Below are 47,063 nucleotides of genomic sequence, written 5' to 3' on the forward strand. Positions count from 1 at the left end.
TTGTTCCATTTTAGAGATTTGTTTAAGATAAGATATAACTCATTGAGATGTGTCATAGTATTCGTCGTTAGAAAACAATTATTGTGACATTATTTCAATGAGTTATCTATTTTTGTCGTGTACAGAGATCTATCTGCTATTTAAAACGTAACAACTTTGCTAAAACATCAGATGATCTTTTATCCATTCCATGTTTAACGTTTAAATATATTTCATTAAGAACATCAAAAAACTCGGGTCTTTCTTTTGAAGATATAGAAACTACGATCTGCTTAGTACGATTTTCAAGTACTTGAAATAGGTAGCTCACATTTACTGGAGTACTATCCAAGCCAAGTAAGGAATTAAAAGCTTTATTACTCGTAGCTCTTTGGATAGTCACTGTTAACCCATTCTCCTCAGAATTCCATTGATATGTTGAAGGATTCGGCTGTATCCAATCAATTTGAGCATTAGCTGATCTTTGAGCTATTTCATACAAATATTGTGCTAAAGAATTACTTTCCATTTTAACCTCTAATTTTTAAAACTTCTTTTTTCTAAAAGACCCAAAATTTCAGCAACATGATTTGTAATATCACCTAAAGAACTTTGCATCCCAAAATAAATTGAATTCGGAGTTTCATCACCACTAGAAGGAATTAATAAATCTAACTGACTTTTTGCAACCGTTAAAGATGTCTTAAGAGATTCACAAATAGTTTTAAGATCATTCTCTTCTTGAAATGGTGCAATTAGCCGTCGGCATCTACGACTCACTTCACTTAACAAATCCCGAGCTTGAAAAAAAGTTAAGGAATAATCTAATTTATCTAGTCGTTGCATAATTTCCGTAAATTCAATTACAACTGTCTGAATTTTTACAGTTTCTGCTAATTTAGAAGCAGCCTCCTTAGCTGCACGTGCTTCTAGAAATGCAAAAAAAGAAAAACCAACACCTAACCCCCCAATTATCACACTAATCCAAAAATCAGGTTTATTATAAAATGGAATATTTAGTACATTTAGAACTTCCGTCAAATTTTCTACTGCCATCCTTTTTCCAGTATTAGAATAAAAATGTTGTAAAGGAGTATATCTTAAATCATTAAATTATAGTTTTCCTGCTGTTGCTATGTCCTATCTTATTCTTGAAGTTGATATTTAATTTGTGTTTAGGGTAATAACGGCTTTGTTGCACAAAGATTTGAAATGCAAAGCGCCCCTAATTGAGCCAAATTTAAGGCGTAACTTGGGTAAGTGGGCGACCTAATTCCGTAAATCTGTTAAGGACTGCTACACGTGCATGGATCTCATTCACTTGGCTATCAAAACTCCTTGCACTGAGTTTATCTCCTAATAATTTGATGCAATGCATCTTAGTTTCAACCAAACTTCGCCGATGATAGCCTGACCATTTTTTCCATAGTGTCCTGCCTAAACGTTTAATTGCTCGAAGTAATTCATTTCGCTCTAGCGAGCTACTCTTTGTATCTTTCCATGGTTTCGCATTTTTTCTAGGTGGAATCACCGCATGCGCTTGCCGATCTGCAATGACCTGACGGCATTGCTTGGTGTCATAAGCTCCATCGGTATAAACAGAGTCAATCTGCTCATCTTGTGGAATCTAATTAAGTAAATCACCAAGCACCTGTGAATCACTGACATTATTGGTTGTGAGCTGAATAGCGCGTATTTGTAGGGTTTTGGCATCTATACCAATATGTAGTTTACGCCATTGGCGACGATATTCAGCTCCATGTTTCTTGCGTTTCCATTCGCCCTCACCTAGAAACTTCATGCCTGTAGAGTCTACGAGTAGATGCAGCCCATCGCTACTTTTTTGGTAGCTGATTGCAATATCAATATGCTTTTGTCTTCTACAAAACGTACTGTAATCTGGTGCGGTCCAATTTAATCCGCAAAGTTTAATCAGACTTTGCACAAAGCCAGTGACCATACGTAAAGATAGACGGAATAAGGATTTAATCATTAAGCAGCATTGGATAGCTGCGTCGGAGTAGGTTTGATTTCGCCCTTGTTTGCCTTTTGATGGAGCATACCATTGCGTAGCAGGATCAAACCAAATGGCAATATTTCCGCGACTCATGAGTGCTCGGTTATATGCGGGCCAATTGGTTGTGCGGTAGATTTTGTGTGTAGGCTTCTTCATTTGAAAATTATATCGCTGAAAAAGCCTTTACAGATAGGTTTGTGCAACAAAGCCTATTCGCACTGGTTATCATCATTTTGTTGATGATTCCTAAATACCGTAAATGGCTCTCTGAAAGGCAGCCTGAACCACGCAGAAAACAACGTGGATTAGATTTTTCCGATGGAATTGAAGTGATCTTCTACCCCATTTACTGGCTGATTAAAATCATCATCACTATTTTCAAATAAACCCCAAAACCACCTATTCCCCCCGAATCACCCCCAACTTATTCCACACATCTGGCGTCAAAAAGGTCATCATCAACTTGTTTAAATCCAGATAACGCAGTACACCATTCAGCTGACTTTTAATTTCAGGCGTCTTTAAAAGTTCTTCACCGGTAATTTGTCCCAGCTCCTGAAAACTGCTGCCGACCGCTTGGATGCCCTCAGCCTGAATCACCGCTTTGGCCTGCGCAGAACATTGCTCTACCAGTATCCGCTGCAAAACGGTTGCCAGCTTTTGATCTAAAGCCTGTTTTTGTTCTGGCGTCACCTGACTCAAGTGTTTCAAATCCGGATGTGCAGATAGCGCTACAAAGGTCCACTGTAAGACCGCGGTTTTATCAGTTGCCGTGGTCGACTTCACCAGACAGTCACTCAACTGATCAACGGCCGGACCAGCCGTACTCACTTGTGAGCAACCCAAGAGCGCAATCGCTAGACTCCATCCTCGTAGCTGCTTTAGACTCAACTGCATCATGCTATACCTCACTAATATCGGCTCATACCAGAAATAGCCTATTTGTAGCATGCCAGTAGCAATCTCACCTGTTATGACTCTGTAACGCGTATAAAAAAGGAGAAGTGATGTGCTTCTCCTTGTGACTTATACTGACTATTTCATTTGCCTGAGCATACGCTTGGCACCGGCATGATTATGCTGGTTGGCCAGCTCCTGCAAAATCCGTTTGGCCCGGGCTTTGGGCTGGGAAAAACGGTTACTAAAACTCGGCACAGCGCTTAAGCAACGCGCCAGCAAAATCCCCGATTCAGCATAGACATTCCGCGCATTGGTGCCCTGCAACCGGCCATAATTATAGGCCCGCTGTGCGCTGTTACAGGCATTTAACTCATTGCGGCCGCTGTTTAAATCACGGCGTGCAGCGACATAATATTTCATCTGCTGCTGTTGTGGGGTCGCAGCCACCACAGGCGCCGCTTTTACGGGTGCAGGGGTTTTCTCGGCTGGAAGTTCCGGTGTTTCTTTTGGTTCGGGCTCTTTGGCAACAGCTTTAGTGTTTTTATTATTCCGATTGGTATTCGTATTAGCCTTCTTGCTGCTGGAAGATGCCGAACGATAAAAACGCCGTGCTTCATCTTCCGTCATGACTTGAGTAAGTAAATGCACAATGCGCACCTCACCCTGGCCATCGCGTTTACGCTCGCTGACCGGCTCGATTGAAACAATCCAGTCGGGGCCATTTTTTCTGACACAGCGATAGGCACCAATGCCCTGATTAACATCGCGATAAGTCGCCAACAGTTTTTTGGACCAACTGTTTTTCAGCATCGACATCGTACTTTTATAGGCCAGTTTTAAATGTCCTTGCTGCGACTGACAATAGCTGCCCATATATTTGCGAGGAATCAGCGATTCTGCCGCCAGCTCTTTACGCTGTGGTCCCCAATCATATACATAGGCTTTGGCTGAACCATTGGCCTGATTCAGATTTTTTTTCGCAATCAGCTCTTGTGGCGAAGCAAAGTGCTTCAAGGCATCTGGACTAAAACTCTCTACACTGACACAGCCCGAAAAGACGACACCGACCCCAGCCAACATCATGAAGGTTTTGACATTCACGTCTTTATTCTCTATTTTTCCCCACTCAAAACATAGCTCAAATAGGCGCAAATAACAAATCTAGCCAATTGATTTTACTTGATATTTCTCGTTTATTTATTACTACTGCCCCGCACTATCATCTGATAAATGCAAAATATCCAGAGTTTTAACAACGAAACCTGAACGCCTTAACACTTTCATCCGATCATTAAAAAACCCGCCTTAACAGCGGGTCAGTTGGGAATGACTTAATCATCCAGGGTCGATTCAAAGGCTTTTAAACGTTTATAAATCGACAGCAGTTCAATAATGGTTGGCCAGGAGGCAATTAAATACTGGAACGATTCACGTACCTTACCGAACACGTTACCAATCTGCATCATCAGGCCAAGGGTAATCGCTCCAGCAGCAATACTTGGGAACAGCACAAACAGACCGTAAATATTGTCCAGCTGCATGTACCAGATTCGTACCAGGTTAAAATAGGCATAATGGAAATACAGGCGGAAATAATTCAGACGAACCTTGCTAAACAGCTCTTTTAAAGTCAGCGGATCGGCACGCTCGGCATGATCTTCCCCATAGACCAGTTCTTTACGATAAGCCGCTTCCACCTTCTGGTTGTTAAACTCCAGTCCTGGCAGTTTATAACCGACCACCATCAGCAGTACGGTACCAAACACCGCCCAACCAATTGCCGCCCATACCAGCGCATAAGGAATTTCCCCCAGAATTGGCAGGGTTTTCACATGGCTCGATAGCGTCACCAAAACCGGTAAAAAGGCAATCAGGGTAATGAGCGCTTCAATCAGACTGACGCCCAGACCTTCGGTGGTACGGGCAAAGCGCATGGTATCTTCCTGAATACGCTGCGATGCCCCTTCAATATGACGTAAGCGGTCCCAGTAGGCGGTGTAATAATTGTTCATTGCCGTCCGCCAGCGGAACACATAGTGGCTGACAAAGAACAGGTTAAATACCGAAACCGTCACCGCCACAATTGCCACATACAAAAAGGTCATGATCTCGGCATAGAGATTATTCACATCACCGCCGCCATTACTCAGCATTTGCTGGATCAGGTCATAAAACGGGCTGTACCAGGCGTTAATGACCACGCTCACCTGCACCCAGAACCAGATATTAAACAGAATGAAAGATGAGCCCCATACCGACCAGCGCTGCCAGGGATTATCCGATTGAATCCGCCAGAAAATTGCAAAAATGGCTGTGGCCAGAAAATACCAGAGATAGAACCAGAGAAATGCCGGTGACCAGAAACGGCTAACCCCAATCGGGAGTTCTGCTTCATGATAGCCTTCAGGCAAACCGATGATGGTGCCCCAGCCTTCTCCACCGGAATACCACAGCACCAGATTAAGAATGAACCAGAGTAACAGCGAACTAAAAAACCATTTCGGATGTGGAAAAAATGACTTAAACATGCAGTGTTCTATTTCCTTTATTCTTTTCAAGATGTTGAAAAGCAGCGTTTACAACATTGCAGCGTGCAATGCGCCACGCGATGACTTCAACATGAGCAATATACAAGATTTCCCCGACAGCGCATGTACTTTTCAGTACCGATTTTTCCGCTGACCAGTATTTAAAGCAATATAAAACCCCAATACTCCCCCTGACTATTTTCAGTAAAACAATAAAAAATCAAGAGCTTAAAATACCAATTTTTAGACTAAAAATTTAACTTTATTTTTTAAAATATCAATTACTTATTTATAATCTGACAAATAAAACCCATATTCCCGACCAGACAATGCTAAGATAAATATGTGATACATAATACATTTTTGAGGGAAATCATGATGGAAGTGAAAGCTGTTGAACTTATTCAGCCTCTGGTACTTGAGAAAGAGAACTGCCCACCTATCCATTTTGAGACAGGCACTATTTTAAAAGTTCTGATGACCACGCCAACAGCGTATCTGGTCACCGCCGACACTGAATTTAATTTCACCATTTCATTTCAAGATGAAAACAAGGTCTGGCGCAAGCTTTAGTCCTCATTCCAAGCGCGATTCTTATCTCCATTCAGGCAGCTTATCAGGCTGCCTGTTTTTTTTTGCAGATATAAAACCAGAGCAGCCGAATTCCAGCCAACCTTTAAGATACAGTGTACTGGGAATGTGCCTGTAAATCGACAATCTTACCCTCCTGATCATGATAGACCGTGACAATTTTGGCCTGACGGGATTGCGTTAACATCACCGGTTCCAGCTGAAAATGCTCGGCAAACTGGTTTAGCGGTGCCGGTTGCATGGTCTGGATGGAATATGCCGGAATATAGTTGGTCCACAGCCATAAACTCAAGCCACAAGCCACCAGCGCACTAAAACCATTTTGCAGAATACTTAGCATCAACTGGGCCACTTGCTGAATCAGTGCATCCCGTTCCAAATCCAGTAAACCCAGACTGCTTAAAACTGGCTGCCACAACAGGCCCCAGGTCAGCCATAAGCCGGCGGTACACACGTTCGAGGCATAACGCTTTTGCCACGGCAATTCATAGCGATAATCAATAATTAAAGTATTGGCTTTCACAACTTTACTCTCAACACATCACATCGCGACAGTTAGCTGTCACGTTTAATTCCACGATCGGGACTGATCCAGCGTGCACGTTTCCCTTCCCCACGCAGCAGCATTTTCGGAAACGCCACAATACTGGCCGATACGGTAATCAGCCAGAACATGAACGGATACCAGATCATCCAGAAATAGTTTTTGGCCAGATTTTTTTCATAGCGGCTGTCCATCCATTTGCTGACCATAAACTGGAACAAACAGGTCGCGCCCAGCACAATACCCACCCCTTGCGGTAAAAATGGCGATTGCAGTTCCGGCAACGGTAAAATAGGCAGGCAGAAACTTAACATCCAGAGCAGACACAGCAACAGCAGCAGATATGACCAGACCAGAGTCAGCATCATTTCCAGAATCAGCGGCCACAAATAATTCAGCTTGGGCTTAAAAATTACATCAATATTTTTATTTAACACCTGCGCCCCACCCATGGCCCAGCGCAAACGCTGTTTCCATAAGCCTTGCAGGGTTTCCGGCATCAGTACCCAGACCAGTGCATTCGGTTCAAATTCAATTTTCCAGCCGGCACGCTGCAGTTTCCAGGAAATATCAATATCTTCGGTCAGCATATCGTGCGACCAGTAACCGACCTGATGTACCGCGCTTTTACGAAAGGCGGTAATCGCGCCGGAAACAGTAAAAATACGGCCATAGGTGCGCTGGGCACGTTTAATCATGCCAATAATCGAGGAGAATTCTCCGACCTGGACCCGGCCCAATAAGGTCGAGCGATTGCGAATTCGCGGATTGCCCGTAACGGCTGCCACCGCCGGATCACGCTGAAAATGGCGCAGCATCCAGCTGGCGGCATGCGGATCAAGCAAGGCATCACCATCAATTCCAAGCAGGTATTCGGCATCGGTGACCAGACTGCCAGCTTGCAGACCCATGGCCTTGCCCTGATTTTCTGCCAGATGCACCACCCTTAACCGTGGATGCTGGGCCGCCAGACGGTTCAGTACCTCGCCAGTATTGTCCGAGCTGCCATCATTAATCGCAATGACTTCAAAGTTGGGATACTTTAATGCCAGTGCCTGGGTGATGGTTTCCTCGGCATTATCGCCTTCGTTAAAACACGGAATGAGCACCGCCACCAAAGGATATTCCTGTAAAGCTGGCGGCTGAGTAAAGGTCGGATCTTTGCGTTCTTTGACATAGAAAATCAGCGCGCCCATCATCCATAAATAGGACATGAACAGCGGATAATAAAACACAAAGTTCAGCACCGATTGCCAGAGTTCTTGCAACATGGTTGTTCCTCTAGCCTGTTACGGTGCGGATGCGGGCTGAGACTGGAAGGCCTGACGCAGCACAGCCGGATCAGGATGATTCTGGATTGGATCATCCGGATAGTAGGCAATGTGCTTCACACCGGCCTGATAGAGTTTCTGAATTGTTTCCGCAATTTCCGCAGATGGAATTTTATTGCCACTGCGCCAGTCGACCGCCTGCAATTCAAACACCGTTTTACGCAGCCCTTGCGGATACTGCTGCACCCGACTCAATAGCTGCTGATAAAACTGCGCCGGATCATCGACCTGTTCCATATATGGCATGGCCATAATCGCGGTGAAGTCATAACGGTTTAGCGACTGTTCCAGCGACTGGGCATACCAGTTTTCTGAATAGGCCGACAGTGCCACCTGTGCATACAGGTTACGCGAGGTCTGCAAATAAGGCTGATACTGACGTACGGTCTCGGCCAACTCCATGGCAAAATCATCAATCACTTTGACTTTATAAGCTGTCCATTTCTGCAAGGCAGTATCATCAGCACGCAGTTGTGCCAGATCGGTGGCTAAGCCCTGCTGCTGATAGGCCTTTTTGGCCCAGCTGCTGGCATCTTCATAATCGGACAAGGTGGCATCATCATGGAAAATAATACCGTTGAACTGCGCCGATTTGGCCAGATCTTCATAAATGCCTTTAATGGTGTTGCGGGCGCGCGGCGAAAATGGGCTTAAACGGTGATAGCCCATGTTCAGATGCTTGCCGCTATGTGGCTGCTCGGTTTGCACCAGATCTTGGGCCACCGGATTCGAGACCGGTAATTCCCAGGCAAATACCGGCATCCAGGCATAGACACGACGTACCTGAGTCCGGGTCTGGATTTGCCAGGCCACACGGTTAAACAGGTCGGCACGCATTGGAATATAACGGTTCGGGAAATAGACCAGATCGGCCGAGCCATTGCCATCCGGATCAGAAAATGCCTGCAAATATACGGTATTGACGCCAATCTGCTGAATCCGGTCCAGCAATAAGCCTAAATTACGTTCCTGCTGCTGCGGGTCCGGATCATAAATATAGTCAATATCGACATGCATGATCTTTTGCGGACGGTCATTGTCCGTGCGCTGCTGCTGATGTTTCTGGATTTCTTTAGCCAGCAGCGCTGCATCCATGTGTTTTTGAATCAGAATTCGCGGCAATCTGGAAAAACTGTTTACAGGTTGATTCTCGGCATCATCCAGCGTCAGGCTGATTGGCATCTTCAGTTTTTCGGCAATTTTTACCGTATGCAAGTTATAGCGACCATAGGGCCAGACCATAATTTTTGGTGCTTTCAGGCCATGTTTTTGCAACAGGCGCTGATTGGCTTTTAAGTCCTGCTGAATGCGTTTCTGATAAGCGTTGTCATCTTCATAACGCTGCTGCTGCGGAAAATAGGCACGTGCTACGGTGGCCGGCAATTCATTGCCCTGCGGATTGGCCACAATGCCTTTATGCAGGTCATAACTGTGGCTGGCAATTTCCACCAGACCGCTGGCCTGTAATTCTTTTAATTGTGCCCAGCTTAAAAAATGCTGGCGTGACACCATTTTCCCGCCAAAATTAACCTGTTGCTGTTCTGCTGGTTCTAACCAGTGCCCGACCACCGACAACACAGCCGGAATATTCCGCTGTTTTAAAACAGGATAGACATGCTGATAAAAACTTTGATAGCCATCATCAAAACTGAGCAAGACTGATTTTTCCGGTAGCGCCTTGTTGTGTTGCTGTGCCTCTAACAGTTGCTGACTGCCAATAAACTGAAAGCCATTTTGTACCAGCCAGTCCAGATGCTGCTGCAATTGTTTAGGCTCAATCGCATATTCAGGCATTAACGGTTGTGGTTCAGAAGTGACTTCGTGGTAGGCAAGGATCGTCAAGTTTTTCATTTCATTTCCCGCCTGTGCCCAACCCATGAGCATACTACAAAGAAAGAAAACAAAAATCTGGACCGCTTTAATAAACTGAAATAGAGGAGACATAAGGCGCGCGGAATTCATGGTACAGACAAGAAGATACGATGCTACATTCGAGCAATTGCGCAGATTCAACCATTATTTTATTATTATTTGTGTATACATTTGTTAGTTAATCCCGTTTTTTTGCTTTTTGCCCTTGCTTTCAAAATAAAGCAATAAAATATTTATGATTTTATATCATTCACTTAGTTTTACTTATTTTTTAGCCACCCGCCAACGGGTCAGTTGATAATTTTCTAAAGGGTAGACGCTTTTATAAGCCCAAAATGTGATCTGGTTTTCAATTTTAAATTCTCACCATTTGATACTGAAGTATTTTTCAAAACGCTAATACATCTGCAAAAATGGAAATGTGGAGATCATTTTGAGCTGAATCTTCATGGCTGAAATAGTATGGATTGAGTCATCTAGATAATTGGAAGTGGGCCGATGAAATCATGCCCTTTCCCCTTCCTTCTCTGGCATATTGTGCAGGCTTAGGGTTTAATGACATTTACCCCAAGTGCACATGGAGAAAAGATGCAAACGCTCGTATGCTATAAACAGCTACCGATCTGGACACAAGACACTATCCCGCCCGGCTTTTTACGCCAGCACAATACCAAAGCCGGCACTTGGGCCCAACTGAAGGTTTTAAAAGGTGAATTGCATTTTGCCTTACTCGATGAAGCAGGCACGCTGTTGTCTGAACATCTGTTTAGCCCGGAACAGCAACCGCCCATGCTTGAGCCGCAAGTGTGGCACAAGATTGTTTCGGCCAGTGCCGATATTGAATGTCAGCTCAGCTTTTATTGCACAGCCAATGACTACTTTGCCAAAAAATATAAACTGACCCCGACCCATTCAGAAATTCTGGCCGCACAGCCATCTTTACAGGGCAACACAGCGCTGGATGTTGGCTGTGGCAGTGGTCGTAATGCGCTGTTTTTAAGTCAGCACGGTTTTCAGGTCGATGCCTGGGATGTCAATGCCCAAAGTCTGGAGCGCCTGAACGAGATTATTCAGCAGGAACAGATTCAGAACATTCACACCGCACTGCGGGATTTAAATATTAATCCACAGATTCAGGGCCAATACGATTTTGTGTATTGCACGGTGGTGATGATGTTTTTACAACCCGACACCATCCCAACCCTAATTCGGCAGATGCAGCAGGGCACCAAAGCTGGCGGCCTTAACCTGATTGTTTGTGCAATGGATAGTGAAGATTATCCGGTTCAACCGGACTTCCCTTTTAGCTTTAAAGCCGGAGAGTTAAAGGCTTATTATGAGGGCTGGAATTTGCTGAAATACAATGAAAATATCGGTGAACTGCACCGTGTCGATGAACAGGGCAAGCGTATTCAGCAGCGCTTTGCGACATTATTGGCACAGAAAACAGCGTAAAAAATTTATCCTTACATATAAAAGCTGATCGTCTGGATGAGGGTCGGCTTTAGAGGAAGAATACAAAACAGTGATGGTCAGCAAGTTTAAGAACTTGCTGATGATTCAATAATTATTGGATAAAGCGACTAAGAAAACGTTACAGCAGATATTCCCAGATCACATAGCCTAGACCAAAACCAATCAATGAGTACAGCGTAATAATAAAGAAGACAAAACTCGCGCTATTTTTCTTTTTTAAAAAGCTCATTGTGATCTCAACGGTAAAATCTGTTGTCACATCTTACCCCCAGTTTAAGGATTTTTAAAGAGTGATCCGCAGTCGGAGAATTCATGATCTAGGTCTACTCCTCTCTTAATCATCCTCTTGATCAAGATGAAGCCAGACTTATATGGAATTATTGGTTTTAAGAGAATTGATAAAAGCAATCTCATCTAATTTCTTATTTTAAACAAGAAAGAAATATCCCTCATACAAAGTTAAAGCTGATGGACCGTTTTAAACTGGTATTTGTTTCTTTGTAAAAGTAAGGAAAAATAAATAACAGATAAACCTATCATCACCAATCCTATGATCCTAGACAGTATCGTGGACAATCGATCCCTCTAAACTTTTAATATATTTCTGTTCAAAGGCTTCTGGACTTAACCAACCGTTTGCAGAATGCCTTCTGACCCGATTGTAATAAATCTCAATATAGTCAAACAAGACCGCATTCGCCTCTTTTCGAGTGACAAACACACTGCCATGCACCACATGGCCTTTCAATGTATGAAAGAAGCTTTCAGTCACGGCATTATCCCATGAGCAGTATACTGCGCAAGGCCGCGTCTAGACATACTTTGAATACAATCATTTGTCAGCAAGAGTGCTCTAAAATCACGACTACAGTACTGACTGCCTTGGTCCGAATGAACCATAACACCTGTTGGATAGCCCTGACGAGCCATTGAATAATGAAACGCATCACACACCAATTGGCGGTCTATTCGATGGCTGGTTTGCCATCCCACGATACGACGACTAAATAGATCCAGCATCACACATAAATACAGCCAACCTTGCTTGGTACGGATATAGGTAATATCCGTTGTCCAAACCTTGTTAGGCTGCATGACTGTAAATTGGCGATCTAACAAGTTTGGTGCTGTAGGCAAACGATGCTTTGAATCAGTCGTATGCTTGTATTTACGTGCAATCTTGCTCCGTAGACCAAGTTTTTTTAGCATTCTTCCAACGGTTCGTTCGCTCATGGTGTACCCTAAATCATGCATGTCATGTACTAATGAAGGTGCACCCAATCGTGCATGATGCTGCCAATATACGGCTTTTAAATCATTATATTTCTGCGCTGGATTGGCCTGGCGTTTTCGCCAGGCATAATAGCCTGAAGTGCTGACACCCAGGCATTTACAGGCAGAAGATACAGTGACTTCATTCACATCCAAATCTTGAATTACCGTGTACTTTTCTTGGCATGATCTGTCAGAAAGTACACATGCGCTTTTTTTAAGATGTCATTGGCTTCCCTGAGCTGTTTGACTTCTTTCTCTAATTCTAAAATCCGCTGTTGTTCTGGTGAAAGTTGGCGTTTGCTTGAACCCGCCGGATTGATTTCACGAATCCATTTATCCAATGTTGAATAACCAACACCTAATTTCTGGGCGATTGCAGCTAAAGATTCGTGCGAGTTTGAAAGTGCATAATCAATTGCTTGCTGTTTAAATTCAGGACTAAAACGTTTAGCCATTTCGGATAAGAACAAGCAAGAAATTGCAAAATTAAGCGTGGCACACACAGCATAAGGCCACTGATATTTCTACTTGTTGAAATAAAAATGTGGCAAAAATGTGGCAAATAAAAAAGCCACTTACATAAGTGGCTGATTTATAAAATATATTCTGGTGGAGGTGGCGGGAGTTGAACCCGCGTCCGCCAACACTACGCTCGAGAATACTACATGCTTAGATATCGTCTATTGTTTTAACACTTTAAGACCCGACGAACAGGGTTCAAAGTGCGATCCTCTAAGTTTGGTATAAAGCCCCGAGGCTTGGCTCTATACGGACTTGTGTGCGTTCGCTTCGGTCGGGTTCACTGACCACAAGTATTCAGTGAAGCGGACAAGCGGCCCTTAGGCAGCTAGAGCGTAAGTTTCGTCGTTTGCGACTATTTAAATGCAAATTTGATTTACGAGAGAAAATGCGCTCTCGGCATGCATCTATGAGTTTCATCATCAGCGTCGAAGCCAATAACACCCCCAGACTACAGCGCCATCATAGCATAAAAGTTGAAAATTACGAGATCATTTCACAACTATTCACCGCAAGATCTGCGCTTAATAACATAATTGCGCTAATATTTTAAATTTCAAGTCAGATAACAGTATAAATTATGACTTATTTACTCGCCCTGGATCAGGGCACGACCTCAAGTCGCGCGATTATTTTTAATGAATATGGACAGATTCAGGCTAGCGCGCAACGCGAAACCCAAATCAACACCCCGCAATCCGGCTGGGTGGAACAGGATGCCCAGGAAATCTGGAGCAGCCAGATGGCCGTGGTGCAACAGGCGCTGGCATCCGCACGGATTCTGGCCAAAGATATTCAGGCCATTGGCCTCACCAATCAGCGGGAAACCACCATCGTCTGGGACAAACGCCATGGCCAGCCCTTGGCGCCGGCCATCATCTGGCAAGACCGGCGCGCAGCCGACTGGTGTAATCAGCTGCTGCAACAGGGACTGCAACAAAAAATACAGCAGACCACCGGATTACTAATTGACCCTTATTTTAGTGCCGGCAAGCTGGTCTGGTTGCTTAAGCATATTCCCGGTCTGGCCGAACTGGCAGCGCAAGGTCATGTTGCCTTTGGTACCGTCGATAGCTGGCTAATCTGGAACCTGACCCAAGGCGCCGAGCATGTAATTGAAGTCAGCAATGCCTCACGCACCATGCTCATGAATTTACAGACCCAAAGCTGGGATGAAGAGCTGCTGCAACTTTTTCAGATTCCCGCTTCGGTCTTACCAAAAATCATCAGTTCCGACCATTATGTGGCCGATACCGCTGCCGGCTTACTCGGCGCCCGACTTCCAATCAGCGGCATTCTGGGCGATCAGCAATCTGCCCTGTTCGGCCAGTCCTGCTTTGAGCCGGGCATGGCCAAAAACACCTATGGCACCGGCTGCTTTATGCTGTTTAATACCGGTTCGACACTGCAATACAGCCAGAATAAACTGCTCAGCACCTTGGCCTGGCAATGCCAGAACCAGACCCATTATGCGCTTGAAGGCAGTGTGTTTATGGCTGGTGCGATTGTGCAATGGCTACGCGATGGTTTGGGCATCATTCAACAGAGTGCCGAGGTCGAACAGCTGGCCAGTCAGGTCCGCGATACCGATGGCGTGGTGCTGGTGCCGGCTTTTACCGGTCTAGGTACGCCGCATTGGGACAGTGATGCACGTGCCCTGCTCTGCGGTATGTCGCGTGGCACTCACAAAGCCCATATCGCCCGGGCAGCGCTTGAAGCAATTGCCTTTCAAGTGGCCGATGTTCTCAGCGCGATGCAGTCAGATATTCAGCAACCGCTCAAAGAATTACGGGTCGATGGCGGCGCCAGCTGTAATGATATGCTAATGCAGTTTCAGGCCGATCTGCTCAATGTGCCAGTGTTAAGACCACAAATGCGAGAATCCACCGCCTGGGGTGCAGCGGCAATGGCCGGGCTTAAATCCGGGGTATTTAATAGCTTAAGTGATATTGCTGATAACTGGCAGCTGGAACGCGCGTTTGAACCCGGCATGGGAGAAGATCAGCGCCAGGCACATTTACAAAAATGGCAACAGGCGCTAAAACGTGCCCGTTCCGATCTTTAAACAGCACACGCCCCGCGAAATCGCTCAAGCTTGATTTTTATGCTATTCACCGCGACTGATCCAAATAAAAAACAGGCCCGATTGAGCCTGTTTTTTTATCTGCCAATCAATCCATTTGGATTAATAAGCATAAGACGCAATTGCGGTGGCAATGGCTTTATGTTCATCATTGACCAGAGTCATGCGCATGGTACAGCCTTTACGGCCCAAACGCAGGGTTTCAGCACGGGCCGTAAAATATTTGCCTCGCCCCGGCGCCAGATAATCCACCCGCATATCCACCGTGGCCAATCGGGTCACTTTCTTGATGGTATCAGGTAACTGCTCCGGCTCGGTGCGCTTATACAGCTCGCCCATCGCCACAATCCCGCCCACACTGTCCAGAATTGTCGCAGCAACCCCGCCATGTAAAATCTGGAAAGCCACATTGCCAATCAGCTGCGGCTGCATCTCGATATAGGCTTCAATCTGCTGATCCACCACGCGCATCTGCATACCGTTATGCTTGAAAAATGGTGAACTGTTAAAGGCCTGACACAATTGCTGTAAGACGACATCAATATCTACTTTCGAACCCAAATGAATGCCTCCGGTCCACTTTTTTGCCATATCGCTCATAAATTGGCCAATTACCTTAAATTGAGAAAAAACGCATGTATTTTGCCCCACAATCCTGTTTATGGGTCTACAATATTGCCTAGTTTAATACTGATCAGTGAGATTGTTATGACTTATACGTTCAATCGTCCCGCATTTCCTGCCACTCGTATGCGTCGTATCCGTAAAAATGACCAGCTACGTGCCATGGTGCGAGAAACCCAGCTCACGGTTGATCATCTCATTTATCCAGTATTTGTTTTACCCGGTCAAAACCAGACCCAAGATATTCCAAGCATGCCCAACATTCAGCGCCTGTCGGCCGATCTGCTGCTGAAAAAAGCCGAACGCCTGCTGGAACTGGGCGTGTCTAAACTGGCGCTGTTTCCGGTCACCCCACAAGAAGATAAAAGCCTGACCGCCGAAGCCGCCTGGCGCGAAGATGGCCTGGTACAAAGTACGGTCCGTTTACTGAAAAAAGAACTCCCGGAGATGGTGCTGATTACCGATGGCGCCCTCGATCCGTACACCACTCATGGTCAGGACGGCATTATTGATGACAGCGGTTATGTGCTGAATGATGAAACCGTAGCAGCCTTAATCAAGCAATGCTTAAGCCATGCCGAAGCTGGTGCCGATGTGGTGGCACCAAGCGACATGATGGATGGCCGTATTGGTGCTATCCGTCAGGCACTGGAAGCACAAGGTCATATCTATACCAACATCATGGCTTACTCGGCCAAATATGCTTCCAGCTTTTATGGCCCGTTCCGGGATGCCGTCGGCTCGGCCAGCAATTTAAAAGGCGGCAATAAATACAATTACCAGATGGATATTGGCAACCGTGCAGAAGCGCTGCATGAAATCGCGCTGGATATTCAGGAAGGCGCCGACATGGTCATTGTCAAACCAGGTATGCCATATCTAGATATTGTCCGTGAAGTCAAAGATACCTTTGCTGTGCCAACCTTTGTTTATCAGGTCAGTGGCGAATACGCGATGCTGGCTGCTGCCATTCAAAATGGCTGGTTATCCGACAGCGTGATCATTGAATCGCTGATGAGCTGCCGCCGTGCCGGTGCCGATGGGATCTGGACCTACTTTGCAGAAGAAGCCGCACTCAAACTCAAAGACATGAAATAAGGATATTGCCACTGCAATGAAGCACATTGCCATGATTGGCGCCGGCATTAGTGGACTGATGTCGGCGCTGGAGCTATTGGAACAGGGCTGCTCGGTCAGTATTTTTGATCAGCAGCAATCCGGTCAGGCCGCTTCCTGGGCCGGTGGTGGTATTCTCTCTCCAATGTATCCGTGGCGTTATCCGGCAGCGGTGAATGTGCTGGCGCAATCAGCCAAGACTGAATATCTGCGCTGGAATGCCAAACTTCAGCCTGACACCGGCATTGATTTTCAGATCCATGAAACCGGTATGCTGATTTTTGATGAAAGCGATTTTGACATTGGCCTGAATTTCGCCGAGCAGTTTCAGCAACCGATGCAGCAGGCAGAGCATCTGCACAGCACCAAACTGCATCAACTGAATCCACATATTTCCGCCCAGTTCCAGCAGGCCATCTATTTCCCGCAGCTGGCCAATGTGCGTAATCCGCGTTTATTACAGTCAATTCTGTGCTATTTAAAGCAGCATCCACGGGTGCAGCTGTTTGAACACTGCCCGATTGAACGCCTAGAACTGCACGGTCAGCAAGTACGCGCCATTGTTGATCAGACCGGACAGCGTTATCAGGCCGATGACTATGTCTTGACCACCGGCGCCTGGTCAGCGCGCTGGGCCGAGCAGCTTGATGTACAGATTCCGGTACGTCCGGTACATGGACAGATGGTACTGTTTAAAACTCCTGAAAACTGGCTGCCCACCATGTGCATGAATCAAGTCATGTATCTGATTCCGCGTCAGGACGGCCATATTGTCTGTGGTTCCAGTATGGCAGAACAGGGCTTTGATACCCGTTTGAATGCCGATACCACGGCCAATATTCTGGAGGCCAGCTATGCCATGGTGCCAGCCTTAAAAGACCTGCCCATCATCAAGCAATGGGCCGGTTTACGCCCTGGCTCACCAGACGGCGGTATTCCCTATATTGGCTTGATGCCGGAGTTTGACAATCTGTGGGCCAATTTTGGCCATTTCCGCAATGGCTTATGTATGGCACCAGCCTCTGCGCGTTTGCTGCGTCAACTGCTATTGGGCCAGCCCCCAGATGTATCTCCGGAGGCTTATAGTCCGGCCCGTTTACAGCGCGCTGCCCTGGCCAGTTAAGATCGGATCGATTCCCCTACCCGAGATGAGGCGAAGGGAAATACACCAGATGATTTAGCCCTGATGCTATGAACCAAACATTTTCGCCGCCATCCGCTGCGCCTGTTTGCCATAAAACCAGTACGTCAGCAGATACAGCGGAATGGCAATTAATAACCACATAATCACCACCACGCTTAAAAATTGCGGCTGCTGTAAATACAGCAAAAAATCCTGCCAGATGGTTGGGCTCTGACGGGAAAAAATCCAGATGCCGAGTAATAAAAAGGCCAGATTATAGCCCCAGAAAATCAGGCTAAAACCCAAGGTCAGCTTTTTACGCTCGGCCTGAGACGGTGCGCGCTGCTGCTGTTTTAAAAATTTAAACAGCACCCAGATCATGGCAACCAAGTAAGGCACTGCGGTTAAAATGCCGCCCACACCTGCCGGTAACAATGCAGCCAGTACCCCGCAGATACAGGTAAAGATCAGACAGAAAAATAAAAACCAGAAAAAATAACGTGTTAGAGAAATCATTAAACTGTCTACCTGAGCCATAAGCAACTAGTATAAAAAAAATTGATTTTTTTTGCATGATCCTGTCAACCGTTGTGCCCGAACAGGCGTTATATAGGGCACAAGCTTCATCTCCGGCGAATTTGTAACGGCATCCACAAATTTTTCGGGAAGCTTTGCTAAAGCAATAAGCGAATGTGAATCAAGTTTTTGTATAGCAGCCAAATGCTTTGTTCATCGCACTTTTTATTTGGCCGACGATTTATCATCACTCGAATCGTCGGCTTTTATTTGTCTGGCCTTTGCTGGTGAGCAGCACACATCTTCAGGACAATAAAGATTAAACGTCAGCGTTTTCTATCGGTACAGAATTTTAAATTTCGCCCTCAGCTATAGTATGCTTGCCTAAAGCAAAACAGGTTGATGACATGGCAGTGCATTTTTTTCATACGTCAGATTGGCATTTGGGGCAATTTTTCCATAACCACGATCGTGAATATGAACATGCACAGTTTTTAGACTGGTTATTAGAACAAATCCAGGAAAAACAGCCGAATGCCCTGTTTATTGCCGGGGATATTTTTGATGTGATTAACCCAGCCTCCAGCGCGCAGCGCCAGCTGTACCAGTTTCTGGCCGATGCTCATGCCATTGCACCGCACATGCAAACCCTGATGATTGCCGGTAACCATGACTCCGGCTACCGCATTGAACAGGTGGAACCGTTGCTGGCCAAGTTTAAGGCCAAGGCGGTTGGGGTGATTCAGCGCAATGCCGACAACCAGCTGGATCTCGACCGTTTACTGGTACCAATTTATGATGCCGAAAATACGATTATTGCCTGGTGTCTGACCCTGCCGTTTTTGCGCACTGCGGAAATTACCGGACTGAATGAGCAGACCCAGAACGCCCAGAATGCGATTGCCTATTTACATCAGCAGTTGATTGCCGAAGCCAAACGCCGTAAAACGGAAGATCAGGCACTAATCCTGATGTCACATGCGCATATGCAAGGTGGCGAAACCTCAGATTCAGAACGGCCGATCATTATTGGTCATGAAGAAGCACTTTCCACTGCCCTATTTGATGATGTGATTGACTATGTCGCGCTGGGGCATCTGCATAAACCGCAAAAAGTCCAGCATCCACATATCCGCTATAGCGGCTCTCCAATTCCGCTGTCTTTTAGTGAAATCCAGTACAAGCATCAGGTGCTCGAGGTCAAGATTGACCCGCAGGCTGCGCCCGAACAGCGCCTGCAACTGGGCTCACTGCTGATTCCGCGCAGTGTACAGCTGCACCGTATTCGCGGCAGTCTGGATGAAGTGTTTCAGCAACTGAAAGCCCTCCCGCAAGGTACGGTGGAACGCATCTGCCAGCGTGATTATCTGGAAATTGAATACAGCACCGATGTACCACCACCGGTCGATTTACGCCAGCAGATTGAACAGACCTTGCCTGAACAGCGCTATCGCCTGTTACGCATTTGCCGGGTCTATAGCCCGCAGGAAGATCAGACCGCAGATCAGTCCAAAATTGATCTGGCACCGCCCACACCAGACAGCTTATTCAAACAGCTATGGAGCAAAATGGGCTATCAGCCGGATGCTTCGGTCGAGCGAGATTTTATGCAGCTGCTGATTGAAGCGCAGCACAGCCTTGAACAAGAACAGCCATAAGGATCAGACATGAAAATTTTACGTTTAAGTCTGAACAATCTGGCTTCTATTGCCGGCACCCAAGACATCAACTTTGAAAGCGCACCTTTGGCACATGCTGGCCTGATTGCGATTACCGGAAAAACCGGGGCCGGTAAATCGACCCTGCTTGATGCCATGTGTCTGGCACTATATGACCAGATTCCGCGTTTAAACGGCGCCGCCGGGGCGCTTAAAGATGCCAGCGGTCAGGGCATCTCGATTAAAGATTCTAAAAATATTCTGCGCCGCGGCTGTACCCAAGGCTTTGCCGAACTGGAATTTATTGCGCTGGATCAAAAGCGTTATCTGGCGCGCTGGGAAGTGCGCCGCGCCCGTAACAAGGTCGATGGCAATTTAAAAGTCGAACGCGCGATTACTGCTGTGGAAGATCAGCGCGTGCTGACCCAGAAAATTTCGGAATGCACCCCGACTGTTGAAAAGCTGATTGGGCTGAGTTTTGAGCAGTTTACCCGCGCCGTCTTGCTGGCCCAGTCTGAAGTGGGTGCATTTTTAAAGGCTAAAGATCAGGACCGTGCCGACTTGCTGGAATATCTGACCAATTCCCATATTTTCAGTCTGGTCAGTCAGAAAGCCTTTGAAAAAATCCGCCAGATTCGCAGCGAAAAAGAACAGTTACAACAGCTGATGGGGCATATTGACCTGCTCAGTGATGAACAGCTACAAGCCCTGCAACAGCAGCATGCCCAGAGCAAACTGAGTCTGCATGAAAAACTGCAAAGCGAAAAACTGCTGCTGAATGATTTAAGCTGGTACAAGCAGCAGCATCGTCTGCACAGTGAAATTCAGGCCAAAAAAGAATTTTATCTGGTGCAGGTCGATGCCAACCAGAAAATGCAGCCGCAGCGTGACCTGCTGGTGCAGCTGGACCAGTTTCAGGAAATTCGTGAACAGTATCTGCAGCAGCGCCAGCAACAGTTGCAACAGCAACAGCTGGCGCAGCAACTTGAGCAATTCCAGCCGGAATATCAACACTGTGAACAGCAGCATCAGCAGGCACAGCAGCAGCTGGAACAATTGCAGCACAGCGCGCAACAACAGCAGAAAGAACAGCTACAGTTACAACCCGTGTTAGAACAGGCACTACAGCTGGATGGCCAGATTGAGCATCTGATTCAGCGCTATAAAGAAGCCGATGCCCAGCTGAAACAGATTCAACATGAAAAAATTACGCCACTAACCACCCAGCAGCACGGCCAGCAACAGCACTTACAGCAGTTGCATACGCATTTAGAACATCTGGAACAGCAATCGGTCCAGCATGCCTTTCTGGCAGTATTTGACCGTGAGCCGCACAGTATTTTGCAACGCTTGCAGCAATTTCAGAAACTGCAGCAACAGCTACAGCAGCAGGCACCGACACATGCGCACAGTTCACTGGCCCAGTTGCAACAGCAGCTAGATGATGTAAAACAGCAACAGGCCGATGCGCTCCAGCAGGCCGGCTCAATGGCTGAACTGGAACAGCAAGCCACAGAACTGGAACAGCAGCAGGTACAGCACCAGCAACACAGCCAGCAGCTGGAACAAGCCCTGTTCCTGTTACAACACATGCTGAACGAGCAGCAGGAACAGCAGCAATTACAGCAGCACATGACCCAGCTTCAGGCCGAGCTAAGCAGCTTGCAACAGGCGCAAACTGAAGCACAGCAGCACTACCAGAATGCCCAGACGGCACGTGAACAGCTGGAACAGATTTTTGCCCAGCAGCGTTTATTGCAGGCACAAAGTGTGCAGGAGTTGCGTCAGCAGCTGCAAGCAGAACAGCCGTGTATGGTCTGCGGTAGCACTGAGCATCCATTTGTCAGTCATCAGGATTTGCTGGAATCTGCACTGCAGTCGGTGCAGGACACCCAGTTACAACAGGCCCAGCAGCAGGAACAGCAGTGCCAGCAGCAGCTCCAGCAATTACAACTACAACATTCCAAACAGCAAACCCTGCTGGAACAGAAACAGCTACGCTCTAGCCAGCTTCAAGACAATGTGCAACAGAAACTGCAGCAGGTTCAAAAGCTCAGCCCAAGCACACAGCTGGATGATACAGCACACGATCTGACCGCCTTGCAGACCACACTGCAACACAAGCTAAATCAGCAGCAACAGCAGTTACAGCAGCTAAAAACTCGCCAGCAACAGCTGAAAAGCCAGACCCAGCAGCTGCAACATTTGCAGCAACAGATTCAGTCCCTGCAGTTACTCTGTCAGCAATTCCAGCAGCTGGAACAACTGATTGAACCGGTTACCCAGGCACTGGAACCAGCCCAGCAAGCGCAATGGGCGAACCAGGCCGAGATGTGTCAGACTCTTATTGCCCTGCTGAGCAGCCGGACTCAATACCTGCAACAGCGCGAGCAATGCCTGCAACAGCAGCAGGAATTACAGCGCCAGATCAAAGACGGCGAACAGCAACTACAGTTCTATCAGCAGCAACAGCAACAGCTGAGCAATGACCTTACCCATGCACAAACTCAAGGCAGCCAGTTGCGCCAGCAGGTACGTGATCTCAGCCAGCAACATGCTGGACAGGTGCTGGATACCGGCAAAGCCTGGCAGCAGCTGTTACGAGAGCAGCAGCAACAACTCCAGCAGCAGGTAGAACAGCAACACCTGCACTGCCGTCAGCTGGAACAGCAATTCCAGCAGGCGCAGCTGAAACAGCAAGACCTGCATACACGCCAGCAGCAGCTTCTGGAAAGTGTACAGCAGCTACAGCACAACATTCAGCAGTGGCAAAGCCAGCATCCACAGTTCACTGCCGAGAAGATTGAGCAGTGTCTGGGTATTGATCTGGCCAGCTGGCAGGCCATGCGTCAGGCCATCCAGCAACAGCAGCAAGCCATGCTCAGTGCACAAAGTGCGCTGGATGTATTGCAGGAGCAATTCCAGCAGCATCAGGCCCAGCAACCAACTGCCAGCTATGATGAGGTGACCACCCAACTGGAACAGCTGGAACAAGAAAAAAACAGCTTGCAGGAGCAGTTTAACCAGCTGGAAACCCAGTTACGCATGCAGCAACAGGCGCAGGCACAACTGTCCAAATTCCAGAGCCAGATTGAAAAAATTCAGGCTGAAGAATATCGCTGGGGCCGGATTGCCGATTTAATTGGCAGCAAGGAAGGCACCAAATTCCAGAAAATTGCCCAGGAACATCATCTGGATATTCTGGTGGAACATGCCAACCAGCAACTGCAGCCACTGGCGCCGCGTTATCAGCTACAACGTATTCCCAACAGTCTGGGCCTCGCGATTCTGGATCATGACATGAATGGCGAAATCCGGCCGGTACTGTCTTTATCGGGGGGTGAAACCTTCCTGGTATCACTGGCGCTGGCACTGGCCATTGCCAATATGGCCTCCGGCTCCATGAAACTGGAATCGCTGTTTATTGATGAAGGCTTTGGGACGCTCGATCCGGCCTCGCTACATATGGTCATGAATGCGCTCGACCGGCTGCAAAGCCAGGGCCGTAAAGTGGTGCTGATTTCCCATATTCAGGAAATTCACGAACGGATTCCGGTCCAAATTCAGGTCAAACCAATTGGTGCTGGGGCCAGTACCCTGCAGATCGTAGGTTAGACCATGTTCTGGCACTATCGTCCGCTCTCGCCGCAGCTCAGCCTGCAGCTGGAAAGCCTGCGCGGATGGAGTGCCATTCTGGTGCTGTTCAGCCACTGTTTTCAGGCCTTTATTGGTCCGCTGGATCAAACCCTCTATTCGGGTGTGCGTCTGCTCGGACAAGCCGCAGTGATGATGTTCTTTGTTCTAAGCGGCTATCTGATTGGACATTCCATCCGTCACAATATCCATCGCCATCGACAGTTTTCAGGCTTGGCCTATAGCCGGCAACGCTGCCAGCGTATTCTGGGACCATTTTTATTTGCCATGTTGCTGACCTTGTTATTGTATGCACTGGCGCCCTATTTCTTTGCATCCGGCTCCCATAACATTGAGGCGAGCCAAAGCTTTATGATCCGGCACAGCTATGACATTAGTGCAGCCGATTTTCTCGGTTCACTGTTTTTCGTCAATGGTTTTGTAACGCCGACCGTATCGGCCAATGCTGCCCTCTGGAGCCTGAGTTATGAAGTCTGGTTTTATGTTCTGGCCGGTTGTCTGGTGACATTCAGACCTGGGAGCATCCTGCTGTTTTTAACCCTGCTGCTTGGCTTAAGCCTGCTCAATATCCAGTTCCTGATTTATTTTCTGGTCTGGTTGTTGGCTTTTGCTTTTGCCAGTCCGGCATGGAGCAAACAGATTCCAGCCGCCCAACTGCACTATTTTAAATCCGGTTTTCTGCTCTTGGCGGTGCTGATTGCCCTGTTTGATGCCTACCAGTTTCACTCCATTTATCTGGCGCAGTACTATACTGGCGAAAATTTCAGGCTGTTTAACCTGTGTATCGGGATTGCAGCGGCCTGCTGGCTGCTACAACTGGCGCGTGGTGAACGGCAGATTCAGGTGATCTGGCCGGCTTCCGCGCAGTTTTCCTATACCCTGTATATCACCCATTTCCCGTTGCTGATTTTTATCCTGGGCTGTTTTCCGTTTACGCTGCAGCACGGTTTAGGAGTAGCTCTGCTCAGCCTGATTATCACAATGGCGGTGCTGATTGGTTTTGCCTGGCTGGTGGCGCAAAAACTGGAGCCACCACGCCGGATTGAACGACACTTGTCCTAAGCAGACTGTGATGTCAAACAATAAGCTGAATATTGTGATGCAGCATTATTTCGAATAATCGCGCGCACCAAATAATGCCGTACCAATCCGCACCATGGTCGAACCTGCGGCAATTGCTGCATTTAAATCACCGGACATGCCCATACTTAACGTATCCCAATCTGCAGGCTGTGCATGTTGCGCCTTGACCGTATCAAACAGTTGTTTGGCATCCTGAAAGGCGGCAGTGTTATTTGGTGCCGGAATCACCATCAGGCCACGTAAACGTAAATTCGGCAACCGACTGATCTGCTCGACCAGCGCCGGTACTTCGCCAGGGCTACAGCCATCTTTGCTATCCTGTCCATCAATATTGACCTGCAGGCAGATATTCAGTGGCGCCTGCTGATCGCTGCGCTGATTGGACAAGCGCTCAGCAATAATCAGCCGGTCTACCCCATGCACCCAGGCAAATTTTTCAGCCAGATGTTTGGTTTTGTTGCGCTGCACATGGCCAATAAAATGCCACTCAATCTCTAAATCCTGCAGCGCCTCAATTTTTTCCAGCGCTTCCTGTAAATAGTTTTCGCCAAAGGCTCGCTGTCCGGTCTGGTACATTTCCTGCAACACAGCACTCGGATGGGTTTTGGAAACCGCCAGCAGCTGGACCTCTGCCGGGTCACGCTGCGCCTGCTGACAGGCATGCTGAATTTGTTCTAACACATGTTGACGCGATTTTTGCAGGCTATTCATTGATGCGGTTCTCATTTTCATTCATCTTTTTTACTTTGCCCTCGTGCTAGGTGTTGGTTAAGCTGAGGGAAAGCCGTATTATTCTAACAAAATAATTAAGATTTATATGATCTCGGGGAACTTATGGATATTACAGAACTATTGGCCTTTTCGGCAAAAAATGGGGCATCGGATTTACACCTGTCGGCAGGCATGCCGCCACTGATTCGTGTGGATGGTGAAGTACGCCGCATCAATTTGCCCGCCTTGGAACATAAAGAAGTCCACAAGCTGGTCTATGACATCATGAACGACAAACAGCGCCGTGATTATGAAGATAACCTGGAAACCGACTTCTCGTTTGAAGTCCCGGGCGTGGCGCGTTTCCGTGTTAACGCATTTAACCAGAACCGCGGTGCAGGCGCGGTGTTTCGTACCATTCCCTCTAAAGTGCTGACCATTGAAGATTTGGGAATGGGTCAAATCTTTAGAGATATCTGTGACTATCCACGTGGTCTAGTGCTGGTCACGGGGCCGACGGGTTCGGGTAAATCCACCACCCTGGCGGCGATGATTGACTATATCAATGACAATCGCTATGACCACATCCTGACCGTGGAAGACCCGATTGAATTTGTGCATCAGTCTAAAAAATGTCTGGTCAACCAGCGTGAAGTGCATCGTGATACCCACGGCTTTAACGAAGCACTACGTTCGGCGCTGCGTGAAGACCCGGATATTATTCTGGTCGGTGAGATGCGTGACCTGGAAACCATCCGTTTAGCACTTACTGCGGCAGAAACCGGTCACCTGGTCTTTGGTACCCTGCACACCACCTCGGCGGCAAAAACCATTGACCGTGTGATTGACGTCTTCCCGGCCGAAGAAAAAGACATGGTACGTGCCATGCTGTCTGAATCGTTACAGGCGGTCATTTCCCAAACCCTGCTCAAGAAAAATGGCGGTGGCCGTGTGGCGGCGCATGAAATCATGATCGGGATTCCGGCCATCCGTAACCTGATTCGTGAAAACAAGGTTGCACAGATGTACTCGGCCATTCAAACCGGTGCCAACTACGGTATGAGTACGCTGGACCAGAGCCTAAAAGCCCTGGTCAGCCGTGGCGTGATCAGTCCACAGACCGCGCGTACTGTGGCGAAACAGCCAGAATCGTTCCTCTAATCGTGTGCAGGAAGCCAGGACAGCGCTATGGACTTTAATGATTTATTGAATTTAATGATTCAGCAAAAAGCATCGGACCTGTTTATTACGGCCGATGTTGAGCCTTCCATGAAAATTAACGGCCAGATTGTGCCAGTGGCCAAATCCAAACTGACCGGGGAAATTGTCAGCCAGCTGCTCAACTCGATTATGACCGACAAGCAGCGCAAGGAATTTGCCGATACCCGTGAATGTAACTTTGCCATCACCAACCGTGATAAAAGCGCACGTTTCCGTGTCAGCGCTTTTCAGCAGCGTGATGAACCGGGCATGGTGCTGCGTCGGATTGAAACCAAAATTCCGACCATGGAAGAACTGAAACTGCCGCCAATTTTAAAAGATCTGGCCATGACCAAACGTGGCATCATCATCTTTGTCGGGGCAACCGGTACCGGTAAATCGACCTCTTTGGCGTCAATTATTGGTTATCGTAACCAGAATTCCAAAGGTCATATCATCACCATTGAAGACCCGATTGAATTTGTGCACGAACACGCCGGCTGTATTATTACCCAGCGTGAAGTAGGCATTGATACCGATTCGTTTGAAGTGGCACTGAAAAACACCTTGCGTCAGGCCCCAGATGTGATCCTGATTGGTGAGATCCGTTCACGTGAAACCATGGATTATGCAATTGCCTTTGCCGAAACCGGTCACCTGGTATTTGCCACCCTGCACGCCAACAACGCCAACCAAGCCATTGACCGGATTATCCACTTCTTTGAGGCTGACCGTCATGGCCAGCTGTTTATGGATTTATCACTGAACCTGAAAGCCATTGTGGCACAGCAGCTGATTCCTACTATTGATGGCAACTCACGTCGTGCCGCGATTGAACTGCTGATTAACTCGCCACTGGTGTCCGATTTAATCCGTAAAGGCGATGTGCACGAAATTAAAGACCTGATGAAGCGTTCACGTGAGTTGGGTATGCAAACCTTTGACCAGGCCCTGTATGACCTGTATAAAGCCAAGCAGATCAGCTACAAAGATGCCCTGAAACATGCTGACTCACCAAACGATTTGCGTCTGCAAATCAAGCTGTCGGAAGAAGGCGGCGAGCGTTTAATGCATGCCACTTCGAATATTACCTTCGACGGGCAATAATTTTAGGCAAAAAAAACAGGCTGATCTTCAGCCTGTTTTTATGGGTTGATTTATTGATGGGCAGTTTTGCGCTTATTTTTTACGGAACGCTTCGCGGCATTCCGGCGCATCGCAGTAGCCATATAAATTCAGTGAGTGACCGGTCAGTTCAAAACCAAACTTTTTCGCCACTTCATGCTGTTCGTGTTCAATCACGTCGTTGGTAAATTCCACCACTTTATTACAGTTCTGGCATACCAGGTGGTCGTGGTGATCTTCCTGCATAATTTCAAAAACCGAATGATTATTTTCAAAATTATGACGCTCGATAATCCCCGCGGCTTCAAACTGTGTTAACACGCGATACACAGTTGCTAAACCCACATCTTCACCCTGTTCGAGTAAAGTCTTGTAAATATCTTCCGCGCTTAAGTGATGTTGTCTTGAATTTTCTAATAATTCCAATATTTTAATTCGTGGAAGTGTAACTTTAAGGCCAGCTTTGCGTAGATCTTGATTTGAAATAGGCATGAAAAAAGGTCTCTCAACAAAATTAAAGTTGGAATATGCAACAAAGTTAAGATGCAGTATGATCTATGCTTGGATCGAATGCATCAATAATTAATTGGGATAGTGTAGCAAAATGCAAAAAGTCATGTTGACGTTATTCGTCACTTCATTGCTCATGGGTTGTTCGACCTTGGGCGTTTATAAAGTAGATATTCCTCAAGGCACCCCCTTAACCCAAGCACAAGCTGCAAAAATTCAGGTCGGCATGAGCCACCAACAGGTCCGCTTTTTGCTGGGCAGCCCAACCATTTCAGATCCAATGAATCCTTTACGTTGGGACTATATTTACCATTATATCCCAGGAACCTATGCTAAAAAAGCCAAGATTCCCGCTGCACAAGGTCAACACTTAAAAATCTACTTCGATCAAACCGGTATTGTGCAGAAAATTGAAGGTTTAGAAACCATTCCTGAACAGCAACCAGGCTTACCGGGTTCAAAAGAAGCAATTTTAACCGCGCCCCCACTATAGCCCCTTTCAGATAAAAAGAAACCCCTCAGTGAGGGGTTTTTCTTATGAACTCAATTGCTTAAAGCGATTGCCTTTGGCATAGCGGCCCACCGGGTTTTTCGCTGCTCGTTTGCGGCGGATATCTTTCGGATTAATGGTCAGCGGCCGGTAAATCTCGACCCGGTCACCCGGTTGCAGTGGCTGCTGCGCATCGGTTAAACGGCTACCAAAAATTCCCAGTTGCAGCGGTTCAGGCAAACTGACCTGTTCGCTAATCCCGCTCTGCTGAATCGCATCCAGCGCAGTCATGCCATTTTGATACGGCACTGCCAGATGAAACTGCTGTTCGGCTGAGGCAAAAGCCACCCAGACATACTGCGCAGTCATCAGAACATTTGTCCAATCACGGCCAGCAGCGCAGCAATAATTGCCAGTGGCAAGACAATACGGATGGCAATACGCCACAGGTTATAAAAGGCTTCACTGCTGAAGTTCATGGATTTACGCAAATGACTGATTTTCATGATCCAACCGGCGAAAATCGCATAAATCAGACAAATCACCAGGCCCCAGATCATCAGCAGCGGATTTAACACACTGGCCAGACCTGGAATGGCCCAGATCAACGTGGCTGCCAGCAGAATGATCCATTGAATTGCCACTGCAATCTGACGCTGTGCCAACTGTTCACGTGCCAGTTGCAGGATGAGCGCAGCAGCCATCACCACAGCAAAAGCCAGCGCAAAAGCGGGTAGCTGGGCAGTCGCGGCAAAGAAAGCAAAGGCAACCACGGCCAGTAATTGCGCCAGCCAGATCGGGAACACGGTTTTGGTCGCCACCTGTTGCTGTTGTACCGCCGGCAAACTGGTTTGCCAGTACAGACCCAGACCTAGGCCACTAGCCACCAACGCCAGTACTGTGGCATTGCCCCACTCGCCAAACTCAAGCGCGGTCATTTGCCATTCAGCAACCGGAGCACCCATCACTTGCGCCAGAATAAAGGCAGCAATCACACCGACCGCAGTCAGGCCAAGCAGCAGCAGACGCGAAATAAAAGACAATGCCAGGGCAACCAGTGCCAAGCCAATAAAAATCCACAACGGTAGAATCGTTGGCAGTGCCAGCTGGGTCAGCATTTGGCTGACATTAAACAGCATCGCGCCTGCTAAAAATGGAATAAACACCGCGGCCAGCCAGCCCACCAGACGCCACTGTGCAGAGGCATCGGCATCACGGGTCAAACTGGATAGAGCCTGCAAGGCTGTAGTTTTTGAGCGCTTGGCCAGCGCAATTTCCATATAGGTCAATGGCAAGGCCAGCACCAGCATGGTACCCAACCACAGCAACCAGAAGTCCAGTTGACGTTCCAGCTGAATGCCAGTGACCGGTGCCAGTGTGGCAATCAGAATAAATGATAAACAAAATGCCATCAGCGGCGATAACCATCGTGACATAGCATTGTCCTGCATGATGCTTTCCTAATAAAAATCTATCGCTATTTTGCCCTTGTCACCCGGGAAAATCAAAAACTAAAAAAGAAAAAGCAAACCATTGCCATCAATGGTTTGCTGCGCTAGTTTTTAGTCCAATATTGTTGTTCTCTGGTTTTATTAATTGTGCAGTAATTTATTCTGTTTATGAGAAGAAACGGGCAAACCAGTTTTTACCTTTTTTCTTTTCTTTTTCCTGAATAATACCCATCATATTTTCTTTTACAGCGCCAACATAATCTGCATCATCATGCTGAATATGGTTAATTAACCATTTTGACAACACTTCGTGCAGTTCTCCTTCAATGGAATGCCCCATTTCAAAGCGTTCACGATACGACTCGATTTTTTTAATAAATAAGTCATGTACGCGTTTATGTGGTACGCGGTATTTATAACCGGCTTCTTCTTGTAAAGATTCTTCAAAGGTAAAATGAGACTGGGTATAGTCAATAATATTATCGAGAATCTGTTTAATACGGGCACGATCGGTATTTTCACCAATCTCGACAATTTCGTTAATATAATCAAGAATACGTTTATGTTGGTCATCAATCACATCGATGCCAGTATTATATTCTGGAATCCACTTCATTTTCATACGACCACCCCTGAATCAAATGATTTATAAGCTTTGAGCATAGTAGCCATATTTAATTTAAAATAAAAATGAAGTGATTTACTTGGGATTCCTGTTTCTGCCAACAAATTCACACAAACCCTTGTTTTATAATGTTTATATTATTTTAACCTGAGTAAAAGAGTCAGTTATTATTTAACCGTTTTATTATTTTCTGCCGTATTTTTAGACTTAAATAAAATACGGCACTATTTAAAATAAAATATACAACAGTAGATTAATATTGATCGGCGCGGGTAATCCGTTTTAATTCCGGATTCAGACGTTCTTTTTCCAAACGTTCAATATAAGTCAGCTGTTTTCTGACCGGCTGTCCCTGCTGGAATAAAATCATTTCGCCGGGGCTAAAAGCCTGCCAGGTTTCATTTTGAGTCAACGGTTCAGTGGTAATCACCGCCACCCGATCTTCCGGTGTGGTAACCTGGCTAAAATCGACCTCGACATCAATATCAATTAATTGTGCCGGTTTAAACGGGTATTCACGCACCAGCCAGTGCAGTTTGGTGGTGGCATAGCTAAACAGCGCCTGACCATTAGACAGACAGAAGTTAAAGGTGCCATGCTCGGCAATTTTCGGGGAAATTTCGGTCAGCAGTTCAAAGAGCTGCTCTAAAGACGGTTCCACAAAACCGAATTTCAGTACCATCTGATCGAGCAAATAACAGAATGCCCGCTCGCTATCGGTATTGCCCACCGGGGTAAAATGACCGCTTAAGGCTGGATCAAAATGGTGTAAATCGCCATTATGGGCAAAAATCCAGTGGCGTCCCCACAGCTCCCGAATAAAGGGATGGGAATTTTCCAGGGTAATTTTGCCTTGCGTGGCTTTGCGAATATGCGCAATCACATTGCGTGATTTAATTGGATAGTTGCGTACCAGCTCGGCAATGGGCGATTCCACTGCCGACTGGTTATCGACAAATAAGCGGCAGGCCTTGTCTTCAAAAAAGGCGATGCCAAAGCCATCACTATGGTCGGAAGTTATGCCAGCACGTTGTGAAAAACCACGAAATGAAAAGGTAATATCAGTAGGTGTTGCACAATTCATTCCGAGTAACTGGCACATACAAGACTTCAACATCTGATTAAAACTGCATTTATTGTGCATGACTCTGTCAGGCCATGCAAATCACAATCGCTGCAAAGTTTTATTTATTCCACAATGTGGCGGGTATTTTTCTTGAGTACCATCTTTTTTAGCACCTGGTTCATTTCGACAAAGACAAAATAATCCAGACAGTTAAACTCCTGATCATAATAGGCTTCGGTGGACAGCTTGCCCTGCATTTTCAGGTAAATATCAAACAGCTTGGGAATCCGGCCCTGTTTCAGCGAAGTCATTTCAGAGGCCTGCGGAATATACGCCTGTTTCGAGGCAATGCTACAGCGCTGCTGTTCGCTTAACTGCTGGATATACTGATGGGTATGATAGGCACGCGCTTCATTGCCTTCTAAACGCACACTAACACAGCCAATCAAATAGCGGGCTTTCATGCTCCACAGTACTTTGGGCACCAGATTCAGCCATAAAATGGATAAGGCTTTACCGGCCCGATGCCGTGGATGCACGCAGGTACGGCCAATTTCCACAATATTGTTGAGATGCTTTAATTGCTCTTCAATGGCAAATTCGCTGGCACTATAACTTTGCGCCAGCTCATGCCCTTGAAACAGTTTTAATCGGGTATAGGCCACAATTTCCCCACTGGCCTTGTCCCTTAATACGGCATGTTCGCAGCCAAAATCGTAAACATCCTGATCCAGTCCATGCTCGAACTGTAAACCAAACTGGTTGGCAAACTGCTCGGCGCGGAATTGCTGTACTTCTTTTAACTGTTTTAAATTTTCAACCCATTCAAAGCTGTATTCTGTTTTTGTTGTGGTTTTAAAATCATATTTGGCATGATTTTTTTTGCTTAAAGGAAAACTCAAATTTTGTCGATATTGATTGAGTTTGGCTAACATCGATCAGCACTCCTAATGTTCTGCCTATACACTAGGCGATGCAGATGACAATTCAATGACCAAAAATCAGCCATAAAAAAAGGCCTCCTTAGAGACCTTGAGTTGTTTTAACTCTTAGTGTTTGGCGGCACGGTTGGTAATTAAAGTGCCCACCCCATGGTCAGTAAAGACTTCCAGCAAGGAAGCATGTGGCACACGCCCATCGACAATATGCGCACTGACCACGCCATTTTTGACAGCATCCAGCGCACAGCCTACTTTCGGAATCATACCGCCATAAATTACGCCAGTTTCAATTAACTGATCGACTTCCTGAGTGGTTAAACCGGTCAGCAGGTTCTTGTTGGCATCCAGTACACCCGTAATGTTGGTCAACAGAATCAGTTTTTCTGCGCCCAAAGCTTCAGCGACCTTACCAGCCACCAGATCGGCATTAATATTATAGGTATTCCCCTCTTCATCGACGCCCAACGGTGCAATCACCGGAATAAAATCACTTTGGGTAAACATTTCCAGTACGTCGGTTTTCACGCCGACCACTTCACCGACCAAGCCTAAATCAATTTTCTGTACTGAGCCATCTTCTGCAGTTTTTTCCATCAGCAGTTTTTTGGCCCGAATCAGGTTGCCATCTTTACCGGTCAAACCAATGGCACGACCGCCATGCTGGTTAATTAAATTGACGATAGATTTATTCACGCTACCGCCGAGCACCATTTCCACCACTTCCATGGTCGCCGGATCAGTCACGCGCATGCCATCAATACGGTCAGATTCACGGCCCAGCTGTTTCAGGAAGGAATCGACCTGTGGACCACCGCCATGCACCACAATCGGGTTTAAACCGACCGTTTTAAGCAGCACAATGTCACGTGCAAATGAACTTTCCAGCTCAGGATCGGTCATGGCATTGCCACCATATTTCACGACCAGCGTTTTACCCATAAAACGTTGAATATACGGCAAAGCTTCTGTCAGAATCTGTGCTTTGTCGATGCCAGTCTGTTGCTGTGGCATGCGCCTCTCCTTATTGAGCATCTAAAATGTCTTGAGCAATCTGCGGATAACGGTTGCTCAGCATGGAAACAAAGGTATGACGAATATCCGCTAATCGTGCCGGATTATCGGCATCAAAACGTACTGTAAAATATTCGCCCGTATTCGATGCTCGAATAATGCCAAAACCATCTTCAAAATCAAGTCGAACGCCATCAATTTTACTTAATTGTGCGGCCAATGGCTGACTTAAGGTTTCAAGCTCATGTAAAACATGCGCTGAAGCAATGTTGTGAGTGCTGATATAAGTATCTTCAGTACAACAGCGTTCAGGATATTTGGCCAGCAGTTCAGACAGGCTTCGCTCCGGGCGCTGGCTTAAATATTCCATCACCCGCAGCGCGGCATACAGGCCATCATCATAGCCAAAGCCGCGCCCGTCATTAAAGACATAGTGCCCGGCATATTCACCGCCAAACACTGCGTGTCCCTTTGATTGCGCCAGATACTGACGCAGGAAGGTGCTGCCGGTACGAATCATTACCGGATGGCCACCCAGCGCGCGTACCGTGTTACGCACCATGGTCGAACACTTCACATCAAACACCACTTCATGCTGTGGATGTTGCTGTAAACACATTTCGGCAAACAATGCCAGCAAACGGTCTGCACCAATCACTTTGGCCTGTTCATCGACCAGAACCAGACGGTCGCCATCGCCATCCAGTGCAATGCCTAAATCTGCCTGATGCTGCTGTACCGCCTGTTTCAGCTTGCTTAAATGTTTTTCCTGAGAGGGATCTGGGGCATGATCGGGGAAATGCCCATTGGCCTCACAGCGGATTGTGATGAGCTCGCAGCCCAGTTTTTGCAAGACCAGCGCAGCGCAGCGACCCGCTGAACCATGCAGACCATCGAGCACCACCTTAAAACAGCGCTGTAATTGAATATCATCGAGTAGCGCCTGCTGATACTGCAGGCAAAATTCCGGATAAATCTGATGCGGCTGTTCAGCCACAGGCTGCTGTCGATGTGCCAGAAAATAGTTGCTGGCATGGGCCGCCACCTGCTGGATCTTGTCTGGCGTCGGGGGTTCTCCACCCAGAATCCATTTAATACCATTGTCAGATTTGGTATTGTGACTGGCCGTAACCATAATGCCATTGCCATCAAACTGGCGGGCAATGTAATACAGCATCGGACTGGAACAACAGCCCATTAAGGTCGGGCTTAAGCCCTGCTGCTGGAGCACCTGCATGATCAGATCGGCATAGGCCGGACTGCTGAGTCGAGCATCATAACCAATCACCACGCGTGTGCTGCCCGTGTTTTTAATTTGTACGGCCAAACCCAACGCCACCGCTTGCACCAGTTCAGGCGTCAGCAAAGTCACCTTGCCACGAATGTCGTAAGCACGGAAAACCTGAAAAGGGAAACTGGACTGTTGAATATCCATGGCAGAACTACTTTATATATGAATAGGGAGAATGATTGTTTTAGGCTTTTTAATATAAATTAATATAAGAACTGATTCTATGCGGCCGAAAACAGAATTCACGCTACAAAATGTAATTTTAAGTGTTTGTTGCGTTACTTTCTAGCGTGTTGTGACAAAGCCTAATGTTTAGGCTTTATCATTCAAGCAGATTTTAAGCTTTACCGGTATGGCCAAAACCGCCAGCACCACGTTCGGTGGCTTCAAATTCCTCAACCAGATCAAACTGGGCTTGTACCACCGGCACCAGCACATATTGCGCCAGACGCTCACCTGGTTCCAGGCTAAATGCAGTCTGACCACGGTTCCATACCGACACCATCAGCTCACCCTGATAGTCAGAATCAATCAGGCCAACCAGGTTGCCGAGCACAATACCGTGTTTATGGCCCAGACCCGAACGCGGCAGAATTAAACCGGCAAAATGCGGATCTTCAATATAAATCGCCAGACCGGTTTTCACCAATACGGTTTGACCCGGCTCAATGACAGTGGTCTCATGCACGCAGGCACGCAAATCCAGACCTGCCGAACCAGAGGTGGCATAGGTTGGCATTGGCCATTCTTGGCCCAAACGTGCATCAAGCACTTTTACCTGAACTTTCATCAGTAATTCCTGTTTATATCAATGAATGGTTTAGCGTTTAATTAACGCACGTAAATTTTCCAGATAATGCTGGGCCTGCAGTTTCGGATCGATATCGCCAGCCAGCTTTTTCTTGCGACCCAGCCATTCCAGCTCATCTTGTGGCATTTCATCTAGGAAGCGGCTTGGGGTCATCTGTTTCATCTGCCCGCCAGCCTTACGCTGCTCGGCCAGGGTAATGGTGAGGCCTTGACGCGCACGGGTAATGCCCACGTACATCAAACGGCGTTCTTCTTCGACCGTCTCAGCCACAATCGAGTTTTTATGCGGCAGAATTTCCTCTTCCAGTCCAATTAAATAGACATACGGAAATTCCAGACCTTTGGAGGCATGCAAGGTTAATAAGTTGACCTTGTCAGTGTCTTCCTCCTCCTGTTGCTGCTCCAGCATATCCAGCAGCACCATTTTACGGATCACGCTTTCAATATTTTTTTCGTCCACATCTTCAGCGCGGTTAATCAGGCTTTGAATACTGCTGTACAGCACTTCAATATTGTCCAGCTTGGTTTTTTCCTGCGCAGGCGTGGCGGCGCTTTCTTTGACGTAGTCGATATAACCAGCTTCGTTCATCATCTGGCGGATGATTGGCACCGGTTCATCATCTTCCAGCAATTCACGGGTAAAGTTCTGGATAAAGTCGGCAAACTCGGCCAGCTGAGTCGTGGCTTTTTTCGGAATGGCCATGGTCAAACGCTGATCACCTGCTGCCGCCAGCAAGGACAGATGGTTTTCCTGTGCAAATAAGCCCAGTTTTTCCAAGGTCACCGGGCCGATGGCACGTTTTGGCGTGTTGATAATGCGCAGGAAAGCACTGTCATCTTCCGGGTTAATAATCAGCCGTAAATAGCTCATCACATCTTTAATTTCTGCCCGGGCGAAGAAAGACTGACCTCCTGACAGCTTGTACGGAATCTGCATCTGGCGCAGCTGGGTTTCCAGAATACGCGCCTGGAAGTTACCGCGATACAAAATCGCATAATCTTTCCAGTTTTTACCGTTCATCAGTTTATGCGTGATCAGGTCTTTGACCACGCGCTCTGCTTCATCATCATCATTGCGGCAGGTAATCACCCGGATGACTTCACCATGGCCTTTGTCCGACCAGAGTTTTTTGTCAAAAATATGCGGGTTATTGCCAATTACAGTATTGGCCGCTTTTAGAATCCGGCTGGTGGAGCGGTAGTTCTGCTCCAGCTTGATCACTTTTAAATTTGGGAAATCTTCTTTTAAGAGCGCCATATTTTCCGGTTTGGCGCCGCGCCAGGCGTAAATGGACTGGTCATCATCCCCTACGGCGGTGAACTGTCCCATTACCCCGACCAGAAGTTTGACCAGAATATACTGCGCGGTGTTGGTGTCCTGATACTCATCGACGAGCAAATAACGCACCCGGTTTTGCCATTTATCGCGGACTTCAGCATTTTCCTTCAATAACCGGGTTGGCATCACAATCAGGTCATCAAAATCGACTGCGTTATAGGCACGTAAATTACGCTCATACAGCTGATATAAATGCGCCATTTGGATATCTTCTGGCGTTTCACAGGTGGTATGTGCCTGCTCCGGTGGAATCAGGTCATTTTTCCAGTCCGAAATCATTTTCATGGCCCGCGCAATCAGCTCTTTGCTTTCTGCACCCGATAAATTGTCGCGATGCATCAGATCCATCAGAATGCGTTTGCAGTCGTCGGCATCCAGAATCGAAAAGTTGGCTTTAAGCGGGGTATGTTTCAGCTCTAAACGCAGTAAATTTAAACCGAACGTATGGAAGGTCGAGACCGAAAGACCTTTGGCTTCTTCACGCAACAGCAACTTACCAACCCGCTCTTTCATTTCACGCGCGGCCTTGTTGGTAAATGTCATGGCGGTAATCCGGTGTGCCGGAATACGGCATTGCTGCACCAGATAGGCAATTTTCCGGGTAATCACCGAGGTTTTACCTGAACCTGCACCTGCAAGCACTAACAAGGGTCCTTGAGTATATTTCATGGCTTCAAGTTGCTTGTCATTGAGTTGACTTGCCAGTGACATAGTGTTTCCTCTATTTCGGTTCGAGCTCGATTATAGTCATCTCCACCACAGTTGCCTAATCTAAAATGCTGCTTTTCTGGTCATAAAAAAAACCACCCGAAGGTGGTTTTTTGAATTCTGGACCGAATTACTGGATCGCGTAAATGCTGATCTCAACACGACGGTTTTGTTCACGGCCTTCTGCAGTTGCGTTAGACGCGATCGGGTTTGATGAACCGTGACCTTGGGCATTAATACGTGCAGTTGATACACCACGAGATGCCAGGTAGCTCGCTACAGATTGTGCACGCGCCTGAGATAACGGGATGTTGATAGAGTCATTACCGGTGCTGTCAGTATAACCTGTCACCAAGATACCGCTCTTGTTATCTTCAGTCAGAACTTGCGCCACTTTATCTAGAGTTGCATAGAAGTTTGGCTTGATGTTTGACTTGTTGGTATCAAAAGTAATGTTACCTGGCATGATCAGGCCAACAGAACCATCTGGGTTACGGTTAACATCTACACCGGTACCAGCCATTTGTTGACGTAATTTTTTCTCTTTATTGTCCAGGTAGATACCTGCAGCCCCACCGAGTACCGCACCAATTGCTGCTGCACGGTTGTTTTGTGCGCTGGTATTGGCATTCCCTTTAGAAACACCATAACCTGCTGCCGCACCAATAATGGTTCCTAATGCGGTTTTGTCATATTCTACGCCGCCCAGGTTATTACCAGTGGTTTGACAACCTGTTAATACCATTGCCCCGACTACTGCTGAAATTGCTAGTGCACGCATCGCATGCCTCCTTACTTGTGTTTTTCGTATATGGGAAAGTTTGGATGAAATAAAGTGCTTAGACCATTGATTTTTTGTTAATAAATAAACTTTTATTTACAATTTGCAATAATCTCATGTTGTTTTACGCATAAGTTCACCATAATTCCTACACAGTTTCACTTCAACACTTTTTTATTTTAAAAACAACAATTATATTGGGCAGAACTTCGTATAAGTTGTTTTTATATTCAGGACTGTTTATGTCATCTAAAACCAATAAGCAACCGCTCTTAAAAAAAATCACAAAAGGGCTTACGGTCAGCTCAGTGATCACCGGCAGCACTTTTTTACATGGACCGCCGGTACTGGCTTTGGGCCTGACCAAATTGTTCAAGAAATCGGCCAAGGTCGACCAGACCAATATCCAGATTACCAACAGCTGGCTGAGTGTCAACAACTGGCTGATTGACCATGTATTACCCAATACCCACTGGGACATCAGTATTGAAGATGGTCTGGAACTGAGCATGCAGGGCCGTTATTTAATGACCTGTAACCACCAGAGCTGGGTCGATACCACCGTCAACCAGTATTTCGGTTTAACCCGCATGCCGCTGACCCGTTTCTTTACCAAATGGGAACTGATCTTCATTCCTTTTGTCGGACAGGCCTTTAAAATTCTGGGCTTCCCGATGATGAAGCGGCATACCAAAGAACAGATTGCCAAAAATCCGGCGCTAAAAGACCGCGACATGCTGGAAGCGCGTAAATCCTGCGAACAGCTGCTCAGCCAGCCGTTTACCCTGCTCAACTATCTGGAAGGCACGCGCTTTACCCAGGAAAAACATGATCAGCAACAATCACCGTATCAGCATCTGCTGAAACCCAAAGCTGGCGGTCTGGCCTTGGCGCTGAATATTCTGGGCAATGAAATTGATGCGCTGGTAGATATGACCATTGTGTATCCGGACGGCGCACCGGGCTATGGCGAATTCTGGCTGGGCGAAGTGCCGCGTATTGCGGTCAATCTGCGGAAAATTGACATTCCAGACTGGGTGCTGGGTGGCGATTATGAAGAAGATGCCGCATATCGGGAACGTTTTCAGGACTGGGTGCATCAACTCTGGACAGAGAAAGATCAGCTCATTCATGAGATGAAACAGAAATTTGCTGAGCAGTAAGCGAGTACCAAAAGCATTATGAAGAAACGCGAAGAGCCGGTGATCAAATCTTCCTTTCACTTTGTCAGAAAGGACTCATGGAGCTGGAAAGTGGTGCTGGTATACGATATCTTTATGATGGCGTTAATCCTCATCAACCTGTTCTGCCTGAGTGCCAATGCCATTTTGATGAGTGATTTTGGTGACTGGCTCTTCAACTTTATTCAGCTGCCAGAGGTATTGCAATTTTATCGCACAGAACTGCGTCCCTGGGTCATTATTACCGAAGGCTGGTTTACCACCTTCCTGATTATTGAATTGCTGGTACGCTGGGGCCTGGCGATTATTTTCCGGCATCATGCCCGCTGGTGGTTCTTCCCTTTCGTGCACTGGTATGAAGTGCTGTCGATTCTGCCACAGCTGCGTTTTCTGCGTTTATTACGCGCCGTGGCGATTGGCTACAACCTGTATATTCATGGCTACAAGGTTATTCCGGACAGCATCTTCCGACGCGCCAACTTTTATTACAACCTGGTGATGGAAGAACTGTCGAGCCGGATTGTGCTGACCATTGTCAATAACCTGCAACGTGAACTGAGCAGCAGCACTGGTCATCGCCAGTTTATTGATGATCTGGTCGAGCAGCACCGCAAACTGCTGGCCGCAGCACTGGCCGACATCTTGCAGCAATCTTTGGGTAAAGAATTGCAGAGCCAGCGTCAGAGCATTGCCGAAAATGTCGGTCAGGTGGTGAGTCAGGCCATTGAAGATACCCCGGAGCTGACCCAGTTACTGCGCCTGCTGCCAATTGTCGGCGGACGTATGGAACGGCAGATTCAAAGCATTGGCCAACGTTTGGGCGAAAATATTACCCAAGGGCTGATTCAGCCTTTTGCCCATCATGACACCCTGCCAGATAATGTGGCCTATGCGCATATTGCTGACAAAGTCAGCCAGATCGAGATTGAACATAATCCGCATATTGATGCGTTGGTAGAATCTGCGGTATTTGAAACCCTGGAAGCCATTCGCAAACAGGTCAAAGTGAAAAAGTGGCAACAGATCCTGAATGAGCAGGAAACTGACAAAGAATAGCCAGCAATAAAAATATTTAAACCTTCGGCTAGAGTATTCGGCCGAATTGTTCTAGGATTTGCTCTATTTACAACATTTACTTCGACAACAATGAACAGGTCAGAAGTCTTAAGGAATCATTATGGCTGACATACGGATAAAAGGCAGAATGGTCAATGCGATTCGCATTAGCTTAGATACAGATGATCATGATGCGATCCGCCAGCAATTGAGCCCAATGTTACAAAAAGGGTTTCCACCCCAAATTCCGGCGGTGATTGAAAGTTCGGTAGATCAGGAATTAATTGCCCTGATTCAACTGCTGATTGATCTGAATGTACAGCCACTGGCCGTGGTAGAAGGCATTCTGTCGGAACAGGCGCGTGCCATCCAGTTCCCGGTAATTCCGCAAGATCGTCAGTTACAACAGATCAAAGCCACCCAGGAACAGGTCATTGAAACTCCGGCAGAACCTGAAGCGCCTGCCGCAGAAGCCGCGGTGGTAGAAGCTGCAGCGGCACGAATTTCGCATGTGACCTCTTATCACGATGAAATTCTGCGTACCGGTCAATGTCTGGTCCAGAACCAGGGCGATATTATCTTGAAAGCTGGTATTAACAGCGGTTCGGAAGTGATTGCTTCAGGAAATATACATATTTATGGTAGCGTTCGTGGTAGAGTCATTGCCGGCGCAGGTGGGAACAGTTCAGCACGAATTTTCTGTCATTCCCTGGAAGCAGAATTGGTATCTATTGCAGGCACTTACTGTGTGGCGGACGATATTCCCCCGCACGTAACGAAAAAACCGGTACATATTTACCTAAATGACAACCAAGAGCTTGTATTTGAAGCTCTGGAATTTTAATGTATAAATAAACACCAAAAAACCCCATACACAAAAGGGGGATTTAAACCATAACAGGAGTGGATTCGGTGGCGAAAATTGTTGTCGTAACATCAGGCAAAGGTGGCGTAGGTAAAACTACAACGAGTGCATCTTTTGCAACAGGTTTAGCCCTACGTGGCCACAAAACTGTTGTTATCGATTTTGACGTGGGTTTGCGTAACCTGGACTTGATCATGGGTTGTGAACGTCGCGTTGTTTATGATTTTGTGAATGTTTTAAATAATGAAGCGCGTTTACAACAAGCATTAATTCGCGATAAAGATATTGAAAACCTTTATATTTTACCTGCTTCTCAAACTCGTGATAAAGATGCCCTGACCGATGAAGGTGTGGCACGTGTCATGGATGAGCTTGCTCAAGAGTTTGATTACATTATCTGTGACTCACCAGCAGGGATTGAGCGTGGCGCCATTTTAGCCATGTACCATGCCGATGAAGCGATTATTGTGACCAACCCTGAAATTTCTTCAGTACGTGACTCGGATCGTATTATTGGCATGCTCGACAGCAAAACCAAAAAAGTAGAACAAAACGAAGGACGTATCCGTAAGCATTTATGTATCACACGTTTCAATCCGGAACGTGCCGATAAACAGGAAATGCTCACCATTGACGATATTTCAAAAGATATTTTACGTGTACCAACTTTAGGTGTAATTCCAGAATGTAAAAGCGTTCTGCAAGCATCTAACGAAGGTAAGCCAGTCATTCTGTATAGCGAAACTGAAGCGGGTCAGGCGTATGATGACCTGGTGGCACGTTTCTTGGGTGAAGAGCGTCCATACCGTCACATTACTGCTAAACCTAAAGGCTGGTTAGCACGATTATTTGGAGCGTAATTATGGCAGGATTCTGGAGTAAATTATTTAGCAGCGAAGAAAAAGCATCAAGTGCTCAAACCGCCAAGGATCGTTTAAAAGTCATTGTTGCTTCTGAAAATGGTTTAGGCCGCCGCCTGAGCCAGGACAAAATTGACCAGATGAAAAAAGAAATCATGCAGGTCGTGAACCGCTATGTCCGCGGTGTCGATGAACAGCACATTCAAATGTCGGTACGTTCTGAAGCCAACATTGAAATGCTTGAAATGAATATCAATTTGCCTGAAGAGCGATAATCTGATTTTTGATTAGTCAAGCAAATTGAATCAAGGCAGAATATGAGGCGGAAATAGCAAACTTAAAGCATTGCTTTAAGGATTTGCCCAGCCGCAAGACGAGAAGCTGTGCTTCAAGATAAAGTGCACAAAGACACTTTGCCTCTTGCGAACTCATATTTTGCCTTTTTTTCATTTCGAAAAACTATTCCAGGAGATTGCGATGGCATTGTCTCAACCAGCAACATTCAATGAAGAATGGTCAGATGAGCGTGTATTTGCCTACCTGAATCAGCTTCCTCCGAATGGAGTGAATGCTGATTTCCATGTGCTTTACCATGCATTTAAACATATGCGCCCAACAGACTATGAGCGCTTACTGACCCAGTTTGTTGCCGATGGCCGTGATGTAAATGCCACCAATCCTGAAGGACAGCGCATTCATGACGTGATTGCAGAATTCCCGCGCCAAAGCGCAGAATTCTTGGCAGTACTGGCAAAATTTGCTTAAGTCGCACTGTCCATAAAAGAGCCCACCTATTGGTGGGCTTTGTTTATAAAGATCGAGAACAGCTTAAACCAGAATTTCACGCTTGCCGTTCGGACCCTGTTCACTAACAATGCCCTGCTCCTGCATCTGATCGACAATACGCGCCGCTCGGTTATAACCGAGGCTAAACTTACGCTGTAAAGACGATACCGACACTTTACGGGTTTCCAGCACAAAGGCCACACACTGGTCATACAGCGCATCACGGTCGGAGCCGCCATCACCACCATCTTCAAAACCACGTGACGCTGGTTCTTCATCAAATGGAGTCAGAATTTCATCGACATAATCCGGTGAACCCCGTTCACGCCAGGCATCACAAATCCGGTTGACTTCATCATCGGAAATAAAGGCACCATGCACACGTTCCGGTTCAATTTTACCTGGTCCAAGGAACAGCATGTCACCATGACCGAGCAGGTCTTCTGCCCCGCCAGCATCCAGAATAGTCCGTGAGTCAATTTTTGAGTTCACGCGCAAGGCCACGCGAGTCGGGATGTTGGCCTTGATCAGACCGGTAATGACATCCACCGATGGACGCTGGGTAGCCAGCAATAAGTGAATCCCAGCTGCACGTGATTTCTGCGCCAGACGGGTAATCATTTCTTCGGCTTTTTTACCGACCTGCATAATCATGTCGGCAAACTCATCCGCCACAATCACAATTGATGGTAACGGCGTCAAGCGCGGTGCGCGTTCCTGGGTTGCTGAATCGCCCGGTTTCCAGGTCGGATCAATCAGGTCTTCGCCATTGGCCAGGGCTTCTTCGACTTTGCGGTTATAGTCGCTGAGTTTACGGATTTTCAGGAATGACATCAGCTTATAACGGCGTTCCATTTCATTGACACACCAGTTCAGGGCGCTGACCGCATCTTTCATGTCAGTTACCACCGGCGTTAACAAATGTGGAATATCGTTATAGTTGGCCAGTTCCAGCTGTTTCGGATCAATCAGAATTAAACGCAGTTGATCCGGCTTGTATTTAAGCAACATCGACAGAATCATCGAGTTCACCGCCACCGATTTACCCGAACCGGTGGTCCCTGCAACCAGCATATGCGGCGCTTTGCCCAGTTCGGTAATCACCGGATTACCAGAAATATCTTTACCCATCGCCATCGACAGGATGCCATCCTGATCTTCAAATTTCGGGGTTTGCACCAGCTCAATCAGACGCACCATTTCGCGGGTACTGTTTGGCACCTCAATACCGATATACGGTTTGCCCGGAATCACCTCGACCACACGCACCGAAGCCATCGACATGGAACGGGCCAGGTCACGGGAAATATTGGTGACTTTCGAGGCTTTTACCCCCGGCGCCAGATCCAGCTCAAAACGTGTAACTACCGGTCCCGGCTGCGCTTCCACCACTTTGGCTTTGACATTAAATTCCTGCAGCTTGATTTCCAGCAGTTCAGATAAACGCTCCAGCTGCTCTGCGGTGAAGTTGACCTTTTTATTTGGATCGACCTTATCCAGTAGCTCCAGACCCGGCAATGGTGATAAATCACGACGTTTCTCTGCGACCTGCATGGCACGCGACATTGGACGGCCCATGGCATCGGTTAATGGCGCATCAAAGTCAAATTCATCTTCTTCTTGCGGTTTGCCGGCAGTTTCATGCCAGGCCTCAATGAATTCTTCTTTCGATAGGGCTTCTTTCACCGCGTCATTGACCACTGGTGCAGCCGCTGTGGCACTTACCGCAGCCTGATGCTGAATAGGCGCCTGTACAAAAGCCGAAGACTGCGCATAACTGCTGGTAGTTCTTGGGGCAGGTGCTTCTGGCTTCAGATCATCAACCAGCAGATCATCCAGCCCTTCAAATTCTTCATCACTCAGACGGTTTTTCGGGCTTGCATACTGCGCTGTGGCAGCCGATGGCATTTCAACCGCTTGTACGTCTGGCACCGGCTGGATGTGCGGTGCAGGTTCAGGCTGCGACTGACTATTAAATGGACTATGCAGATCCTGAGCAGCTTTCCCATTCGGTACAGCAGCCAGCAATTCGTCAAAGATTTCGTCATCATCCCAGTCAATATTAGACTGCGGCGTATTCGATGCAGGCGGTGCATCATGCACGGGCTGGACCACTGCATTAAAATGATCTTTCGGTGCGTGCGGAATCTGATCCTGAGAAGCACGTAACAGCTCATGAATATCCTGACTGTGCTTCTGGTCAGCATCATCATTCAGCGCACGCCAGACTTCACCGGTTGCCACCACACGCTGACTGTCCTGGGTCAGGCGATGGGCTTTTTCGACCGTCTGCTCAAAGACCTGCTCTTCTTCATCCAGCAGATCCTGCTCTGCAGAACGCTGCTGTTCACGCTCGACCATATCATCAAACAGACGCTCGGCCACCTGTTCATGACGGGACACCGCTGGTGCCACCGGAGCTTCTTCGACTTCACGATGTTCTGGTGCCGGCGTAACCACTTCGGCTGCAGCCGGTGCAGCGGCCACCACTGTTTTTTTAACGACCGATGCCGGTTGATCAGCTTTAGGCACATCACGGTAAAACAGGTCTTGTAAATAAGCTGGCGTGGCTTTTAAAGTCACCCAGGTCCGGTTCCATTTAATCCCAAAGGCCAGTGTAAACAGGACACCCCAGAACACCAGCAGGAAAAAAGCTGCACCATAAATAGTGAGCAGCTGCGACAGGCTCTGCCCCAGTTCATACCCAATAATCCCGCCAGAAGCATTTTCTAGCGTATCGGCCGGCACTTGCCAGAACAAATACAATAGACTGGCAGTGGCCAGCAAAATAAAGAACTGCGCCGCATAACGGAAAGGACGGTTCAGGAAACTACGCGGCCACCACACCTGAATGGCTTCAATAAACAGGTACAGCGGAATCAGCAGACTGGCCCAGCCCAAAAAGCCGAACAATAGGTCGGCAATCCATGCGCCGGCGACCCCGCTGGCATTGGACACCTGCTGGGTATCACTAGACAAATGCATCCAGCCCGGATCAAAAGGGGTATAGGTGACTGTCGCAAGGAACAGATAAATCCCGAATGAAACCAAAAATAATGTCATTATTAAGCGCTGTGCATAAGCACCCGACACCGCAGTCATATACTGTCCTGTAACCAATTTTTCATAAATGTTCTTGTGCAACCCGCCAGTTTGGCATGGCCATAAAATAGATATTATGCACCTGTTGCAGCAAAAAAGATGCAAGATTATTGAAGTCAGTTGTTAACTTTTTCTATATAACCTGAATCGCGGATAAGAAATTGACTTGAAAAATAAGAGGACTAGAGCCATCAGTTGAGTTACCACACCAAACTCACAACTCTAGTCCTGATGTTCAATAGTACCGAATTATTCTGCGTAATTG

The 47,063-nt window shown here is 47.1% G+C and carries 41 protein-coding genes, 1 other RNA gene and 2 pseudogenes; 17 read left to right on the plus strand and 27 right to left on the minus strand.

Annotated elements, in window-relative coordinates:
• Window positions 1-136 precede the first annotated feature (136 nt).
• From FTU86_RS11495 to sbmA, 6 genes and pseudogenes are all read right to left on the minus strand, one after another.
• On the minus strand, window positions 137-508 hold the full coding sequence (locus FTU86_RS11495; RefSeq protein WP_180036582.1) for a hypothetical protein: 372 nt from the start codon (window positions 506-508) through the stop codon (window positions 137-139).
• A gap of 8 nt (window positions 509-516) precedes the next feature.
• Window positions 517-1,035, minus strand: a complete 519-nt coding sequence (locus tag FTU86_RS11500; protein ID WP_180036583.1) for a hypothetical protein — start codon at window positions 1,033-1,035, stop codon at window positions 517-519.
• 184 nt (window positions 1,036-1,219) lie between these two features.
• Window positions 1,220-2,152, minus strand: a pseudogene (locus FTU86_RS11505) (IS5-like element IS17 family transposase).
• A 243-nt stretch (window positions 2,153-2,395) separates the two neighbouring features.
• The gene (locus tag FTU86_RS11510) at window positions 2,396-2,896 is read right to left on the minus strand and encodes a hypothetical protein (RefSeq protein ID WP_180036584.1); all 501 of its coding nucleotides are present in this window, start codon (window positions 2,894-2,896) and stop codon (window positions 2,396-2,398) included.
• A 135-nt stretch (window positions 2,897-3,031) separates the two neighbouring features.
• Window positions 3,032-3,997, minus strand: a complete 966-nt coding sequence (locus tag FTU86_RS11515) for a hypothetical protein (RefSeq protein WP_104499288.1) — start codon at window positions 3,995-3,997, stop codon at window positions 3,032-3,034.
• Between the two features lie 230 nt (window positions 3,998-4,227).
• Entirely contained in the window at window positions 4,228-5,424 is a 1,197-nt protein-coding gene (gene sbmA / locus FTU86_RS11520; protein WP_180036585.1) for a peptide antibiotic transporter SbmA, read from the minus strand.
• A 375-nt stretch (window positions 5,425-5,799) separates the two neighbouring features.
• On the opposite strand from sbmA, the gene FTU86_RS11525 reads away from it, so the two are divergent.
• Window positions 5,800-5,997: a hypothetical protein gene (locus FTU86_RS11525; protein WP_005179730.1), complete on the plus strand. Its 198-nt coding sequence runs from the start codon at window positions 5,800-5,802 to the stop codon at window positions 5,995-5,997.
• Between the two features lie 103 nt (window positions 5,998-6,100).
• Here the strand turns inward: FTU86_RS11525 and pgaD are convergent, their stop codons facing one another.
• From pgaD to pgaB, 3 genes are read right to left on the minus strand one after another with little or no spacing between them, the layout of a single operon-like run.
• Window positions 6,101-6,538 carry a poly-beta-1,6-N-acetyl-D-glucosamine biosynthesis protein PgaD gene (gene pgaD / locus FTU86_RS11530; RefSeq protein ID WP_180036586.1) on the minus strand — a complete coding sequence of 146 codons (438 nt, stop codon included), beginning with the start codon at window positions 6,536-6,538 and terminating at the stop codon, window positions 6,101-6,103.
• 32 nt (window positions 6,539-6,570) lie between these two features.
• Window positions 6,571-7,830, minus strand: coding sequence for a poly-beta-1,6-N-acetyl-D-glucosamine synthase (pgaC, locus tag FTU86_RS11535; protein WP_005179732.1), 1,260 nt, complete (start codon window positions 7,828-7,830; stop codon window positions 6,571-6,573).
• Window positions 7,831-7,848: 18 nt separating this feature from the next.
• Entirely contained in the window at window positions 7,849-9,774 is a 1,926-nt protein-coding gene (pgaB, locus tag FTU86_RS11540; protein ID WP_257219695.1) for a poly-beta-1,6-N-acetyl-D-glucosamine N-deacetylase PgaB, read from the minus strand.
• A 576-nt stretch (window positions 9,775-10,350) separates the two neighbouring features.
• Between pgaB and tehB the strand changes: the two genes are divergently transcribed.
• Complete coding sequence (gene tehB, locus FTU86_RS11545; protein ID WP_180036588.1) at window positions 10,351-11,217, plus strand: SAM-dependent methyltransferase TehB; 867 nt, start codon at window positions 10,351-10,353, stop codon at window positions 11,215-11,217.
• A 139-nt stretch (window positions 11,218-11,356) separates the two neighbouring features.
• Here tehB and FTU86_RS11550 read toward each other — a convergent pair whose 3' ends face one another.
• From FTU86_RS11550 to ssrA, 3 genes and pseudogenes are all read right to left on the minus strand, one after another.
• A complete protein-coding gene (locus tag FTU86_RS11550; protein WP_005179737.1) occupies window positions 11,357-11,467 on the minus strand; it encodes a hypothetical protein in 111 nt (36 codons plus the stop codon).
• 327 nt (window positions 11,468-11,794) lie between these two features.
• Window positions 11,795-12,968, minus strand: a pseudogene (locus FTU86_RS11555) (IS3 family transposase).
• A 152-nt stretch (window positions 12,969-13,120) separates the two neighbouring features.
• Window positions 13,121-13,480: a transfer-messenger RNA gene (gene ssrA / locus FTU86_RS11560) on the minus strand.
• A gap of 132 nt (window positions 13,481-13,612) precedes the next feature.
• Between ssrA and glpK the strand changes: the two genes are divergently transcribed.
• Complete coding sequence (gene glpK / locus FTU86_RS11565; protein ID WP_180036589.1) at window positions 13,613-15,097, plus strand: glycerol kinase GlpK; 1,485 nt, start codon at window positions 13,613-13,615, stop codon at window positions 15,095-15,097.
• 120 nt (window positions 15,098-15,217) lie between these two features.
• Here the strand turns inward: glpK and FTU86_RS11570 are convergent, their stop codons facing one another.
• Window positions 15,218-15,715, minus strand: a complete 498-nt coding sequence (locus FTU86_RS11570) for a thioesterase family protein (protein WP_034597877.1) — start codon at window positions 15,713-15,715, stop codon at window positions 15,218-15,220.
• 108 nt (window positions 15,716-15,823) lie between these two features.
• On the opposite strand from FTU86_RS11570, the gene hemB reads away from it, so the two are divergent.
• Together hemB and thiO are read left to right on the plus strand one after the other, a co-directional pair.
• Window positions 15,824-16,837, plus strand: coding sequence for a porphobilinogen synthase (gene hemB / locus FTU86_RS11575; RefSeq protein WP_005179750.1), 1,014 nt, complete (start codon window positions 15,824-15,826; stop codon window positions 16,835-16,837).
• Window positions 16,838-16,853: 16 nt separating this feature from the next.
• On the plus strand, window positions 16,854-17,978 hold the full coding sequence (gene thiO, locus FTU86_RS11580) for a glycine oxidase ThiO (RefSeq protein ID WP_180036590.1): 1,125 nt from the start codon (window positions 16,854-16,856) through the stop codon (window positions 17,976-17,978).
• Window positions 17,979-18,044: 66 nt separating this feature from the next.
• Here the strand turns inward: thiO and FTU86_RS11585 are convergent, their stop codons facing one another.
• A complete protein-coding gene (locus FTU86_RS11585; RefSeq protein ID WP_180036591.1) occupies window positions 18,045-18,494 on the minus strand; it encodes an ABZJ_00895 family protein in 450 nt (149 codons plus the stop codon).
• Between the two features lie 407 nt (window positions 18,495-18,901).
• Here FTU86_RS11585 and FTU86_RS11590 point away from each other — a divergent pair, with 407 nt between their 5' ends.
• Genes FTU86_RS11590 through FTU86_RS11600 form a run of 3 tightly spaced genes read left to right on the plus strand, consistent with a single transcriptional unit; the run spans window position 18,902 to window position 24,868 of the window.
• Entirely contained in the window at window positions 18,902-20,152 is a 1,251-nt protein-coding gene (locus FTU86_RS11590) for an exonuclease SbcCD subunit D C-terminal domain-containing protein (protein ID WP_075175173.1), read from the plus strand.
• Between the two features lie 9 nt (window positions 20,153-20,161).
• Window positions 20,162-23,767 (plus strand): AAA family ATPase, encoded by a 3,606-nt coding sequence (locus tag FTU86_RS11595; protein WP_180048526.1) that lies wholly within the window; start codon window positions 20,162-20,164, stop codon window positions 23,765-23,767.
• Window positions 23,768-23,770: 3 nt separating this feature from the next.
• Window positions 23,771-24,868 (plus strand): acyltransferase, encoded by a 1,098-nt coding sequence (locus FTU86_RS11600; RefSeq protein WP_104489467.1) that lies wholly within the window; start codon window positions 23,771-23,773, stop codon window positions 24,866-24,868.
• Window positions 24,869-24,913: 45 nt separating this feature from the next.
• Here the strand turns inward: FTU86_RS11600 and FTU86_RS11605 are convergent, their stop codons facing one another.
• Window positions 24,914-25,600, minus strand: coding sequence for a YggS family pyridoxal phosphate-dependent enzyme (locus tag FTU86_RS11605; protein WP_005179764.1), 687 nt, complete (start codon window positions 25,598-25,600; stop codon window positions 24,914-24,916).
• Window positions 25,601-25,723: 123 nt separating this feature from the next.
• On the opposite strand from FTU86_RS11605, the gene FTU86_RS11610 reads away from it, so the two are divergent.
• Entirely contained in the window at window positions 25,724-26,761 is a 1,038-nt protein-coding gene (locus FTU86_RS11610; protein WP_005179768.1) for a type IV pilus twitching motility protein PilT, read from the plus strand.
• Between the two features lie 27 nt (window positions 26,762-26,788).
• Complete coding sequence (locus tag FTU86_RS11615) at window positions 26,789-27,907, plus strand: PilT/PilU family type 4a pilus ATPase (RefSeq protein WP_180048525.1); 1,119 nt, start codon at window positions 26,789-26,791, stop codon at window positions 27,905-27,907.
• Between the two features lie 72 nt (window positions 27,908-27,979).
• On the opposite strand, the gene fur is transcribed toward FTU86_RS11615, so the two are convergent.
• Entirely contained in the window at window positions 27,980-28,417 is a 438-nt protein-coding gene (gene fur, locus FTU86_RS11620) for a ferric iron uptake transcriptional regulator (protein WP_005179771.1), read from the minus strand.
• Window positions 28,418-28,529: 112 nt separating this feature from the next.
• Here fur and FTU86_RS11625 point away from each other — a divergent pair, with 112 nt between their 5' ends.
• Window positions 28,530-28,928, plus strand: a complete 399-nt coding sequence (locus FTU86_RS11625) for an outer membrane protein assembly factor BamE (protein WP_005179773.1) — start codon at window positions 28,530-28,532, stop codon at window positions 28,926-28,928.
• Between the two features lie 42 nt (window positions 28,929-28,970).
• On the opposite strand, the gene FTU86_RS11630 is transcribed toward FTU86_RS11625, so the two are convergent.
• From FTU86_RS11630 to FTU86_RS11675, 10 genes are all read right to left on the minus strand, one after another.
• The gene (locus tag FTU86_RS11630; RefSeq protein WP_005179774.1) at window positions 28,971-29,294 is read right to left on the minus strand and encodes an RnfH family protein; all 324 of its coding nucleotides are present in this window, start codon (window positions 29,292-29,294) and stop codon (window positions 28,971-28,973) included.
• Complete coding sequence (locus FTU86_RS11635; protein ID WP_168407550.1) at window positions 29,294-30,376, minus strand: hypothetical protein; 1,083 nt, start codon at window positions 30,374-30,376, stop codon at window positions 29,294-29,296. The genes FTU86_RS11630 and FTU86_RS11635 overlap by 1 nt, the downstream gene beginning before the upstream one ends.
• A 166-nt stretch (window positions 30,377-30,542) precedes the next feature.
• On the minus strand, window positions 30,543-30,998 hold the full coding sequence (locus FTU86_RS11640) for a bacteriohemerythrin (RefSeq protein WP_005179777.1): 456 nt from the start codon (window positions 30,996-30,998) through the stop codon (window positions 30,543-30,545).
• Window positions 30,999-31,254: 256 nt separating this feature from the next.
• Window positions 31,255-32,103, minus strand: coding sequence for a class II glutamine amidotransferase (locus FTU86_RS11645; protein WP_180048527.1), 849 nt, complete (start codon window positions 32,101-32,103; stop codon window positions 31,255-31,257).
• An 86-nt stretch (window positions 32,104-32,189) separates the two neighbouring features.
• Complete coding sequence (locus tag FTU86_RS11650) at window positions 32,190-33,002, minus strand: GNAT family N-acetyltransferase (RefSeq protein ID WP_045796103.1); 813 nt, start codon at window positions 33,000-33,002, stop codon at window positions 32,190-32,192.
• A 114-nt stretch (window positions 33,003-33,116) separates the two neighbouring features.
• Window positions 33,117-34,019 carry an acetylglutamate kinase gene (gene argB, locus FTU86_RS11655; protein ID WP_005179783.1) on the minus strand — a complete coding sequence of 301 codons (903 nt, stop codon included), beginning with the start codon at window positions 34,017-34,019 and terminating at the stop codon, window positions 33,117-33,119.
• 10 nt (window positions 34,020-34,029) lie between these two features.
• On the minus strand, window positions 34,030-35,454 hold the full coding sequence (locus FTU86_RS11660; RefSeq protein WP_180048524.1) for a phosphomannomutase/phosphoglucomutase: 1,425 nt from the start codon (window positions 35,452-35,454) through the stop codon (window positions 34,030-34,032).
• Window positions 35,455-35,647: 193 nt separating this feature from the next.
• Window positions 35,648-36,100 carry a dUTP diphosphatase gene (dut, locus tag FTU86_RS11665; protein ID WP_005179786.1) on the minus strand — a complete coding sequence of 151 codons (453 nt, stop codon included), beginning with the start codon at window positions 36,098-36,100 and terminating at the stop codon, window positions 35,648-35,650.
• 30 nt (window positions 36,101-36,130) lie between these two features.
• On the minus strand, window positions 36,131-38,170 hold the full coding sequence (locus FTU86_RS11670) for a UvrD-helicase domain-containing protein (RefSeq protein ID WP_180048523.1): 2,040 nt from the start codon (window positions 38,168-38,170) through the stop codon (window positions 36,131-36,133).
• A 127-nt stretch (window positions 38,171-38,297) separates the two neighbouring features.
• Window positions 38,298-38,948: an OmpA family protein gene (locus tag FTU86_RS11675; protein ID WP_005179792.1), complete on the minus strand. Its 651-nt coding sequence runs from the start codon at window positions 38,946-38,948 to the stop codon at window positions 38,298-38,300.
• 242 nt (window positions 38,949-39,190) lie between these two features.
• Between FTU86_RS11675 and FTU86_RS11680 the strand changes: the two genes are divergently transcribed.
• The 6 genes from FTU86_RS11680 (at window position 39,191) to FTU86_RS11705 (ending at window position 43,675) form a co-directional block, all read left to right on the plus strand.
• Window positions 39,191-40,111, plus strand: a complete 921-nt coding sequence (locus FTU86_RS11680; RefSeq protein ID WP_005179793.1) for an acyltransferase — start codon at window positions 39,191-39,193, stop codon at window positions 40,109-40,111.
• Window positions 40,112-40,129: 18 nt separating this feature from the next.
• A complete protein-coding gene (locus tag FTU86_RS11685) occupies window positions 40,130-41,185 on the plus strand; it encodes a preprotein translocase subunit SecA (protein WP_180006904.1) in 1,056 nt (351 codons plus the stop codon).
• 121 nt (window positions 41,186-41,306) lie between these two features.
• Window positions 41,307-42,029, plus strand: coding sequence for a septum site-determining protein MinC (minC, locus tag FTU86_RS11690; protein WP_005179806.1), 723 nt, complete (start codon window positions 41,307-41,309; stop codon window positions 42,027-42,029).
• A 68-nt stretch (window positions 42,030-42,097) separates the two neighbouring features.
• Complete coding sequence (gene minD / locus FTU86_RS11695; protein ID WP_005179808.1) at window positions 42,098-42,910, plus strand: septum site-determining protein MinD; 813 nt, start codon at window positions 42,098-42,100, stop codon at window positions 42,908-42,910.
• Window positions 42,911-42,912: 2 nt separating this feature from the next.
• Window positions 42,913-43,185, plus strand: coding sequence for a cell division topological specificity factor MinE (gene minE / locus FTU86_RS11700; RefSeq protein ID WP_005179812.1), 273 nt, complete (start codon window positions 42,913-42,915; stop codon window positions 43,183-43,185).
• Window positions 43,186-43,387: 202 nt separating this feature from the next.
• Entirely contained in the window at window positions 43,388-43,675 is a 288-nt protein-coding gene (locus FTU86_RS11705; protein ID WP_045796110.1) for a PA4642 family protein, read from the plus strand.
• A gap of 63 nt (window positions 43,676-43,738) precedes the next feature.
• Here FTU86_RS11705 and FTU86_RS11710 read toward each other — a convergent pair whose 3' ends face one another.
• Window positions 43,739-46,798, minus strand: a complete 3,060-nt coding sequence (locus tag FTU86_RS11710; protein ID WP_180048522.1) for a DNA translocase FtsK — start codon at window positions 46,796-46,798, stop codon at window positions 43,739-43,741.
• Between the last annotated feature and the right edge of the window lie 265 nt (window positions 46,799-47,063).

Origin of the sequence: Acinetobacter sp. YH12155 (assembly GCF_013418255.1) — a bacterium.
Taxonomy (GTDB): Bacteria; Pseudomonadota; Gammaproteobacteria; order Pseudomonadales; family Moraxellaceae; genus Acinetobacter; species Acinetobacter indicus.

Excerpts from the sequence above, each read along its gene's own strand:
- FTU86_RS11640 (WP_005179777.1), bottom strand. The coding sequence starts at position 30,998 with ATGAAAATGAAGTGGATTCCAGAATATAATACTGGCATCGATGTGATT.
- FTU86_RS11630 (WP_005179774.1), bottom strand. The coding sequence starts at position 29,294 with ATGACTGCGCAGTATGTCTGGGTGGCTTTTGCCTCAGCCGAACAGCAG.
- fur (WP_005179771.1), bottom strand. The coding sequence starts at position 28,417 with ATGCCTATTTCAAATCAAGATCTACGCAAAGCTGGCCTTAAAGTTACA.
- FTU86_RS11685 (WP_180006904.1), top strand. The coding sequence starts at position 40,130 with ATGAAGAAACGCGAAGAGCCGGTGATCAAATCTTCCTTTCACTTTGTC.
- pgaB (WP_257219695.1), bottom strand. The coding sequence starts at position 9,774 with ATGCTCATGGGTTGGGCACAGGCGGGAAATGAAATGAAAAACTTGACG.
- FTU86_RS11495 (WP_180036582.1), bottom strand. The coding sequence starts at position 508 with ATGGAAAGTAATTCTTTAGCACAATATTTGTATGAAATAGCTCAAAGA.
- FTU86_RS11660 (WP_180048524.1), bottom strand. The coding sequence starts at position 35,454 with ATGGATATTCAACAGTCCAGTTTCCCTTTTCAGGTTTTCCGTGCTTAC.
- FTU86_RS11590 (WP_075175173.1), top strand. The coding sequence starts at position 18,902 with ATGGCAGTGCATTTTTTTCATACGTCAGATTGGCATTTGGGGCAATTT.
- FTU86_RS11595 (WP_180048526.1), top strand. The coding sequence starts at position 20,162 with ATGAAAATTTTACGTTTAAGTCTGAACAATCTGGCTTCTATTGCCGGC.
- pgaC (WP_005179732.1), bottom strand. The coding sequence starts at position 7,830 with ATGTTGCAAGAACTCTGGCAATCGGTGCTGAACTTTGTGTTTTATTAT.
- FTU86_RS11635 (WP_168407550.1), bottom strand. The coding sequence starts at position 30,376 with ATGCAGGACAATGCTATGTCACGATGGTTATCGCCGCTGATGGCATTT.
- minC (WP_005179806.1), top strand. The coding sequence starts at position 41,307 with ATGGCTGACATACGGATAAAAGGCAGAATGGTCAATGCGATTCGCATT.
- FTU86_RS11510 (WP_180036584.1), bottom strand. The coding sequence starts at position 2,896 with ATGATGCAGTTGAGTCTAAAGCAGCTACGAGGATGGAGTCTAGCGATT.
- tehB (WP_180036588.1), top strand. The coding sequence starts at position 10,351 with ATGCAAACGCTCGTATGCTATAAACAGCTACCGATCTGGACACAAGAC.
- FTU86_RS11670 (WP_180048523.1), bottom strand. The coding sequence starts at position 38,170 with ATGTCACTGGCAAGTCAACTCAATGACAAGCAACTTGAAGCCATGAAA.
- sbmA (WP_180036585.1), bottom strand. The coding sequence starts at position 5,424 with ATGTTTAAGTCATTTTTTCCACATCCGAAATGGTTTTTTAGTTCGCTG.
- FTU86_RS11600 (WP_104489467.1), top strand. The coding sequence starts at position 23,771 with ATGTTCTGGCACTATCGTCCGCTCTCGCCGCAGCTCAGCCTGCAGCTG.
- FTU86_RS11645 (WP_180048527.1), bottom strand. The coding sequence starts at position 32,103 with ATGTGCCAGTTACTCGGAATGAATTGTGCAACACCTACTGATATTACC.
- FTU86_RS11500 (WP_180036583.1), bottom strand. The coding sequence starts at position 1,035 with ATGGCAGTAGAAAATTTGACGGAAGTTCTAAATGTACTAAATATTCCA.
- thiO (WP_180036590.1), top strand. The coding sequence starts at position 16,854 with ATGAAGCACATTGCCATGATTGGCGCCGGCATTAGTGGACTGATGTCG.
- dut (WP_005179786.1), bottom strand. The coding sequence starts at position 36,100 with ATGAAAGTTCAGGTAAAAGTGCTTGATGCACGTTTGGGCCAAGAATGG.
- FTU86_RS11680 (WP_005179793.1), top strand. The coding sequence starts at position 39,191 with ATGTCATCTAAAACCAATAAGCAACCGCTCTTAAAAAAAATCACAAAA.
- FTU86_RS11710 (WP_180048522.1), bottom strand. The coding sequence starts at position 46,798 with ATGACTGCGGTGTCGGGTGCTTATGCACAGCGCTTAATAATGACATTA.
- FTU86_RS11525 (WP_005179730.1), top strand. The coding sequence starts at position 5,800 with ATGATGGAAGTGAAAGCTGTTGAACTTATTCAGCCTCTGGTACTTGAG.
- FTU86_RS11585 (WP_180036591.1), bottom strand. The coding sequence starts at position 18,494 with ATGATTTCTCTAACACGTTATTTTTTCTGGTTTTTATTTTTCTGTCTG.
- FTU86_RS11625 (WP_005179773.1), top strand. The coding sequence starts at position 28,530 with ATGCAAAAAGTCATGTTGACGTTATTCGTCACTTCATTGCTCATGGGT.
- glpK (WP_180036589.1), top strand. The coding sequence starts at position 13,613 with ATGACTTATTTACTCGCCCTGGATCAGGGCACGACCTCAAGTCGCGCG.
- FTU86_RS11610 (WP_005179768.1), top strand. The coding sequence starts at position 25,724 with ATGGATATTACAGAACTATTGGCCTTTTCGGCAAAAAATGGGGCATCG.
- FTU86_RS11570 (WP_034597877.1), bottom strand. The coding sequence starts at position 15,715 with ATGAGCGATATGGCAAAAAAGTGGACCGGAGGCATTCATTTGGGTTCG.
- minE (WP_005179812.1), top strand. The coding sequence starts at position 42,913 with ATGGCAGGATTCTGGAGTAAATTATTTAGCAGCGAAGAAAAAGCATCA.
- hemB (WP_005179750.1), top strand. The coding sequence starts at position 15,824 with ATGACTTATACGTTCAATCGTCCCGCATTTCCTGCCACTCGTATGCGT.
- FTU86_RS11650 (WP_045796103.1), bottom strand. The coding sequence starts at position 33,002 with ATGTTAGCCAAACTCAATCAATATCGACAAAATTTGAGTTTTCCTTTA.
- FTU86_RS11615 (WP_180048525.1), top strand. The coding sequence starts at position 26,789 with ATGGACTTTAATGATTTATTGAATTTAATGATTCAGCAAAAAGCATCG.
- FTU86_RS11675 (WP_005179792.1), bottom strand. The coding sequence starts at position 38,948 with ATGCGTGCACTAGCAATTTCAGCAGTAGTCGGGGCAATGGTATTAACA.
- FTU86_RS11550 (WP_005179737.1), bottom strand. The coding sequence starts at position 11,467 with ATGAGCTTTTTAAAAAAGAAAAATAGCGCGAGTTTTGTCTTCTTTATT.
- FTU86_RS11705 (WP_045796110.1), top strand. The coding sequence starts at position 43,388 with ATGGCATTGTCTCAACCAGCAACATTCAATGAAGAATGGTCAGATGAG.
- argB (WP_005179783.1), bottom strand. The coding sequence starts at position 34,019 with ATGCCACAGCAACAGACTGGCATCGACAAAGCACAGATTCTGACAGAA.
- FTU86_RS11605 (WP_005179764.1), bottom strand. The coding sequence starts at position 25,600 with ATGAATAGCCTGCAAAAATCGCGTCAACATGTGTTAGAACAAATTCAG.